At 61.1% G+C, this 57,671-nt stretch carries 39 protein-coding genes and 1 pseudogene (2 of these 40 only partly in view); 19 read left to right on the top strand and 21 right to left on the bottom strand.

Going from position 1 to position 57,671, the window contains the following annotated elements; all coding sequences use genetic code 11:
* Together AB4O41_RS16205 and AB4O41_RS16200 are read right to left on the bottom strand one after the other, a co-directional pair.
* On the bottom strand, positions 1–267 hold the 5' portion of the coding sequence (locus AB4O41_RS16205) for a hypothetical protein (protein ID WP_460143912.1). Its footprint begins 12 nt before the window's first position; only the first 267 of its 279 coding nucleotides appear in the window; the start codon lies at positions 265–267; the stop codon falls past the left edge of the window.
* 1 nt (position 268) lies between these two features.
* On the bottom strand, positions 269–367 hold the full coding sequence (locus AB4O41_RS16200; RefSeq protein ID WP_460148357.1) for a hypothetical protein: 99 nt from the start codon (positions 365–367) through the stop codon (positions 269–271).
* Positions 368–583: 216 nt separating this feature from the next.
* Here AB4O41_RS16200 and AB4O41_RS16195 point away from each other — a divergent pair, with 216 nt between their 5' ends.
* From AB4O41_RS16195 to AB4O41_RS16185, 3 genes are read left to right on the top strand one after another with little or no spacing between them, the layout of a single operon-like run.
* Positions 584–1,018 (top strand): DcrB-related protein, encoded by a 435-nt coding sequence (locus AB4O41_RS16195; protein ID WP_460143911.1) that lies wholly within the window; start codon positions 584–586, stop codon positions 1,016–1,018.
* 27 nt (positions 1,019–1,045) lie between these two features.
* Positions 1,046–2,341 (top strand): PAAR domain-containing protein, encoded by a 1,296-nt coding sequence (locus AB4O41_RS16190; RefSeq protein ID WP_460143910.1) that lies wholly within the window; start codon positions 1,046–1,048, stop codon positions 2,339–2,341.
* Positions 2,338–2,871 carry a hypothetical protein gene (locus tag AB4O41_RS16185; protein WP_460143909.1) on the top strand — a complete coding sequence of 178 codons (534 nt, stop codon included), beginning with the start codon at positions 2,338–2,340 and terminating at the stop codon, positions 2,869–2,871. The genes AB4O41_RS16190 and AB4O41_RS16185 overlap by 4 nt, the downstream gene beginning before the upstream one ends.
* Before the next feature lie 128 nt (positions 2,872–2,999).
* Here the strand turns inward: AB4O41_RS16185 and AB4O41_RS16180 are convergent, their stop codons facing one another.
* The 12 genes and pseudogenes from AB4O41_RS16180 to tssA form a co-directional block, all read right to left on the bottom strand.
* Entirely contained in the window at positions 3,000–3,434 is a 435-nt protein-coding gene (locus AB4O41_RS16180; protein ID WP_460143908.1) for a DcrB-related protein, read from the bottom strand.
* Between the two features lie 18 nt (positions 3,435–3,452).
* A pseudogene (locus AB4O41_RS16175) lies at positions 3,453–5,389 on the bottom strand (type VI secretion system Vgr family protein).
* A gap of 170 nt (positions 5,390–5,559) precedes the next feature.
* Positions 5,560–8,238, bottom strand: coding sequence for a type VI secretion system ATPase TssH (tssH, locus tag AB4O41_RS16170; RefSeq protein WP_460143907.1), 2,679 nt, complete (start codon positions 8,236–8,238; stop codon positions 5,560–5,562).
* Positions 8,231–9,283 (bottom strand): type VI secretion system baseplate subunit TssG, encoded by a 1,053-nt coding sequence (gene tssG, locus AB4O41_RS16165; protein WP_460143906.1) that lies wholly within the window; start codon positions 9,281–9,283, stop codon positions 8,231–8,233. Before tssG ends, tssH begins: the two co-directional genes overlap by 8 nt.
* The gene (gene tssF / locus AB4O41_RS16160) at positions 9,247–11,106 is read right to left on the bottom strand and encodes a type VI secretion system baseplate subunit TssF (RefSeq protein WP_460143905.1); all 1,860 of its coding nucleotides are present in this window, start codon (positions 11,104–11,106) and stop codon (positions 9,247–9,249) included. The genes tssG and tssF overlap by 37 nt, the downstream gene beginning before the upstream one ends.
* Complete coding sequence (gene tssE / locus AB4O41_RS16155; protein ID WP_460143904.1) at positions 11,103–11,615, bottom strand: type VI secretion system baseplate subunit TssE; 513 nt, start codon at positions 11,613–11,615, stop codon at positions 11,103–11,105. Before tssE ends, tssF begins: the two co-directional genes overlap by 4 nt.
* The gene (locus AB4O41_RS16150) at positions 11,609–12,049 is read right to left on the bottom strand and encodes a hypothetical protein (protein ID WP_460143903.1); all 441 of its coding nucleotides are present in this window, start codon (positions 12,047–12,049) and stop codon (positions 11,609–11,611) included. Before AB4O41_RS16150 ends, tssE begins: the two co-directional genes overlap by 7 nt.
* Positions 12,046–12,504 carry a T6SS effector amidase Tae4 family protein gene (locus AB4O41_RS16145; protein WP_460143902.1) on the bottom strand — a complete coding sequence of 153 codons (459 nt, stop codon included), beginning with the start codon at positions 12,502–12,504 and terminating at the stop codon, positions 12,046–12,048. Before AB4O41_RS16145 ends, AB4O41_RS16150 begins: the two co-directional genes overlap by 4 nt.
* Before the next feature lie 82 nt (positions 12,505–12,586).
* Complete coding sequence (locus tag AB4O41_RS16140; protein WP_460143901.1) at positions 12,587–13,075, bottom strand: Hcp family type VI secretion system effector; 489 nt, start codon at positions 13,073–13,075, stop codon at positions 12,587–12,589.
* 158 nt (positions 13,076–13,233) lie between these two features.
* Positions 13,234–14,727 (bottom strand): type VI secretion system contractile sheath large subunit, encoded by a 1,494-nt coding sequence (tssC, locus tag AB4O41_RS16135; RefSeq protein WP_460143900.1) that lies wholly within the window; start codon positions 14,725–14,727, stop codon positions 13,234–13,236.
* 15 nt (positions 14,728–14,742) lie between these two features.
* Positions 14,743–15,252, bottom strand: coding sequence for a type VI secretion system contractile sheath small subunit (gene tssB / locus AB4O41_RS16130; RefSeq protein ID WP_007894500.1), 510 nt, complete (start codon positions 15,250–15,252; stop codon positions 14,743–14,745).
* A gap of 80 nt (positions 15,253–15,332) precedes the next feature.
* Positions 15,333–16,352, bottom strand: a complete 1,020-nt coding sequence (tssA, locus tag AB4O41_RS16125) for a type VI secretion system protein TssA (RefSeq protein WP_460143898.1) — start codon at positions 16,350–16,352, stop codon at positions 15,333–15,335.
* A gap of 404 nt (positions 16,353–16,756) precedes the next feature.
* Here tssA and tagH point away from each other — a divergent pair, with 404 nt between their 5' ends.
* The 13 genes from tagH to AB4O41_RS16060 all read left to right on the top strand — a co-directional run bounded on the left by tagH (position 16,757) and on the right by AB4O41_RS16060 (position 36,296).
* A complete protein-coding gene (gene tagH / locus AB4O41_RS16120) occupies positions 16,757–18,154 on the top strand; it encodes a type VI secretion system-associated FHA domain protein TagH (protein ID WP_460143896.1) in 1,398 nt (465 codons plus the stop codon).
* 75 nt (positions 18,155–18,229) lie between these two features.
* Positions 18,230–18,742, top strand: a complete 513-nt coding sequence (gene tssJ, locus AB4O41_RS16115; protein WP_460143895.1) for a type VI secretion system lipoprotein TssJ — start codon at positions 18,230–18,232, stop codon at positions 18,740–18,742.
* A gap of 15 nt (positions 18,743–18,757) precedes the next feature.
* Positions 18,758–20,092, top strand: coding sequence for a type VI secretion system baseplate subunit TssK (tssK, locus tag AB4O41_RS16110; protein WP_460143894.1), 1,335 nt, complete (start codon positions 18,758–18,760; stop codon positions 20,090–20,092).
* 6 nt (positions 20,093–20,098) lie between these two features.
* Positions 20,099–21,397: a DotU family type VI secretion system protein gene (locus tag AB4O41_RS16105; RefSeq protein ID WP_460143893.1), complete on the top strand. Its 1,299-nt coding sequence runs from the start codon at positions 20,099–20,101 to the stop codon at positions 21,395–21,397.
* The gene (gene tssM / locus AB4O41_RS16100) at positions 21,394–24,894 is read left to right on the top strand and encodes a type VI secretion system membrane subunit TssM (RefSeq protein ID WP_460143892.1); all 3,501 of its coding nucleotides are present in this window, start codon (positions 21,394–21,396) and stop codon (positions 24,892–24,894) included. Before AB4O41_RS16105 ends, tssM begins: the two co-directional genes overlap by 4 nt.
* On the top strand, positions 24,891–25,544 hold the full coding sequence (gene tagF / locus AB4O41_RS16095) for a type VI secretion system-associated protein TagF (RefSeq protein WP_460143891.1): 654 nt from the start codon (positions 24,891–24,893) through the stop codon (positions 25,542–25,544). Before tssM ends, tagF begins: the two co-directional genes overlap by 4 nt.
* Entirely contained in the window at positions 25,545–26,276 is a 732-nt protein-coding gene (locus AB4O41_RS16090) for a PP2C family protein-serine/threonine phosphatase (RefSeq protein WP_460143890.1), read from the top strand.
* Positions 26,273–29,344: a serine/threonine-protein kinase gene (locus AB4O41_RS16085; protein WP_460143889.1), complete on the top strand. Its 3,072-nt coding sequence runs from the start codon at positions 26,273–26,275 to the stop codon at positions 29,342–29,344. The genes AB4O41_RS16090 and AB4O41_RS16085 overlap by 4 nt, the downstream gene beginning before the upstream one ends.
* The gene (locus AB4O41_RS16080; RefSeq protein ID WP_460148356.1) at positions 29,344–30,060 is read left to right on the top strand and encodes an ABC transporter ATP-binding protein; all 717 of its coding nucleotides are present in this window, start codon (positions 29,344–29,346) and stop codon (positions 30,058–30,060) included. The genes AB4O41_RS16085 and AB4O41_RS16080 overlap by 1 nt, the downstream gene beginning before the upstream one ends.
* Complete coding sequence (locus AB4O41_RS16075) at positions 30,060–31,256, top strand: ABC transporter permease (RefSeq protein WP_460143888.1); 1,197 nt, start codon at positions 30,060–30,062, stop codon at positions 31,254–31,256. Before AB4O41_RS16080 ends, AB4O41_RS16075 begins: the two co-directional genes overlap by 1 nt.
* Positions 31,249–32,976 carry a formylglycine-generating enzyme family protein gene (locus tag AB4O41_RS16070; RefSeq protein ID WP_460143887.1) on the top strand — a complete coding sequence of 576 codons (1,728 nt, stop codon included), beginning with the start codon at positions 31,249–31,251 and terminating at the stop codon, positions 32,974–32,976. The genes AB4O41_RS16075 and AB4O41_RS16070 overlap by 8 nt, the downstream gene beginning before the upstream one ends.
* 84 nt (positions 32,977–33,060) lie before the next feature.
* Positions 33,061–33,990 carry a type VI secretion system-associated lipoprotein TagQ gene (gene tagQ / locus AB4O41_RS16065; RefSeq protein ID WP_460143885.1) on the top strand — a complete coding sequence of 310 codons (930 nt, stop codon included), beginning with the start codon at positions 33,061–33,063 and terminating at the stop codon, positions 33,988–33,990.
* A gap of 425 nt (positions 33,991–34,415) precedes the next feature.
* A complete protein-coding gene (locus AB4O41_RS16060) occupies positions 34,416–36,296 on the top strand; it encodes a methyl-accepting chemotaxis protein (protein ID WP_460143884.1) in 1,881 nt (626 codons plus the stop codon).
* Positions 36,297–36,431: 135 nt separating this feature from the next.
* On the opposite strand, the gene AB4O41_RS16055 is transcribed toward AB4O41_RS16060, so the two are convergent.
* The 5 genes from AB4O41_RS16055 to AB4O41_RS16035 form a co-directional block, all read right to left on the bottom strand.
* The gene (locus AB4O41_RS16055; RefSeq protein WP_460143883.1) at positions 36,432–36,899 is read right to left on the bottom strand and encodes an SRPBCC family protein; all 468 of its coding nucleotides are present in this window, start codon (positions 36,897–36,899) and stop codon (positions 36,432–36,434) included.
* A 29-nt stretch (positions 36,900–36,928) separates the two neighbouring features.
* Entirely contained in the window at positions 36,929–40,345 is a 3,417-nt protein-coding gene (locus AB4O41_RS16050) for an amino acid adenylation domain-containing protein (RefSeq protein ID WP_460143882.1), read from the bottom strand.
* 13 nt (positions 40,346–40,358) lie between these two features.
* Positions 40,359–41,288: a diiron oxygenase gene (locus tag AB4O41_RS16045; protein WP_460143881.1), complete on the bottom strand. Its 930-nt coding sequence runs from the start codon at positions 41,286–41,288 to the stop codon at positions 40,359–40,361.
* Positions 41,285–42,061, bottom strand: coding sequence for a DUF3050 domain-containing protein (locus tag AB4O41_RS16040; protein ID WP_460143879.1), 777 nt, complete (start codon positions 42,059–42,061; stop codon positions 41,285–41,287). The genes AB4O41_RS16045 and AB4O41_RS16040 overlap by 4 nt, the downstream gene beginning before the upstream one ends.
* Before the next feature lie 759 nt (positions 42,062–42,820).
* Complete coding sequence (locus AB4O41_RS16035) at positions 42,821–43,531, bottom strand: GntR family transcriptional regulator (RefSeq protein ID WP_460143878.1); 711 nt, start codon at positions 43,529–43,531, stop codon at positions 42,821–42,823.
* A 199-nt stretch (positions 43,532–43,730) separates the two neighbouring features.
* Between AB4O41_RS16035 and lapG the strand changes: the two genes are divergently transcribed.
* From lapG to AB4O41_RS16020, 3 genes are all read left to right on the top strand, one after another.
* The gene (lapG, locus tag AB4O41_RS16030) at positions 43,731–44,423 is read left to right on the top strand and encodes a cysteine protease LapG (RefSeq protein WP_460143877.1); all 693 of its coding nucleotides are present in this window, start codon (positions 43,731–43,733) and stop codon (positions 44,421–44,423) included.
* A 14-nt stretch (positions 44,424–44,437) separates the two neighbouring features.
* Positions 44,438–46,384 (top strand): cyclic di-GMP receptor LapD, encoded by a 1,947-nt coding sequence (gene lapD / locus AB4O41_RS16025; protein ID WP_460143876.1) that lies wholly within the window; start codon positions 44,438–44,440, stop codon positions 46,382–46,384.
* A 455-nt stretch (positions 46,385–46,839) separates the two neighbouring features.
* The gene (locus tag AB4O41_RS16020) at positions 46,840–47,148 is read left to right on the top strand and encodes a DUF6124 family protein (protein WP_460143875.1); all 309 of its coding nucleotides are present in this window, start codon (positions 46,840–46,842) and stop codon (positions 47,146–47,148) included.
* 171 nt (positions 47,149–47,319) lie between these two features.
* Here AB4O41_RS16020 and AB4O41_RS16015 read toward each other — a convergent pair whose 3' ends face one another.
* Both AB4O41_RS16015 and AB4O41_RS16010 read right to left on the bottom strand, forming a co-directional pair.
* Complete coding sequence (locus AB4O41_RS16015; protein ID WP_460143874.1) at positions 47,320–47,658, bottom strand: tryptophan synthase subunit beta; 339 nt, start codon at positions 47,656–47,658, stop codon at positions 47,320–47,322.
* A gap of 147 nt (positions 47,659–47,805) precedes the next feature.
* Positions 47,806–57,671: the 3' portion of a retention module-containing protein gene (locus tag AB4O41_RS16010; RefSeq protein ID WP_460143873.1), read on the bottom strand. 3,370 nt of this gene lie beyond the right edge of the window; only the last 9,866 of its 13,236 coding nucleotides appear in the window; the start codon falls outside the window, past its right edge — the gene reads right to left on this strand; it ends in the stop codon at positions 47,806–47,808.

The raw sequence follows: 57,671 nt of genomic DNA, 5'->3' as shown, positions 1-57,671 counted from the left end.
CATTAGCGCAGACCTCAGGCGTTTGCTCAGCTTCGGATTCTTGAGGCAATCGGCCGGCCGTAGTTTATCCAAGGCCGGTACCTGCTGTTCGACCCACCACAAACCTTCCTTGAGCCCTCTTTTACCGTAGAGAATGACCGCCATATCGAGGTTGCCATCCAAGGCTTTCGCCAGCGTGCGGGTGTCGTCGTCGAGATAAACTTTGTTATACAAATCCACGAAATCCTGCCAACCGGCATCGCCAATGTATTCGTCTTCCAGCCCCATTTCAAAAACCTGCAAAGGAAATCAAGTTGCTACCGGTCGGGTTTCGCGCTGACGGTGCCAGGATTCCATCATAACCGTTGGTTTTCGCCCAGGCGCCAATCTGACGGGGCTGGGTGTATTTCGAACCGGTGATGTTTTGAGGCTGACACCCGGTTGTTAGCGTACTACACCGCAGAGCGTGATAAGGGCATCAAAAGTGAGACTGGTGTCATGGCCTCGAAAACGACTTATCCATGTGCCTTGATTGTTGCCATTTATTGCTTGAAGATCTGCCGCTCCCTGAGCCAACCCTCTAGTCTGGAAAACGATCCGAATCATGACGCTCTATCGCCTTCAAGAAGCCGATCTCGATATACCTGACAGTTGGCAAGACCAGAGCATCAATATCTTCAAGCTGCCCGCCGTCGGCGGGGCCAAGGAAGCCAGTTTCGTCATCAGTCGCGATCCGAGCCGGGGTGACACGCTGTTTAGTGACTACATTGACGGGCAACTGGCAAGCGCCGAACAGCAATTGCCCGGATTCAGCCTGATCCAACGGTGGAATTTCCTTCTTCACGACCATGCTGCCGTGCTGCTTGATTACAGCTGGCAGCGCGAAGGGCGTGAGCTGATGCTGCGCCAGGTTTTCATCGACCGCCAGCCTGTGGGGTTGATTACGACACTGACTACCACGCCGAACGATCTCGTGTATCACGAGCCGGCATGGAAAGTTGCCATGCATACACTCAAGCTCCTGCCGCAGATCGCCTGATCACCTTCCAGGAAGACGATAAACGCAATGGATATGCTAGCCGCTGCGCGCCTTGGCGATGAAATAGCCCACGGTTTTGGTGTCGCCGCGATGGTGGCGGGCGCCGTCGCCGGAGCGTTGATCGGGGCGGCGGTGGTGGCGGCCACCGTGGCGACCGGCGGTGTGGCGCTGGCTATCATGGCCGGTTCGATTGCGGCGGGCGGCCTGTCGATGTTCCAGATCATCAAGGGCCTGAACACCATTTTCAACCTGCCCGAACCGACCACGGGGGCGTTGATCATGGGCAGCCTTAATGTCCACATCAATAGGCGCAACGCGATGCGCGCAGGGATCGACTTCGCTGCCGAATGCTCGGGCCTGCCCCTGAATCATCCGGTCTGGCCGTTTCCGGTGCTGATTGCCGAAGGCAGTGCCTGCGTCTACATCAACGGTAAACCGGCGGCGCGGTTGCAGAGCAAGATGGTCTGCGGCGCGCACATCAAGAGCGGCAGCCCCAATACTTTTATCGGCGGGCCAACGATCTCCGTTGCGTTTGTCCTCGATATCGAAAGTTGGCTGCACACCGGTCTCGAAGCGTTGGGGATGGTCGCCATGGGGGCCGCAGCCGTACTGGCCGCGATGGCAGGCGCGGCGGCTTTTATTGGGTTCGCGGTGATTGGCGGCGCGATGATGGGCGGCATGACGCTGTTGGGCGAGTTGGGTGACCGTCTAGGACCAGGCTATCGCGACCTGCTTCAAGGTATCGCCGGCATGGCACTGTTGGGGCTAGGGCCGAAAATGGCTCGTCTGGGTGCCGCACCGAAGCCCCGCGTGGCAGCCTACAAATCGGGTATGACCGAAGCCGATATCATGGCTATTCCCAAGGGCAGTCGGCCGCCGCCGAGCGACTATCTCGAAGGCCCGTATATTGACAAACACCTTAAGACTTTCGAGGACGAGGGCGGCAGTTTCCTCTTCACCTCCGACGACATCGCCAACCCCAAATATGGCTCGTTCAATCCGAACAAGTTCGTCATGGCAAAATCCGACTTGAACGCCGTGGTTGGCGAGTACAAGAAAACCGGCGACGTTTCGGTACTGGAGTCGGCCTTGGGGTACGATCCGGGATCGCTGGTTGGCAAGGACATCTACATGATGAACCTGGACAACCCCAAGGTGCTGATGCCTACCGGTAACGAAGGTGGCGTGAACTCGCTCTGGCGACCGGGCGGCCTGACCCATCCCGGCGGCATGCGCGAAGCTGTGCTGGACAACGTACCCATCTCCCACGGTAATGACATCAATGCGTTGATGACGACCCGAGACGTAGTGAGAATCCAATGAGCAACCTGCAAGACAACGTGCTGCTGTTGGCGCTGAGCAATGATGAACTGGACAAGTTTCTGGTGGGCGAGCCGTTCTACTTTCTCGAAGCCAAGAACGAAAACGACGAACCACAGAACGTAGTGGCGGCGTTCGACCAGTTGATCATGCCGTATTGGCGCCAGACCCACGACGCGAGTTTCCCCATGCGTTTCGTGTCGGCCTTGCTGAGGATGCTAGCGACTTATCCAGACCGCACGCGTGCGATCTACATCGCTCACGACTGGGTTTGGTACTACCGCTTTTGCCAGGACAAACAGCGCAAGCAGGCGCAAGGCCCTTACGGCGATTTGTTTGACGTGGACATGGGCAGCGTCGCCGTGGCGCTCAAGCGCCAGTTGGAAAGCCACAAGGCTGAGTTGGTCGCCGACACCCGTTGGGCAGGCGCGGCGTGGAACAGCCCGGACGGTATGTGGACGCCGTTGATGCGCTCGGCGGTGATGGTGCGGGACACATTGGGTGGGCCGGATTTTGTGCCTGCCAATATCTGATGGGGCAAAAGCTCTCTCGCCACAGAGGGCCATGTTGTCAGGGGAGCCGTGATTGACGTGCAGTGTCCGTCGTTCAGCGCAGCCCCAGCCGGGCGGCCCCAGAGTGCATCAGACATGCAAGGTGCTCATCAGGCCGGAACGTCGAACAATAGCGAACTCTTGATAGTCGCCCAATGCGCGGCTTCGGCATCGCCAAGTTTCTCGGCTTTCACGTAGCTCAGGGCGAGCATTTTGCGAGTACCGGGCAACACCAGTGCCAACTGGTATTGGAAAACTTTGTCGTTGCCCTTGTTGAACTGGCTGCACAACTCGATGCCTTCGACTTCCTGGCTGGCGCCTAGACGCACGGCGACGCCCGGTTGAAAACGTAAGTCTTGCACTTGCTTTTCCAGGCGCTTGAGCTGGTCGTCGAAGTTGCTTTGCAAGGTTTCGCCCTCAGCCAGCAAGCTGCGGCTGACAATCAGCGAAGTGCCCAGTTCAGGGAACTTTAGGATGTTGATCGACGCGTCTTGCAGTTCGCCTGCCGGCAGTTGGAACTGGAATTCATTGATTCGGTAAGTCATGGAGCACAGATCTCGTGATTAGCCCTTGGGCTTGGGAAACGCGGCATTGATGTTGGCGTCGATGCTGGCCTTGACGCCCTGGCCATCAGGCGTGGCGCCAGCGCCGCCGCCGTTATTCAGGTGCAGCACGCCGCCGGTGTTGAACTCGGCATCACCGCTGGCATAGAAACTGATTTGCACGCCGGTCAGGTTGATCTGGCCGCTGGCATTGAGCTCCAGGATGCTTTCACCACAGACCAGCCGCAGGTTCTCTCCCACTTCAATGACGTAGCTCTGGCTGATGCTGTCGGTCTTGCGCTGGCCCACCGAAAGAATGTCTTCCTGTTTGACGATACGCAGGCGGTTGTTGCCGATGGTCACCGTCTCGTTATGCCCGATGCTCTTGTTGCGGTCGTGGCCCACCGAATGGCTTTCATCCACCTCGACCACGATGTCCTGATTGCGCTCGGCATGGATGTACAGCTGCTCGGCGCCTTTCTTGTCTTCCATGCGGATTTCGTTGAAGTTCGCCGGTGTGCCGCCCTTGCTCGAACGGCTCTTCATGCCACTTTGGGTGGCGTTTTCCGGCAAGTCGTAGGGCACGGTTTGTTCCGCGTTGTAGACGCGGCCGGTGATGATCGGCCGGTCCGGGTCGCCTTCGAGGAAGCTGACGATCACTTCCTGGCCGATCCGTGGGATCTGCATCGAGCCCCAGTTTTTCCGGCCCAGGATTGCGACACGCGAATCCAGCACGAGCTGTTTTCGTTGGACTGGTCGTGGCGGTCCCAATAGAAATGCACTTTCACCCGGCCGAACTGGTCGGTCCAGATTTCCTCGCCCTTGGGGCCAACCACCAGTGCGGTCTGCGGGCCTTTGACGATGGGGCGGTGGGTGTTGGGCAGGGGGCGGTAGCTTTGTTGGGCGTCGATGCAGGTCAGGCTGCTTTCGAACTGCGCCGAAGCGGCAGCGCCGCCGGTTTCCCCGCTTTCCTGGGAAATGTAGTAACGGGCGCCGACGATCAGGTATTCGCGGTTCTGGTCCTGGCGGCTGAAGCCGGTGAGGCTGAACAAATGTCCCGACCCCAAGCCTCGGGCGTTGCCGGCGAGCTCGACCTGTTCGTGCAGGGTCTGCAAGGCCTCGATGCGGGTGCGGGCGTAATGTTCGCCGTCTGCGCTTTGCACATAGGTGCCGGGATAGTCATACAGCGGATAATCGCCAGCGGTATGCGGACGGGGCATGGCCGAGCGCACGTCAATTCGCGCGCTGGGGCGCTGGAAGTCATAGTCGTTGAGTTCCAGCGAGCCCGGCTGGACTTCCTGGGCAAGGTGCCAATCGTGGATGTGGTCGCGTTCGCGCTGCTGTTCATTCTTCGGGTAGTAGGGCACCGAGGCGTAGCCGGGCGCGCTAGTGTGGGCGCCGTAGGCATCGGCCAACACCAGCACGTGACGACCCTGTTCGTGGCGGAAGAAGTAGTAGATCCCTTCCTGTTCCATCAGGCGGCTGACGAAATCGAAGCTGGTTTCGCGATACTGCACGCAGTATTCCCACTCGCGATAAGGCCGGCTCAGGGCATCTTCGAAATCGGAAAAACCCAGGTCGCGAAAAACCTGTTTGATGATCTGCGGGATGGTCAGGTTCTGGAAAATCCGGCAATCGGAGGTGCGGGTCAGCAGCCATAGCCAGGGCCGCAGCGTGGCCTGGTAGCTGGCGAACTGGCCCTGATCGACGTTCTGGCTGCAACGGGCAACGATGCCATGGAAATAGCGCTCGCCACCGCCGTCCAGTTGCAGGCTCAGGCACATGGGTTTGCCCAGCAACTGGTTGAGGTCAATGGCGTTGTCCAGCGAGTGCAACTGCAATTCATAGTTGAACAGCCGCCCCAGCTCTTCGCCGCCGCCCATGTCCTTGAGCAACAGCACATCCGGCCCCAGGGGGCTGGTGATTTTTGCCAGGCGTGAGAGTTGCTCGAATAGCATCAGTTATCCCGTAAAGTTGTAATCGCCGCGCCGCTTTTCCCAGCAGAAACCAGATCAAATGTGGGAGCTGGCTTGCCTGCGATAGCGGTGTGACATTCAGCATTGATGCCGATTGATACACCGCTATCGCAGGCAAGCCAGCTCCCACACTGACCGCATTCCTCCAGGGGCTATGCGGCGTCGCTGAAGTCGTAGTGCAATTCGTTATCCCGGGCGCTGATTCGCACGCCTGCCAGCGCTTTGCCTTCGAGCATGCGGGTGAGGAACTCGCGGCTCATGTCCGGCAGCAAGCTGTTGGTCAGGATGGTGTCGATCATTCGCCCACCGCTTTCGGTTTCGGTGCAGCGGGAGACGATCAGGTCGATCACCGCATCGTCGTAATCGAAGGCCACTTTATGGGTGTTCTCCACGCGCTTTTTGATGCGGTTGAGTTGCAGGCGGGTAATGGCCTTGAGCATCTCGTCGCTGAGCGGGTAGTACGGAATGGTCACCAGGCGGCCCAGCAATGCCGGCGGGAAAATTTCCAGCAGCGGCTGGCGCAAGGCCTTGGCGATCTCTTCGGGCTCGGGCACGTTTTGCGGGTCTTTGCAGACCCGGGCAATCAACTCGGTGCCAGCGTTGGTGGTCAACAGGATCAAGGTGTTCTTGAAGTCGATCACCCGGCCTTCGCCGTCCTCCATCACGCCTTTGTCGAAGACCTGGAAAAAGATCTCGTGCACGTCCGGGTGGGCCTTTTCCACCTCGTCCAGCAGCACCACGCTGTAGGGTTTGCGCCGCACGGCTTCGGTCAGCACGCCGCCTTCGCCATAGCCGATATAGCCCGGTGGCGCGCCCTTGAGAGTGGACACGGTGTGAGCTTCCTGGAATTCGCTCATGTTGATGGTGATGACGTTCTGCTCACCGCCGTACATGGCTTCGGCCAAAGCCAGGGCGGTTTCGGTCTTGCCCACGCCGGAGGTGCCCGCGAGCATGAACACGCCAATCGGCTTGCTCGGGTTGTCGAGGCCGGCGCGAGAGGTCTGGATGCGCTTGGCGATCATCTGCAAGGCATGGTCCTGGCCGATGATGCGTTTTTTCAGGTGCTGGTCGAGGTTGAGCACGGTTTCCAGTTCGTTACGGGCCATGCGGCCCACCGGAATCCCGGTCCAGTCGGCGACCACCGAGGCCACGGCCTGGTAGTCGACCGTCGGCAGAATCAGCGGGGTTTCGCCTTGCAGGGCGCTGAGACGCTGTTGCAGGTCCACCAGTTTCTCGCGCAGGGCGTGGCTGTCGTCACTGCCAACGTCGCTGTCTACCACGCCGACGCTTTCGCGCAGGGTGGCGCGGGTGGCGAGCAGTTCGTCCACCAGGGTTTTCTCTTCGGCCCAGCGGCTTTCGAGTTCGGCCAGGCGTTCGCGCTCGGCGGCCAGCAGGTTTTCGCTATTGCTCTGGCGGGCGCCGATGACGATGCCGATGGCGTGCTCGCGGGCGATGATTTGTAGTTCAGTTTCCAACGCCTCGATGCGGCGACGGCTGTCGTCCACTTCGGCCGGCACGGCGTGCAGGCTGATGGCGACCCGGGCGCAGGCGGTGTCCAGCAGGCTCACGGATTTGTCCGGCAACTGGCGCGCCGGGATGTAGCGGTGGGACAGCTTGACCGAAGCTTCCAGGGCTTCGTCAAGAATCTGCACCTTATGGTGTTTCTCCATGGTCGAGGCCACGCCGCGCATCATCAATAGCGCCTTGTCTTCAGACGGCTCGGCGACTTGCACCACCTGGAAACGGCGGGTCAGGGCCGGGTCTTTCGCGATATGCTTCTTGTACTCGGCCCAGGTGGTGGCGGCCACGGTGCGCAGGGTACCCCGGGCCAGAGCCGGTTTGAGCAGGTTGGCTGCGTCCCCGGTGCCGGCGGCGCCGCCGGCACCTACCAGCGTGTGGGCTTCGTCGATAAACAGGATGATCGGTTTTGGCGAGGCCTGGACGTCTTCGATGACCTGGCGCAGGCGCTGTTCGAATTCACCTTTCATGCTCGCGCCGGCCTGCAACAGGCCGACGTCGAGGCTGCGCAGTTCCACGTCCTTGAGCGCTGGCGGCACGTCACCGGCGACGATGCGCAGGGCAAAGCCTTCGACCACGGCGGTTTTACCGACGCCGGCTTCACCGGTCAGCATCGGATTGTTCTGCCGGCGGCGCATGAGGATGTCCACCAGTTGGCGGATTTCTTCGTCACGCCCGACAATCGGATCTAGCTTGCCGTTACGGGCCTGCTCGGTGAGGTCGACGGTAAAACGCTTGAGCGCTTCCTGCTTGCCCATGGCGCTTGGAGCCATGGCGCCGCTGGCTTCACCGGGCACGCTGCCGGCGTTGAAACCATCGCTGGCGCTGAGCGCATTTTCCGGCGAGTCACCGACGTATTCGTCAAAACGCTCGCTCAGGGCCTCGACCTTGATCTTGTCAAATTCTGCCGACAGCCCCAGTAGCCCATGGCGCAGGCTCGGCGTCTTGAGGATGCCCAGCACCAGGTAACCGGTACGCACCTGGCTTTCGCCGAACATCAGGCTGCCGTAGACCCAGCCACGTTCCACGGCTTCTTCCACATGGGAGGACAAGTCAGTGATTGAAGTCGAGCCGCGTGGCAAACGGTCCAGGGCTTCGGTCAGGTCACGGGCCAGGCGCGCCGGCTCGATGTTGAACTGACGGATGATGCGGTGCAGGTCTGAGTCCTGCAATTGCAGCAACTGATGAAACCAGTGGGCCAGCTCCACATAAGGGTTACCGCGCAACTTGCAGAACACGGTGGCGGCTTCGATGGCTTTGTAAGCCACGCTGTTGAGTTTACCGAACAACGCGGCGCGACTGATTTCACCCATGCTCTTGGCTCCTTGAGGTCTGTGAGGTGTTGGCTTGCTCGGCGTAATGCCGGGCCAGTATTAGATCGTTGGCATCTTTTTCAGGACGTCCCAGCCAGGTGTTGAAACCCAGGCGGAAGCGCCCATTGAGTTGCAACGCCGGTACTTCGGGCTGTTTCAGAATCAGGTTCAGGTCCCAGTCCAGTTCATGGCCCAGGTATTCGGCCACCCAGGCCACCAGCTCATTGAAGGGGTGGCTACCGGGCAGCATGCTCATGTAGTCATCCAGCCTGAGTGGCCCCAGGCGAATGCGAAATTTGTGCTGGCGATCCCAGACGTAGCGACCCAGGCAAAAATCCACGCCCAATTGATGGGCGCTGACACCCACGCGGCTGCGTTCGGGCAGCTCCAGCCATTGGCCGACGTACTCTTCGATCTCCACCGGCAGGCCGAAGTACTCGCTGAGAATGGCCTTCAAACCGTCCGGGTAGCGGGTTTGTGCCGACAGGTGACCGCTGTAATGCAACTTCGCCGTGTCGGGGATCCGCCCTTGTTTGAGCAGGCTCGGCATGCCCCGGCCGCTCAGTGCTGCCAGGCGTGCCGACCAGTAGTCATCGTCCGGGCGGTCATGGCTGACCGTCGGCCGCGCTTCGGCCCAGGCCCGGTAAAACAGGCTCAGCAGGCGGTGATGGAACACATCCAGGAAACGTTTACTGGTGCTGTCGGCGTTGTTGCGCTGGCGTTCGCGCACATATTCGGTGATGTGCAGCGGCAATGGGCCGTTGGGGCCGCCGAGGCCGAAAAAGAACTGCTCCAGGCGCGCCGGCGCACCGTCGATGCTCGGCTGTACCGACGCCAGGGTCGCCGGGGCGAAGGTGCAATCGGCCTGTTGCCCAAGGCGCAACGGATCATCGGCCAGACGCAATGAATGGCCCAGGCGCGGCAGTTCAGGCGATTCGCACTCGATGCGCCGCAACGCCTGGAAGAAGTCGTATTCCCAGGGCTCCTGGTGCATCGCGTCCAGGGTACTCACAGGGTCGGACGACGTCCGGGCTTGGCTTTCCATCGCATGATCTCGCCGCGTTCGGTGGTACGGATCACCGTCTCGGTAAAGCTGTTGATCGACACGTAGCGTGCCAGGAAGCGTTCGAACACTGCACCGAGCAAGAAGACTCCAGTGCCGCGAAACGCGTTTTCATCGAATTCCAGGGTGATCTCCAGGCCACGACCAAACACGATCGGGCCCGGCATGGGCAAGCGTCGGGTGCAGGCCTTACTGCTGACTCCGCGCAGGCCTTCGATCTGCAATTGCAACGCCGCGTCGTTGCTGTCGCCGTACAGGCGCAGCAGTTCGCGCAGGGCGGCGGCGCCCTGGCCTTGCTCGCTGAGGGACAAGTAATTCAGCGAAAGCTGGCTGATCAACCGCCACGCCTTGGCGTCGTGGGCATGGCTGGCGCGTGGACGGCTCGGGCCTGCCACACAGCGCACCGCCGCTACCGGTGCGCTGTCGGCCAGGGTGAAATCGGTCTTGCTGTTGCCCACGCTCATGAACAGCGGCAGGTCGCGGTTGGTGCACAACGCTGTTACGCCCAGTTGACGCAGATCGTGGCGATAAGGCGCCTGCTGGCTGTCCACCAGGCTGACGAAGGTTTCGCTGCCGATGTAAGTCGAGCGCGGGCCGTTGCGCCGCTGTCCGCTGGACAGCACGCGGGGTTCGCGCCGCACCGTGTACCAGGCCTGATCGCGGCCGTAGCGAGACGGATCGCGTACCGCATAGAAGGGCAAAAAAGGCTGCTCCGACCCGGTGCCGTGGCCGGTGAGGGTGGTCAGGGAATGAATCTCGAAATCCATTGGCCGGGTGCGGTCGGCGATCACATGGTGTTCATTGACTCGTTCCGACAAGTGAATGCGATCCAGGCGCTTGGGAAACAAGTTGATTGCCGGGGTGCAGAACGGCAGGAACTGCGCGGCTCCGACGCTGCCCTCCAGGCTCGGATCGTGACGGTCGAACAGCACGACTATTTCCAGTTCCTGGCCGTCGCAGCGTTTGACCGCACGGCTCAACTGGGTGAAATCGACGAACAGAAAGCGCTGGGGCAGGGCGAAGTATTCCTGCAACAGGCGATAGCCCTGGAAGGCCCGCGAGACCACTGGCAGCGCGGCGTCAGTATCGTCGAATCCCTGGGAGCGCAATGCGTCCTGCGGCAGGCGTTCCACCCAATCGCCGCCGGGCTGACGGGCGAACACGGCGCAGACATTGCCCAGCAGCTGTTCGTAGAGGCGGAAGGGTTGTTCGTCTGCGCCGCTGAGGTACAGCGGCAGGTTGTCCAGGGCCAGACTGTTGAACGGTAGTTCGGCGCCGGTGCGCAAGGTCAGGCGCAGACCGGCCTTGGCCTTGGGTTCGCTGGCGGCCAGACGCCCGAGCACGGCGGACGGGTTGCCGAAGTACTCGGCCTGGCTGACCTGCAACGGCCACAACGTCACCGCGTGGGCGGTGCGGTACTCACAGCAGGTTTGGGTTTCGCGGCCCAGGGCGGCACGCAGGACAGTGTCCCGGGGCAGCGGGAAGCCGCTGCTCAGCGAGCCTTCATCAGGGTCGGCCTGCAATTGCACCACGGTCATCGACGGTGTCGGCGCCAAGTAATGGGGGTACGCGATTTCCAGCAGGTTATGAGTGAAGGTCGGGTATTCGGCATCGAGCTTGAGCTGTACCCGCGCCGTCAGATAAGCAAACCCCTCCAGCAAACGCTCGACGTACGGGTCGGCGCAGTCCATGCCGGACAACGTCAGCCGACTGGCAATTTTCGGGTATTCCTGAGCGAACTCCGCCGCGCTTTCGCGCACGTGGTGCAGCTCCTGGTTGTACAGTTCCAGCAGGCGCGGGTTCATGAGCGTCTCCGTTGTTCGGCGTTGATCACTCGCACATGGCCGGATTCCAGGTCCAGGTCGGTTTGCAGCATCAGGCGCAGCGGCACTGGCTGGGCCCAGAGATCGCCTTCGATCTCGAAACTCAGGGCGTTGTGGTTCATCTCGGCGGATGCCCGGGCCCGCACGCGCAAAGTGTTACGCAGAATCCGCGGTTCGAAGGTGGCGATGGCCTGGTGGATCAGCGCTTCAAGCGCCGCGATATCGACGTTCGACGCACTGTTGCCGGCCAGCGCTGGCAGCCCGAAGTTGACCACCGACGTGCCGGCGGGGGTGTGCAACGTCGCATCGGCGCTGAGCAACGAAGTGGTGTTGAGCAGCCACGCCAGGTCACGCAGCACCGAGGCTTTCAGTTGGGTCAGGGAGAGCACGCGCTTGTCGGCGCTTTCCTTTAGGTTGTTCGGTTCGTCGTCGGTCAGCCGGTCCAGCAGGGACGGTTGCAGGCGATCGCGGGTGGCGATTTCGGTTACCAAATGAAAAGACCTGTGTAATCTTTCTGATCCCCTGCACCGCGCAGGCAACTGGCACTGCGAGCGACCACCGAAGGTTCGAGCTGGCCTTTGATCTGACGTACAGCGCGGTACTCGGACCGGCATTCGCGACTGTTCGCAGGGTCAACGCTCACATGCAGTACGATCACGATCGGTACGTTGTTGAAGGATTCGATGTGAGGTTTGCCCTGTCGGTCGACAGCAAATTGGCAAGGCCATAACATCTCGAGGGGCAGCACGCTCTGATCCGGTTTACGCAACACGCATCGCTGCTGATCGTTCCCCAGCGTCAGTTGTTGTCCGCCCAGAGTGACGACCTGGTCTTCGGAAGCAGGGGCAGCCTGTTGGCCGGCGCACGCCCACAGGCTCGACAATACGCAGCACAGGGCCGCCAGGTTTCGGCTGGATCTGATCATGTCAGCTCCCAGAACCAGATGGCTCTGGATCGGTAGGCAGGGTCGTTGTAGCGGCCAATGGTCAAGCCACGATTCCATAGGTCGATATGATCGCCGGTGCGATTGTCAGCAGACTCCCCAGACTGCTGGAAACAATCCTTGAAAAAAATGAGCCCGGTCTTGTCTTGCAACTTGCGGCGCTCTTCGGCACTTCCACCGAGAATCTGTGGCCGCCCCAGATGATGCTTCCACAACCAGTTCGCCAGTGATTCGGCACCCCTGGCGTGCTCATGTGCACATTTGGGTTCGGTATAGGTGGATTTGTTGATCTTGATGGTCAGCTCTGCATTGAGCGTCATGCTCATGCGGATCGCACACTGATTTTCCCATGGTCCGTTGCAGGGTTTTGCGTCAGGGTGCGTAGCCAAGAGATCGGAATACGCTTTCCACAAATTAATAAACGAAGGCTTGGCCATGACTCAGACACCGAGTGGAAAAGGATTGGATTCGAGCAGGCACCAAAACACCCCCGGCGTATAACGCCGGGGGCATCTTCGATTACACCTTGACGTTCTGGCGGATGTTCCAGCCGAACTTGACCGGCCCGCCTTCCTTGGTGCCATCGGCCTTTTGCGGCTGGTAGTCCACCAGCACCTTGGCGAAGTTCAGGGTGAGGTTTTCGGTCAGGCGATCATCGCTGCCCGAGCCGCCGGTGCTCAGGGAAGTGACCAGCACTTCTTCCAGGTTGATGATCATGTACTCGACCTGGCTTTCGCCGCCGGCCTTGCGCACGGTCAGCTTGACCTTGTCGATGTGCTTGCCGCTGGCGCAGTGCATCATCAGGTTCGGCGAGGCTTTGTCGACGTACTTGGTCAGCGACAGGTCCTGGATGTTCACCTTGCCGGCACCACCGCCGCTGCCTACGTGCATGTTGCCGGACTGAGACAGGCCCCAGCTCCAGTTCAAGACGTCGATTTCGTCCTTGTGGGCCTTGTCCATGGACTCGCCCTTGATGTCGCCGATCTTGATGAAAATATCAACAGCCATGTTTTCTCCGTGTGTGGTCTCTACCACATTGTGTTTTGTTGATCGTTCCCACGCTCTGCGTGGTAACGCATCTGGGGACGCTCCGCGTCCCTGGGACGCGGAGCGTCCCGGGCGGCATTCCCACGCAGAGCGTGGGAACGATCACATCAAGGTCGGTGTTATGCGCCTTTGGCCGAAGGCAGCTTGGATACCAGGCGCAGCGACACGGTCAGACCTTCGAGCTGATAGTGCGGGCGCAGGTAGAACCTGGAGTTGTAGTACCCCGGGTTGCCTTCCACGTCCTCGACAATCACTTCGGCCGCCGCCAATGGGTGTTGGGCCTTGGTGGTTTCGGTGGAGTGCGCCGGGTCGCCGTCGACGTAGTTGAGGATCCAGTCCTGCAACCAACGCTGCATTTCGTCCTTCTCTTTGAAGGAGCCGATCTTGTCGCGCACGATGCACTTCAAGTAATGGGCGAAACGGCAGGTGGCGAACAGGTACGGCAGGCGCGCGGCCAGGTTGGCGTTGGCGGTGGCGTCCGGGTCGTCGTATTCGGCCGGTTTCTGCAACGACTGGGCGCCGATGAACGCGGCGAAGTCGGTGTTTTTCTTGTGCAACAGCGGCATGAAACCGTTCTTCGCCAATTCCGCTTCGCGGCGGTCCGAAATAGCGATTTCGGTCGGGCACTTCATGTCCACGCCGCCATCGTCGGTGGGGAAGGTGTGCGCCGGCAGGTTTTCCACTTCACCGCCAGACTCCACGCCACGAATGCGCGAGCACCAGCCGAAGTGTTTGAACGAACGGTTGATGTTCACCGCCATCGCGTAAGCGGCGTTGGCCCAGGTGTACTTGGAGCTGTCGGCACCGTCGGTGTTTTCTTCGAAGGCGAAGGCCTCCACCGGATCGGTCTTGGCGCCATACGGCAGACGCGCGAGGAAACGCGGCATGGTCAGGCCGATGTAGCGCGAGTCTTCCGATTCGCGCAGCGAGCGCCAGCCAGCGTATTCCGGTGTGGTGAAGATTTTGGTCAGATCGCGTGGGTTCGACAGTTCCTGCCACGAGCCCATGCCCATCACGGTCGGCGATGCGGCTGCGATGAACGGTGAGTGCATGGCGGCGCAGACTTTCGACAACTCGCCCAGCAACTCGACATCCGGCGGCGACTGGTCGAAGTAGTAATCGCCCACCAGGCAACCGTAAGGTTCGCCGCCGAACTGGCCGTATTCTTCTTCGTACATCTTTTTGAAGATCGGGCTCTGGTCCCACGCGGTGCCCTTGAATTTCTTCAGGGTCTTGTGCAGGTCGGTCTTGGAGATATTGAGCACGCGAATCTTCAGTTGCTCATCGCTCTCGGTGTTGTTGACCAGGTAGTGCAAGCCACGCCAGGCGCTTTCCAGTTGCTGGAAATCGGGGTGGTGGATGACCTGATTGACCTGGGCGGTGAGCTTGGCGTCGATGGCCGCGATGATTGATTCGATCGACTTGATGGCGTCGTTGGACACCAGATCCGTCTGCGCCAGGGCCTGTTCGGCCAGGGTGCGCACGGCGGTCTCGACGGCTTCGCGGGCGCGTTCGGTTTTGGGTTTGAATTCTTGCAGCAGCAGGGAGGCGAACTCGCTGGCTTCTTCGGTGGTGCCCAGTTTCTGGGCGTCTGCACGTACTGAATCGGTCATGATCATTCGTCCTGATTAAGCCTGAGGCTCGGCTGGCTTCGGCGCACTGGCAAGCGCCTGGAGCAGCGCCGGATCCTTGATGGCCTTCATGATGATTTCTTCGGCACCGGTCTTGCCGTCCATGTAGGTCAGCAGGTTGGCCAGTTGGGTGCGCGCTTCGAGCAACTTGTTCAGCGAGTCGACCTTGCGCGCCACGGCGGCCGGGCTGAAGTCGTCCATGCTTTCAAAGGTGATGTCCAGGCTCAGGTTGCCTTCGCCGGTCAGCTCGTTGGGCACGTGAAATGCGACACGTGGCTGCATGGCCTTGAGGCGCGAGTCGAAGTTATCGACATCCACTTCGAGGAACTTGCGATCGGCCACGGGCGCCAGAGGCTCGGCGGGCTTGCCGGCGAGGTCCGCCATGACGCCCATGACGAAGGGCAACTGGACCTTTTTCTCGGCGCCGTAGAGCTCGACGTCGTACTCGATCTGCACTCGAGGCGCACGGTTGCGCGCGATGAATTTCTGAGAACTTTGCTTCGCCACGTTGCTGCTCCTGGTCGCTTGAGCGACGGTGTTGGCGTCATCGGTGGTACCGGTGACGTGACTGCGTGATCCGTTCGCTTTTATTCGCTGTCTGGTCCGCGCAGATTTTCAAATTGGCTCATGCCGTCGGGAATCAGGTTGCGCACGATGGCCGCAAAGTCGGCGTGCACCAGATTCTTCGCCCGGTTCAACAGCACCGGCAGCGGGCTGGAGGGCTCATGACGGGTGTAATACGCAAGAATCCGGTCCAGGCTGCGCAACACGTCGTCGCGGTTGTTGATTTCGCCGGTGCTGCGCGGTGTGCTCGGTGCGGTGGGGTGTTCAACCGGCGCGGCACTGTCGTCGCTGATGGAATCGGGCTGGGGGCTGTCGCCGCTCTGCGGGGCGAACTGGCCGAGAATCTGCAGGGCCATTTTTAGCGGTTGCTTCAATGGGCCAAGGTCAACGCCCTGGGCGGAACCGATTTGTTCGCTGATCTGTTGCTCGATGGCCTCGGCGACGCTGCGGGCCTCGTGCAAAGCTGCACGGGTGATTTCCAACTGTTCGGGATCGCTGTCCAGGAACGCCCCGGCGAGCTGCTCGGCGCCGAGGTTTTCGTCAGGGAAACTTTGCAAGCCGCTGGCATTGGCAGCGGCGCGCAGGCTGACAGCACCAAAGGTTCGGGAACGGGCCAGGATGCTTTCGCGTAGCAGGCGAATGGTGGCATCGGACGTCAGGCCGGCGAGGGCATTGATGCGCACCGTGGGGTCGTTGTTGTCTTCGGCATCCAGGCGCGGATGCAGGTCGGCCCAGTACTGCTTGAGCAACTCGCTGATCAGCGTCAGGACGCGGGCCAGGCCGGTGACGCCTTCGAGGGCAAGGGAGCTTTGCAAAAGGAAGTGGGTGATACGCAGGTCTTTGCTGCGTTGCAACAAATCCAGACTTTGCTGCTGGATGCTGCGCCATTCAGGGGGGGCGGCAGGCAATATCGAATCGCCCATGCTGCGCTCGGGCTGGCCTTGGGAATCGCGTTCCAGGCGCAAAAAATCCGCGTCGTATTCCAGATCTTCGCCACAGGGCGAAGTCGCGGAAACGGCGGCGAGCAACAAAGGCACTTCCACTGAATTTGATCTCCCTATCGCCCGACTGAAAGAGTCGGGCAGTTCACACGTTAGCGCCAGGTGGAACTACGCATGTTTCCTTGAGTGTAATGGCCCTTTGGATACGCAATAATCTCAAAGTGCCATCATTGTTATTCAAGAAGTTGTTATTTTTGGTGTAGTACTTATGGCTTGTCAAGGTAAGCTATTTCCCCTGTGTGACAGATGTGAGGTGCTTAACAACCTGCGCGACCGATGGGTCGAGGCAGGCACTGATGCAGGTTTTTTGTCACGCAAGCCGGTTAAGATCAGCAATCATGCTGGCAAAAAGCCGTTTTCGAGGTTGTTTGCAAGGTAGTCGGATCGAGTCTGGCGGGAGTAAATCCCGATTCGCCCGCGCGCAAAGTGTTCAGCAAGGAGGCAAGATGTCGCTGTGTTTGACTATCACTAGTTATCACAAAATTACCCCTGGCCAGTGCCCTGAGAAATCCATGAATCAGGGTGTGATGGCGATAGGCCGAAACTCTGATAATGACTGGGTATTGCCCGACCCTGAGCGCTTGGTTTCCGGCAAACATTGCGTTATTCAATATAAAGATGGCCGGTATTACTTAACCGATAACAGCACTAATGGTGTGGAATTGGTGAAGGCCGGTATTCGTCTGCGCAAAGGAAACAGCGAGCCGTTGCAAGATGGCGAAGTTATTCGCATCGGTGATTATGAAATCCAGGCGCGTATTGATTTCAGTCTGCCAGTGACCGACGGCAATCCTTTCGCTGATTCGTCCAGCAGCTTTGAGGCCTTGATGGGGCGTCAGGGCGCCGTCGTGAATACGCCGACCTCGTTGCCCGAGACACCACCTGCGCATTTTCAGGGCGTATCGGCCATGGACACAATGCCGGACCTGTTCGACTTTCTGACACCGACCAGCGTTCCGCCGGCCACCCAGCCCGACCATGTCCCGGCCGAGCTGCACGACTTCCGCCCGCCGACCCCGATCCCCACCCCAACGCCCGTGGCCGGGCCTGACCCGCTGGTGTCGGCCCCGGTGATTCCGGAAGATTGGGACCTGTTCAGCGACAAGCCTGCGCCGGTGGCTGTTGCCCCTTTGCCTGTTGCAGAGCTTGCGCCGCCAGCCGTACCTCACATCGACGTACCGATCGAACCGGCCCCACTGCGCGAACCGCCCGTGGCCGTCGTCGAACGCCTGGTCGATCCGGTCAACAATTCTGAACCCGACCTGTTGCAAGCCTTTCTACGCGGTGCCGGGCTGGATCAAGTGCGCCTGGACAAGGCCCAGGCCGAGGCGCAAATGGAAAGCATCGGCCGCAGTTATCGGCTGATGGTCGAAGGCCTGATCGATGTCTTGCGCGCCCGTAGCAGCCTCAAGGGCGAGTTCCGCATTCAGCAGACGATGATTCAACCGGTGGAAAACAACCCGCTGAAATTCGCTCCCAACGTCGATGAAGCGTTGCTGTTGCTGTTGCGCCACAGCAATCAGGCGTTCATGGCGCCGGACCTGGCTGTGCGCGACAGCTTCGATGACTTGCGTGCCCACCAATTGGCGGTGATGGCCGGCGTGGAAGCTGCGATCAAGCACCTGCTGGCGCGCTTCGAACCGGCGCAACTTGAAGAGCGCATGGGCAAGCCCGGTGGCCTGTCGAGTATTTTCAGTGGCTCGCGACAGGCCCAGTACTGGCAGCAGTTCACCGAGCTCTACAGCAATATTTCCCGCGAGGCCCAAGAGGATTTCCAGGACCTGTTCGGTCGGGAATTCAGCCGCGCCTACGAAGAACACAGTACAAGGCAGCGCCGCGGCTGAGCATCGCCATCGCATAGCGCCATTCATAGCAAAGAACGGAACAACGGATAGCTGAAACGTCATTGAGGACGCAGGATGATTCCCAGGTTTTTACTCGCAGTCGCCACCGCGCTTCTGCTGACCGCATGTGCCAAGGATGCGGCCAAACCCCAGCCCGAAGAGGCTGAGGCCGAGGCCGACACTGCCGCCGTCGAGTTGCACTTTCACGCCATTGCCGGGCTCAACCCCGGCGCCACTGGCCAGCCAGCCCCGGTCCGGGTGCGCATTTTCGAATTGAAAAATGCCGCCACCTTCGGCCGTTCCGACTATTTCGCACTGGCCGAACGGGCCCAGGCGACGCTCGGCACAGATTTGATCGATCAGGACGAAGTGCTGATCCAGCCCGGCCAGCAGTTGAGCCTGCAACGTGACCTCGACCCGGCCACCCGCCATATCGGCGTACTGGTGGGGTATCGCGAGCTGGATCAGTCGTTGTGGCGTGCGGTGATGAATGTCCCGCCGCGCCAATACACCGAATACCAGATCAGCCTCGACGTGCGCGCCGTGCGCAGCGCCGTCGTGGTTTCCCCATCCAGCCCTGCCCAATAAGCAATCGGAGCCCCCATGTCCTGGAACAATCGTGTGGTCTGGTCGGAAGGCATGTTCATTGGAACGCAGCACTTCCAGCAGCATGACCGTTACCTGGAGAACCTCATCGATGCCCGGAGCCGTCCGCTGTCGGCCGGCGCCTGGGGTTTTTCCGAATTGCTGATCGACCAGGGTCTGCTGGCCCAGGGAAAACTGGCGATCATCTCGGCGCGGGGCCTGTTGCCGGACGGCACGCCATTCAACATTCCGCAGGATGACCTGGCGCCGAGCCCGCTGAATGTCGATGACAACCTGCGCGATGGTTTGGTGTACCTGGCTTTGCCGCTCAAGCGCGCCGGTGCGCGAGACACCGTTGACGAAGGCGAAACCCTGGGCGCTGCGCGCTACGTGAGCCAGGTGCGCGAAGTACGGGACGACAACGCGCCGTTCGAAAACCAGGCGCCGGTGGCCGTGGGTTCGAGGGCGCTGCGATTATTGGTTGCCCAGGATGGCATCAGCGACTACGCCGCCATCGGTCTGGTACGAATCAAGGAGAAACGCGCCGACCGCGCCTTGGTGCTCGATGACACTTACATTCCGCCGCTGCTGGATGTGGTCGTCTCCAAACCGCTGGCCGCGTTTCGCAACGAACTGCTGGGCCTGCTGCATCAGCGCGGCGAAGCCCTCGCCGGACGGGTGGTGGCATCCGGTGCCGGCGGTGCCTCGGAAATTGCCGATTTCATGCTGCTGCAACTGGTCAACCGTGCCCAGCCGCTGATCCAGCACTTGAGCCAGTTGAGCCCGTTGCACCCGGAGCGGTTCTACAGCGAGCTGGTGAGTCTGGCCGGGGAGTTCTCGACCTTTACCGCTTCCGGGCGGCGACCGCAGGAATATCCGCAGTACCAGCACGATGACTTGGCGCTGAGTTTTGCGCCGGTGATGCAGGCTCTGCGTGAGGCGCTGTCGATGCTGATCGACAGCAAGGCCACGCCGATTCCGATTGTCGAAAAAGCCTACGGCGTCCATGTGGCGATGCTGGCCGACAAGTCCCTGCTCGACAGCGCCAGCTTCATCCTGGTGGTGCGCGCCGACGTGCCCGCCGAAACCCTGCGCAGCCACTTTGGCCAACAGAGCAAGGTCGGCTCGGTGGAGCACATCCGCAATCTGGTCAACCTGCAATTACCGGGCATTGGCCTGCTGCCGCTGCCGGTGGCGCCACGGCAACTCCCGTATCACGCCGGCTCCACTTATTACGAACTGGACCGGGGCAGCGAGCATTGGCAGCAACTGGCCAACTCCGGCGGTTTTGCGTTCTACATCGCGGGGCAATTCCCGGGGCTGAACCTGGCTTTCTGGGCGATCCGAGGATAAACCGCAATGAGCAACGACGATCGTACCCAATTCATGCCGACACCCGGTGGCCGTGGTGCCGACCCGGCCCGCCCGGAGGCTGGTCGCGTCCAGCCCGCGCCACTTTCGATGCCGGCCGCGCCGCTTTTGATCGGCACGGCCGAAGGTCTCAACCCCCTGGAGAGCGCCGCTGGCCCGTTGCTGGCTTTGCTGACTCGCTTGCGCAACACCATTGCCCACCCGGCGCCAGCGAGCCTGCGGGCGCAATTACTGGCCTACCTGCGCCAGTTCGAGGAACGCGCCGAGGCTGCCGGTGTGGTGCGCAACGATGTATTGCTGGCCCGTTACGCCTTGTGCACGGCTCTGGATGAAGCAGTGTTGAGTACGCCGTGGGGTGGTGCCAGCGATTGGGGCAAACAGAGCCTGCTGATCACCGTGCACAACGAAGCCTGGGGCGGCGAGAAGGTGTTCCAGCTGTTGGAACATTGCCTGCAAAGCCCCCGCGAACGTTTGTATCTGCTGGAGCTGTTGTACCTGTGCATGTGCCTGGGTTTCGAAGGGCGTTATCGGGTCATGAACGACGGTCGCAGCCAACTGGAAGCCTTGCGTGAACGCACCAGTGCAGTCATCCGCAGTGCCCGTGGCGATTATGAGCGTGAACTGTCGCCCCATTGGCGTGGCGTCAGCGTGGCCCGCGACCGGCTGGCGCAATTCATGCCGCCATGGATCGCCGTGGCCATCGGCGTGGCGTTGCTGCTGGCACTGCTGTTCGGCCTGCGCTTGAAACTGGCCGCCGATGCCGAGCCGGTGTTTAAAAATATCCATGCGCTGGGTGAGATCCCGGTGCAGGCCATCGACCGTCCGGTGGTGCAACCGAAACTGATCGAGCGTCCGCGCCTGGCGGGCTTTCTTGCCGATGAAATCAAGGCTGGGCGGATAGCGGTGGAAGACGCCGTTGACCGTTCAGTGGTGACCATCCGTGGCGATGAACTGTTCGCTTCGGGCAGCGCCAGCATCGTCGACAATTTTCAGCCGCTGATGCTGCGCATCGCCGATGCCGTTCGCAAGGTCAAGGGCCAGGTCCGGGTGACCGGCCACAGCGACAATCGCCCGATTGCCACTTTGCGGTTTCCATCGAATTGGGCCTTGTCCGAGGCGCGGGCCACTTCGGTGCTGCAAATCCTTTCGGCCAAAACCGGGCAGCCGGAACGCTTCAGCGCCGAAGGCCGCAGCGACACCGAACCGTTGGCCTCGAACGCGACAACAGAGGGCCGCGCACGCAACCGTCGGGTCGAAATTACAGTGTTGGCGGAGGGGGTCGAGTGAAGGCGTTTTTCAGTTTTATCATCCGCTGGGTCATTCCATTGCTGGGGTTGATCGCCCTGAGCCTGATCATCTGGTTTGTCGGGCCGCTGCTCGAGTTCCTGGTACCCGAAGGCCGGCGCTGGGCGCTGATCATTCTGGTGTTCGCGGTGTGGATCGCCTATCGGCTGTTTCGCATCATCCAGGCTCGCCGTCAGGCCGCTGAAGTGATGCGCAGCCTGGCGGCGCAAACCCCGCCGGACCCGACCAGCATCGCCACTGCCGAAGAGCTCGAAACCCTGCGCCAGCGCATGGACGAAGCCTTGGCGCTGTTGAAGAAAGCCAAGCTGGGCGGTGACGAGCGTCGTAACCTGTACGAACTCCCGTGGTACGTGATCATCGGCCCGCCGGGTTCGGGCAAGACCACGGCGCTGGTCAATTCCGGGCTGCATTTTCCGTTGGCGGCGCAGTTGGGCGCCGGGGCGGTCCGTGGCGTCGGTGGCACGCGCAATTGCGATTGGTGGTTTACCGATCAGGCCGTGCTGCTCGATACCGCCGGGCGCTACACCACCCAGGACAGCGACGCGACAGTCGATAAAGCCGCGTGGCTGGGTTTTCTCGGCCTGTTGAAAAAACAGCGGGCCCGGCGTCCGATCGACGGCGCGTTTATCGCCATCAGCCTCTCCGATCTGCTGCTGGGCAGCGACGCCGAGCGCGCTGCCCATGCCGCCGCGATCCGCCTGCGTATCCAGGAGCTGTACACGCAACTCGGCGTGCGCTTTCCGATCTACCTGATGCTGACCAAGCTCGATCTGGTGCCAGGGTTCATGGAGTATTTCGATACCCTGAGCAAGGAAGAGCGGGCCCAGGTCTGGGGTATGACCTTTGCCCTGGACGACGGCAAAAACAATGATAGCCCGCTGGCCCATCTGCAAAGCGAGTTCACCGGCCTGGAACAGCGCCTCAACGACCGTTTGGTGGAGCGTTTGCAACAGGAACGCGACCCGGCGCGGCGCGATCTGATCTACGGCTTCCCGCAACAGTTCGGCGCGTTGAAAGATTGCCTGCAAAGCTTCCTTGAGGGCGTATTCAAACCCAACGCCTTTGAAGAGCGGGTGCTGTTGCGCGGTGTGTATTTCACCAGCGGCACCCAGGAAGGCAGCCCGATTGACCGGCTGATCGGCTCCATGGCCCAGAGCATGAACCTGGACCGCCAGCATCTGGCGCGCCAGAACGGCACCGGGCGCAGTTACTTCATTGAAAAACTCTTCAGCGCCGTGGCCTTTGCCGAGCGTGGGCTGGTGGGGGTCAATCCGAAAGTCGAACGTCGGCGCAAGTGGATTGCCCGGGGCGTGCTGGCCTCGACCGTGGCCCTGGTGCTGGTGGTCGGGACCTTGTGGTGGGTCAGCTACCGCGCCAACCAGGCGTATATCGCGCAAGTCGATCAGAAAGTTGCGCCCCTGGGCCAGGCCGTGCAGAACCTCAGCCCGGCACAACGGGACGTGCTGGCGGTGTTGCCCTTGCTCAGCGCGGTAAAGCACTTGGCCGACGACGCGCCGAGCTGGGCCGAAGGCCTGGGCCTGTATCAGGGCAACATGCTTGAAGCCGAGTCTGGCAGCGTCTATCGCAAGCTGCTGATCGCGGTCTTCGCGCCACGCTTGCTCACGCGCATCGAAGAGCAACTGCACGGCGGCGGCAATTCAGACTTCCTTTACGAAGGTTTGAAGGCCTACCTGATGCTCGCCGACAGCGAGCATTACGATGCCGACTTCATCAAGGCGTGGATCGCCCTGGATTGGGATCGTAGCCTGCCGCGCGACTTGCCGGCCGAGCAGCGCGCAGCCCTCGGGGAGCATTTGCAGGCACTGTTCGAGCGCCATCCGCCCACCGCACGTCTGGACCCGCGCCTGATCGACGACCTGCGCCGACAGTTGCAGCAGCTGCCGGTGGCCCAGCGCGTCTATGACCGGGTCAAGCGCCAGAAACTGCCGGACGGCATCCCGGATTTTCGGATCAACGAGGCGGCCGGGCGTGATGCCGCGCTGGTGTTCAGCCGCAAGAGCGGCAAGCCGCTGGGCGAACCCTTGAGTGGTTTCTTCACCGCCAAGGGTTATCGCCAAGGGTTTTTGCTCACCAGCCTGAGCCAGACCGGTACCTTGGCCGAGGAGCAGTGGGTGCTCGGTCGCGACCAGGCAGAACAACAGAACGTCGCCAGCCTGGCCGCCGACGTGCGCCGTCTGTATTTCCAGGATTACCAGCGCCAGTGGGATGCCTTGTTGGCTGATATCGACTTTGTGCCGATCACCAGCGTGGCCCAGGCCGCCGATGTGCTGCGGGTGATTTCCGGCCCGACCTCGCCGTTAAAAAAACTGCTGGTAGCAGTGGCGAAGGAAACCGACCTGCAACAGGAAGAACGCCTGCTGGCCGCCAAGGGCGCGCCGGTGGAAGGCGGGGTCGACAAGCTCAAGGAGCGCTTGGGCACCTTGCTCGGCCAGGAGCAGGCGACGCAAAACACACCGCAGGCCAGTGAAGATCCCATCACCGCGCATTTTGCCGAACTCAACAGCATCGTCAGCAAAAACGAAGGCGAGCCGGCGGCCATCGACGGCCTGCTGGCCGACATGAACGCCCTGTATGTGCAGGTCAGCGCCATGGTCGGCGCCAGCGGCGACGCCTTGCTCGGCGAAGCCAAGAACCAGGCCGCGGCGGCCGCGACACGGGTCAGCCTCAACGCCGAACGTCAGCCGCCGCTGGTACAGGGCTTGGTCAAGTCGGTGGTCAACTCCACCACCAACAGCATGATGGGCGGGGTACGCAATCAACTGAACGCGGCCTGGACCAGCGAAGTGGTGAACATCTATCGCCAGTCCCTGGCCGGACGTTATCCGATGTCGCCCGGCAGTGCGCGGGACGCAACCCTGGACGACTTCGGCCAGTTCTTCGGCGTAGGCGGGGTGATGGATAACTACTTCCGCAAATACCTGCAACCGTACGTGGATACCTCGACCCAGGCCTGGCGCTGGCAACCGGGCGCCGCACAGAAGCTCGGCATCGCCCCGGGCGTGCTGCAAACCTTCCAGCGGGCAGCGACCATCCGGGATGCGTTTTTCCGTTCCGGCGGCACCCAGCCGATGGTGCGCTTCGAACTCAAGCCCGTGGCGATGGACGCCACCATCACCCAGTTTTTGCTCGACCTCGATGGCCAGCAATTGAGTTACGACCACGGCCCGAGCCGCCCTACCTCCATGCAATGGCCCAACCCCGGCAGCATCGGCGTGGTGCGGATCTCGATCATGCCGCCTTCGGCCAGTGGTCGTTCGGGCATCACCCTGGACGGGCCTTGGGCCTGGTTCCGCCTGCTGGAGCAATCGGACCTGACCGCCGGTAACTCGCCGGATCGCTTCAACCTGCGGCTGCGGGTCGATGGCGCCAGCGTCTCTTATGAGCTGCGGGCCAACAGCGCCTTCAACCCATTCAAGAGTCGTGTGCTCAACGGTTTCAGCTTGCCGGAGCGGTTATGAGCACGCCGGGCTTCTATGGAAAGCTGGCCAGTCGCGGGGACTTTGTCAGCCGTGGCTTGCCTAAGAGTTTTATCGACCCCTGGGATTCGTGGCTGGCGGCTGGTCTGCTCGCCAGCCAGACAAGCCTCGGCGAGCGTTGGCTGGACGCCTATCTGGTCAGTCCCTTGTGGCGCTTCATGATCGCCCCTGGCGTGTGCGGGCCGGACGCTGCCGTCGGCGTGGTGATGCCGAGCATCGATCGGGTTGGCCGGTATTTTCCGCTGACCGTCGCGGTGCTACTGGACCCGGATGCGGACCCGGCATCGGTGGTCGGCGGTGCGGATGATTGGTTTGAGCGGGTGGAGAATCTGTTGCTGAGTACGCTGAACGTGGAGGCCAGTTTCGAAGCCTTCGGCGCGCAGCTGGAGACCTTGGGCAGCCCGATGTATCTCCCACGCACCCCGAGCAGTCGATTCGCCAGCCTGCATCGCTTCGATGCCAGCGACCCGCAACGGCGGATGTATGCGCTCGCCGAGTCGGCCTGCGAAGGCGTGAGCCTGTGGTGGGGCCAGGGTTCGGAGCGTATCGCGCCCGGTTTGTTGCGGTGCCAGGGATTGCCGGCCGCCGCTGATTTTGCGCAATTTTTGCTCGGCCAAGAAGGTGTTGTGTAGATGTGTCCAAGCCTTGGAAAGACGTTCAAGTCTGCAAGCAAGAGCCATGTCGGCATGGTCCGTCAGGTTAACGAAGATGCCTGCCTGGACCGGCCGGAAAACGGCCTGTGGGTGGTCGCCGATGGCATGGGTGGGCACGCGGCGGGCGACTACGTCAGCAGTCTGATTGTCGACAGTCTGCGTAGCATTGCCGTGGGCCGCTCGCTGGATGAATACGTCGCGGCGCTGAAAACCGACCTGCTGCGGGTCAACGCCGCCGTGCGTGAAGAAACCGCCAACCGCGGCGTGACCATGATGGGTAGCACGGTGGTGGTGCTGGCGGCGCGCGGCTTGCGCGGGGTGTGCCTGTGGGCGGGTGACAGCCGCTTGTATCGCCTGCGTGACGGCCTGCTCGAAAGCATCTCGCGGGACCACAGTTACGTTCAGGATCTACAGGACAGCGGCCTGCTCAGCGAAGCTGAAGCCCGGGTGCATCCACGGGCCAATATTGTCACCCGTGCCATTGGGGTCGAGGCGCAACTGGAGCTGGCGACAGTCGAGCTGCTGTTGATGCCCGGCGACAGTTACCTGTTGTGCAGCGACGGGCTGAACAAAACCATCGCTGACCATGAGATCAGTGAGGTGCTGAGTCACGACGAGCCCGGCGAAATCGCCAGCAGCCTGGTGTCCCTGGGCCTGATGCGCGGCGCTCCGGACAACATCACCGTCATCGTCGTGAAGGTGCCTTCATGAGCCTCACCGCGAACATTCTGATCCCGGGCTACGACATCGGCGATGAGATCGGCGAAGGCGCCATGGCCAGCGTTTACCTGGCGACCCAGCGCTCGCTGGAACGCAAGGTGGCATTGAAGGTTATGGCCGCTGCGCTGGCGGCCGACCCGAGTTTCTGCGAGCGCTTCCTGCGCGAAGGTAAAACCCTGGCGCGCCTGTCTCACCCGCATACGGTCACCATCCATGACATCGGCCATGTCGGTGAGCTGTATTACATGGCCATGGAATTCCTGCCCAACGGCACGCTCAAGGAGCGCATCGCCGCCGGTCTGACGCCGGAGCAGGGCCTGATCTATATCCGTCAGATCGCCTCGGCCCTGGGCTACGCCCATGGGCTGGGGCTGGTTCATCGCGATGTCAAACCGGCGAACATTCTGTTCCGTGCCGATGGCACGGCGGTGCTCTCAGACTTCGGCATCGCCAAGTCCATGGATGACCGCACCCAGTTCACCCAAGCCGGTTTCGCCGTCGGTACTCCCAGCTACATGAGCCCGGAACAGGCGCGCGGCCAGGATATTGATGGCCGGGCCGACCTTTATGCCCTGGGCGTGGTGCTCTACGAAATCCTCGTCGGCAAACTGCCGTATACCGGCAACGACGCACTCTCCACGGCCCTGGCGCATTTGACCGAACCGTTGCCGGAGCTGCCGGTGCACCACGGTCGCTATCAAGAAGTGCTGCGCAAGCTGTTGGCCAAGGATCCGGCCGAGCGTTTCCCGGATGCAGCGGCGCTGTTGCAGGCGCTGGATAATCTGCCTCGGGAATCGGTTGAAGCGACCACCATCCGGCCATTGCCAATTGCGGTATCGCCGATTGCGGTGAGCAATGACCTGGCGGGACTGACGCCGGTGTCCATCGATATACCGACCGGCCCCGCGCAGCCACAACCTCGATCCAAGCCTGTACCCAAGCCTGTTCCGCCGACTGTGAAGCCGACGCCGTCGTCCACGGTCTCGGAACAGCGCAAGGGGCCGGTGTTTGCACTCGCCTTCGTCGCGGTAGCCGTGGCGCTGGCCTTGGGCGGCGCGGGTTATTGGTGGCTGTCCGGTGATGTCGAAGCCGACGCCAAGGTGCCGGTGGTTTCAGCACCGCCGGCCAGTGCACCGCCGGCCAGTGCGCCGCCGACCGTGGCGCCACCCGTAAAGCCTCCCGTGGCAACGGAGGTCGATGGCGGTCAGCGGCCGCTGCTGATGGCCGGCAAAAAAACCTTGTTCCAGCGAGTGCTCAGCAAGCCGGGGGCGAAACTCGTCAGCGACCCGGGGGCCACACCTGACAAGGCCTTGCCGGCGTTTTCCGTGCTTTATGTCTATCAGCGCAAAGAGCTTGATGGCAGCCCTTGGCTGCGTGTCGGCGCTGCCACCGACGGGCGCACTGACGGCTGGTTGCCGGCCGCTCAAGTCAGCGACTGGAAGCAAAGCCTGGTACTTAAATTCACCGAACGCTCCGGCCGTGCGCCGGTGATGTTCCTGCGTAAGCCCGGTGACGTGGAGAAGCTGCTGGCCGATCCGTCGGCAGCCAAAAACGTGCTGCTCAAGGCCCAGCAGAATCGCGAAGACAACCAGCAGGTACTGGCCCTGGAACCGGCCGCCAGTGCGGTGCCGCAAAACCAGTTTTACCTGTTGCCGATTTTCGACTCGCGCGAGAGCTTCGATGAAAACGGTCAGTCGGTGCAGTTGCTGAACGTGGCGTCCATCGATCCCGGTGATGCTCCAAAGGCCGCTGCCAACAACACGCCAATCACTACCGCTAACGCCGACGCGTTCCGCACCGCCGTGGTGTTGGTCGTTGACACCACCGTGTCCATGCAGCCCTACATCGATCAGGTTCGCGACGTCGTACACCAACTGCAAACCCGCATCGCCGAGCGGGGCGAGCAGGACAGTGTCAGCTTCGGTCTGGTGGGGTTTCGTAGCAGCACCCAGAAAACCCCAGGCCTGGAATACGTCGCCAAAACCTTGATCACCCTGGAACAGGGCCGCGACCCACAGCGCTTCATGGACCTGGCGCGTCAGGTCAAGGCGTCCACGGTCTCCAGCCATTCGTTCAACGAAGATGCGTTTGCCGGTGTGATGGAAGCGGTCGAGGGCATGGACTGGTCCGGCTATGGCGGGCGCTTGATCCTGTTAGTCACCGATGCCGGTGCCTTGCGCAAGAACGACCCGTATGCCGCCACGCAAATGAACGAGGCCGAAGTGCGCCAAGCCGCGCTGGGCAAGCAGATCAAGATCTACGCCTTGCACCTGCTCAGCGATGCCGGCAAGAAAACCCATGGCGGTGCGCAAAGCCAATATCGGACCCTGACCGCCGACGCCAACCCGCAGATCGGCGACCTGTACATTCCGGTACCAGGCGCCGATGTGCGCAAGTTCGGTGAGCGGGTGGACGAGATCGGTTCGGTGTTTGCCGACCTGGTGCATCAGGTGCGTGGCAACAAGCCGCAAACCGTGCCGCTGCTGAGCGCCGCGCCGAGTCTGACTGACAAGTCGGCAGCCATCGGTTACGCGATGCACATGGACTTCCTGGGGCGTAAAGCCGCCAGCCAGGCGCCGCAACTGGTCAGTGCCTGGACCGCTGACCGCGACCTGACCAACCCGGCGCTGCCGGCGTTCCAGGTGTGCGTGATGCTGACCAAGTTGCAGCTCAACGACTTGCAGCAATCGCTGAAACTGATCGTTGATGCCGCGCGCAAGACCCAGACCTCGCCGAAGAATTTCTTCCAGGAAATCGCCAGCGCCAGTGCCTACATGAGCCGTGATCCTTCGGCCTTGCGCAAGGGTGGCAACCTGGCCGATGGCGGGGTTCTGGGTGAGTACCTGGAGGGGCTGCCTTACCGCAGCAAGTCGTTGAACATGACCCAGGATTTGTGGCTTTCGCTGAGCGTGGCCGAGCAGGAGGACTTTATCGACGAGCTGGATTCGAAGATCCGCCTCTACGAAACCTTCCACAACGACTTGGCTAACTGGGTGCGTTTCGGCGATGCCGAACCGGGTGATGCCTTGTACCGCGTTCCGTTGTCGACGCTGCCGTGATGCTGAACATGAGCGCAGTGCACAAACACCGGGGCGTCGGCAGCCAGCGTTACAGCCTGGTGATTCCACGGCTGCAACTGCATGCCGGTGAACAATTGGCGGTGGTCGGTCCCAGTGGTTGTGGCAAAAGCACGTTGCTCGATTTGCTGGCGCTGGTGCTGGCGCCGGATCAGGCCGGGCAGTTTGATTTTGCGCTCGGCCAAACCAGGATGGACATTACCGGGCTGTGGCGCGCAGAGGCGCAAAGTGCCTTGGCTGACCTGCGCCGCCGGCACTTGGGTTACGTGCTGCAAACCGGTGGCCTGCTGGATTTTCTGGACGTGCGCGGCAACATCGACCTGTCGCGCAAACTGCTCGGCTTGAAAGACGATGGCAGTGTGGATCGCTTGGCCGGGGCATTGGATATCACCGATCAATTGGGCAAAAAACCGGGTGACTTGTCCGTCGGCCAACGGCAGCGGGTGAGTTGTGCCCGTGCCCTGGCCCATGGGCCGCATCTGCTGTTGGCCGATGAACCGACCGCCGCCCTCGATCCGCTGAACGCCGAACGAGTTATGCAGTTGTTGGTGACCCAGGCCCGCGAACATGGCGTGTGCTGCGTCGTCGCGACCCACGACGAATCACTGGCCCGCGCCAGCGGTTTGCAGGTGCGGCGCATCAGTTGTCATCGCGACATCGATGGCGGTGTCACCGCCGTTCTCGGGGAGGCCTGCTGATGCGCAGCGCGCTGGTGGCTTCCCTCGCCTGGCAGGATTACCGCAACGATGCGTGGCTGTCGGCTTGTTCGGTACTGGCGTTGGTGGCGGTGGTCGCACCGCTGCTGGTGCTGTTCGGCTTGAAATTCGGCCTGGTCAGCAGTTTGACCGAGCGCCTGGAAAACGACCCGGCCACGCGGGAAATCATTCCCTTGGGTGGCGGCCGGTTCAGTGCCGCGTTTATCGAACAATTGAACCAGCGCAGCGACGTGGCTTTCGCCTTGCCGCGCACCCGGCAGATTGCCGCGACGGCGGATCTGACCACTGGCGCTTCGGCGGTGACCGTCGAAATGATCCCCACCGCCGCCAACGATCCCTTGCTCGGCAGTCTACCGGTGCCCCAAGGGCTGGATCAGGTGCTGCTCAGCCAGACCGCCGCCGAAAAACTCGGGGCCAAGGCCGGTGATTGGCTGGAGGCCAGTTTTGGTCGGCAGGTGGCTGGTCGTGGCGAGGCGCAGCGCACTCGCGTCCAGGTGCTGCACGTTCTGCCGCTGGAAGCCTTCGCCCGGGACGGATTGTTCGCATCATTGGCGTTACTGGAAGCGGCTGAAGATTACCGGGATGGTCGCGCCGTGCCAGCGTTCGGTTGGCCAGGTGATGCGGCGGGCGTGACGGAGCAGCGGGTGTATCCGGCGTTTCGCCTGTACGCCCGCACTCTCAAGGATGTCGAGCAGCTGCGTCAGTACTTCGCTGCACAGAATCTGCTGGTCTCGACCCAGGCCCAGACCATCGCCCAGGTGCAATCGCTGAGCCGCAACCTGTCGATCGTGTTCTGGATCATCGCGGGGTTGGCCTTGACGGGAGCGTTCGCGGCGATTTTTGCCGGCGCGCTGGCGGCGGTCGAGCGCAAGCGCCGAGAGTTGTCAGTGTTGCGCCTGCTGGGGTTTTCCACGGCGGCGTTGCTGTTGTTTGTGGTGGTGCAGGCGCTGTACAGCGCCGGCCTTGCCGCCCTGTTGAGTGCCGGGCTGTATGGCTTGGCGCAATCGGGTTTAAACCATTTATTTGCGCAGATGCCGGGCGAGTACGCCAGCCATCTGCTGGCGCGTCACTACGCGTTGGCCCTGGCGGCAGTACTCGGCGTCAGCGCCGTGGCGGCAGTCTGTGGTGGCTGGCGAGTGGCGCGTATCCAGGCGTGTGAAGGAATTAGAGATGTATAAGTTACTGGGCGCCGCTGTGGCGCTGAGCCTGGCCAGCATGGTCTGGGCTGATGAAAGCACCGACAAACTGGACAACCCCAAGCCGTTGCCCGATGACATCAGCCTGCCGCTGCCGTGCGAAGGGCAGATGGTGTTCCGTTACGTCTACATCCTGGCGCAGGGCACTCTGGACGACCGCGAGATCAGCCTCGGCTATCCATTCAGCGAGGGCGAGGCCGGTTATCAACAGTCGTTCATCTCCGGTTACCGCCGGGACTTTATCAACGGCCAATTCACCCTCAAGGATCTGCCCAAGGATTGGGGCAAGACCATCACGCCGTTGATGCCCAAGACGGACGCCAAGACCCCGCTCAAACCGATGCTCTATTTCATCGGCAAATACGAAGTCACCGCCCGTCAGTACGCCCAGGTCATGGCCCAGGCGCAATCGTTGGCCAGCGGCGAGCCGGCGCCGGCCTGCGAGGCATTGCAAGCCGAGGCCCCGCAAGGCATGGCCGGGCGTTTGCCCAAGGTGAAATTGTCGCGCTTTGAGGCCGAACGCTTCTCTGCGGTGTATAGCGCCTGGCTGATGAAATACCACAAGGACCTGCTACCGGTGAGCGGTCGTGGTACCTCGGCGGAAGAGGGCGGGCTGGGTTTTGTGCGCTTGCCGACTGAGGTCGAATGGGAATTTGCTGCCCGTGGCGGGCAGGCCGTTAGCCGTCAGGACCTGGAAGGGCGTCTGTTTCCCCGGCGTCTGGAAGGCAGCGAAAGCGATGGGCCACTGGCGGACTGGGCAGTCTTCAATCAGGTCGCCGGTGGCACCGGCCAGGCCGCGCGCCTGATGCCGATCGGTACCAAATTGCCAAACCCCATCGGCCTGTTTGACGTGATCGGCAACGCCGCCGAGATGGTCCAGGAGTCCTTCCAGCTTGTGCATTCCGGACGCCGCCAAGGCACCTATGGCGGCTTCGTGGTCAAGGGCGGCAATTACCTGGAGGGCGAGGGCACCTTGTTTACCGGGATGCGTCGCGAGTACCCGCTGTTCGCCGCCGACGGCACCGAGCAAAGCAACGAAACCACCGGCTTCCGGGTCGCGATTGGCGCGTTGTCGGCGCCACGTTCGCGCTACAAGGAACTGTTTGCCCAATGGCAGAAAGAAGGTCGGCTGGCTTCGCTGACCGATGCCATTGACGACGCCCAGGACCCGACCAAACGCCTGGACAGCATCATTGCCGCCAGTGTCGACCCGCGCCTGCAAGCCGAGTTGGGGCTGGTCAACGAAGAGCTCAAGCGCAACGTCTCGCTCATCGCCCAGCAGCGTGAGGAAGCGGCCGGCAACCTGATCCAGTCGGCGGCCCTGGTGGCCGAAACCATCAACAACTACAACATTCGCCTGACCAATTTACAGAAGAGTCGCCAGCAGGCCGTGGACGCCAGGGACGAGGCCAGCGCCAAGCTGTTCGCTACCGCCATCGACAATGGCCGCAGCGCGCTGGACGGCGCGGTGGCGATCTATATCGACAACCTGGCGACTGGCACGCGCTACACCGATGCCGTGATCCAGGCGCAATTTCAACGCATCAAGGAAGAGTTGGAGCGCAAGCCGGTACTGGGCAAGAGCCTGGTAACGCGCGCGACGTTATTCGTTCGCCATGTCGGTGATTATCGTCAGCAACGACGAGCCGACCCGGCGGCGATATTGAAGGAATTGCTCGCATCGAACGCTCAGCGGTCTTGATCGTTCGTTGTACAGCGAGCTTGGAAGGGACTCAGGCGGCGGTGGGCCGTGCTGAGCTGGTCAAACTTAAAAGAGAACACAACTATGCTTTCCTCCCGTAAACCTTTTGCTTCGCTTTCCAAGCGTCACTTGCTGCTGATGGCCGTCGGCTTCAGCACCGTACTGACCGGTTGCGCCACGTCGCCGACCTCCAAGGTCGCCTCGAGCACCAAGGTCGAGTACTACCCGAACTGCTACGAGCCGGTGCAGCACCTGCGTGCCACTGATTCGAACATGACCAAGTCGGTCGTCACTGGCGCGGCCGTCGGCGCTGTCGGCGGTGCACTGCTGGGCGCCCTGACCGACTCCGAGAACCGTGGCCGCAACGCCGCCATCGGTGCAGCGGGTGGTGCCGTGGCGGGCGGCGCGGCCGGTTACTACACCGAGCGCCAGAAGCAGATCGCCGATGACAACCAGCGCATCGCGTCCTACGCCTCCGACGTCAACAAAAGTGCCGCCGACATCGACCGTAGCACTGCGTACGCCAAGACTTCGCAGCAGTGCTACCAGAACGCGTTCACCAAACTGGTCGCCGACCGCAAGGCCAAGACCGTCAACGACACCGAAGGCCGCAAGCGCCTGGCAGAAATCGTCGCTGGCCTCAAAGAGTCCAACGACCTGATCGTCGCGGTTAACGGTAAAGCCAGCGAAGACCTGAACAACTACACCCAGGCCTATGAAAAAGACCTGCAGCAAGTAGGCGTGCAGCGCACTGACGTGGTCACTGTGGCAACCGCCGACACCACGCCGGTCGTGGCGCCGACCAAGAGCAAAAAAGCGGTGAAACCGGCGAAAAAACCGGTGCTGCCAACCGTGCCGAAAGAAGCGGTCACCACCGAGAAAACCCTGCAGACCGCCAAGACCAAACAGGATGAAAGCAAGCAGGTCGCCAGCGCCGGCACCACTCAGGTCAACAGCATGTGCAAGAACGCGGACCTGGGCGACTGGGCACCGGTGCCTTGCCCGAATGCTTGATTAAGTTGCTGTAGATCTTTGATCACTCCCACGCTCTGCGTGGGGGTGATCTGTACGGGCTACACCTTGGCGCCATGCGCCGCCCTCTCCTGCGCTTGCAAATGATCAAGCGCTCGCTATACCGGCAACTGCAGGTCATCCGCCATTCTGCTGAACGCTAATGTGCATGATCTCCCGGGCAGGTTCGGGAATCTCCTGCTTGTCCAGCCCCGTTGCTTGCGAATAAAGCGAGTCGGTGCCATCGCCGTTCGGCGGGTATCTGACGGTTTTCGTACAAACCCCTAAGATTTCTCCCTCTCGTGCCGACAGACTGATGAGACATGCGTGCACCAAAGTAGAGCGGCTCCAGAATGCCGTCTGCGCTGTTACATGGAATGTTGCAATCCGGAACGCATCCCCACTTTTTGCATAAGAAGTCCCATGAAATGAATCTCAAGTTCAGCCATAAAATTCTGCTGGCCGCTTCAGGCGTCGTGGTGCTGGCTTTTGCGTTGTTCACTTTGTACAACGACTATCTGCAGCGAAACACCATTCGGCAAAATATTGAATCTTCCGTTGAGCAAGCGGGCGACCTGACCGCCAGCAGCGTGCAGAACTGGATGAGTGGCCGCGTGTTGGTCCTGGAAAACCTCGCGCAGAACGTCGCTCATCAAGGCGCCAATGCCGATCTGCCGGGGCTGGTCGATCAACCCGCCCTCACCTCGAACTTCCAGTTCACCTACGTCGGGCAGGCCAATGGTGTGTTCACCCAGCGCCCTGACGCGAAGATGCCGGACGGCTACGATCCGCGTCAGCGCCCCTGGTACAAACAAGCCGTGGTCGCCGACAAGACCATGCTGACCCCGCCTTACATGGCCTCGGTCGGCGGGTTAGTGGTGACCATCGCCATGCCGGTGAAAAAGAACGGCGAACTGCTGGGCGTCGTCGGCGGCGACCTGAGTCTGGAAACCCTGGTGAAGATCATCAACTCGGTGGACTTCGGTGGCATCGGTCACGCGTTCCTCGTCAGCGCCGACGGTCAGGTGATCGTCAGCCCGGACAAGGATCAGGTGATGAAGAACCTGAAAGACATCTATCCGGGTTCCAGTGTCCGCATCGAGAAAGGCAATCAGGAAGTAGCACTGAACAAGCAGGACCGCATCCTCTCGTTCACGCCGGTGAGTGGTTTACCAAATGCCGAATGGTACGTCGGTCTGTCGATCGACAAGGCCAAGGCCTACGCACCACTGAGCCAGTTCCGCACTTCGGCGCTGATCGCGATGTTCATCGCCGTGAGCGCCATTGCAGTGCTGCTGAGTCTGCTGATCAGCGTGCTGATGCGGCCGCTGACCACAATGGGCCGTGCGATGCAGGACATCGCTCAGGGCGAGGGCGACCTGACCCGTCGTCTGGTGGTAGAAAGCAAAGACGAATTCGGCGAATTGGGCGGTTCCTTCAACCAGTTCGTGGAGCGAATTCACGCGTCGATTTCCGAAGTGTCCTCGGCGACCCGTCAGGTTCATGACCTGTCGCAACGGGTAATGGCATCGTCCAACGCCTCGATCCTCGGCTCCGATGAACAAAGCGCCCGCACTAACAGTGTGGCTGCGGCGATCAACCAATTGGGCGCCGCCACCCAGGAAATCGCCCGCAACGCCGCCGATGCTTCGCAACACGCCAGCGGCGCGAGCGAGCAGGCCGATGACGGTCGTCAGGTGGTGGAAAAAACCATCCTGGCCATGACTGAGCTGTCGCAGAAAATCAGCCTGTCCTGCACGCAGATCGAAACCTTGAACGCGAGCACCGACAACATTGGCCACATTCTCGATGTGATCAAAGGTATCTCCCAGCAGACCAACTTGCTGGCGCTCAACGCGGCCATCGAAGCGGCCCGTGCTGGTGAGGCCGGTCGTGGTTTTGCGGTGGTGGCGGACGAGGTGCGTAACCTTGCTCATCGCACCCAAGAGTCGGCGGAAGAGATCCACAAGATGATCAGCTCGCTGCAGATCGGTTCTCGCGAAGCGGTGACCACGATGAATGCCAGTCAGGTATCCAGCGAGCAGAGTGTCGAAGTGGCGAACCAGGCCGGCCTGCGACTGGTCAGCGTGACCCAGCGCATCGGCGAAATCGACGGCATGAACCAGTCGGTGGCCGCAGCGACCGAGGAGCAGACTGCAGTGGTGGAAACCCTCAACGTCGACGTCAACCAGATCAACCTGCTGAACCAGCAGAGCGTGGCCAACCTCAATGAAACATTGAAGGATTGCGATGCGCTGTCCCAGCAGGCCAATCGGTTGAAGCAGTTGGTTGATAGCTTCAAGATCTGATTGAGGTCAGTTCTACCGCGTTATCGTTCAATCGCGGGCAAGCCCGCTCCCACATGGTTTGTGTCGTACACACATCCCCTGTGGGAGCGGGCTTGCCCGCGATAGCGGTAGATCAGCCACCGCTGGAACGAAGCCTTACACAAACAGCTTCAACACATTCCCCATCGCATCATCGGCAAACCCCTGAACGAAATCCTTGAACCCCGGCAGGGCTTCGGCACCGCCCTGGGCCGGTTCGGCGATGATGGTCCAGGTCGCTCGCGAATTGCCTGCGCCCAAGGATTCCACACACATCGCCGCCCACAAATTGGCCACGCCCAAGGTGTTGTAGATCGTCGTCCAGGTCATGTTCAGCGCCTGGTCATCCCGGGAGTTGAGTTGCTCGACCACCAGGTTGCCGTCCTTGAAGAATTTCTTGCGCAGCGACGACACGCCTTCGCCCGTCATCTCGATGTGCGACAGCGCCGGAATGAATTGATCGAAGCCGGCAAAGTTACCTACTACCGCCCAGACTTGCGTCGCCTCGGCCGGTACTTCCACCGAAGACACGACGTGGCAGCCGTGAGGGTTTTTGATCAGGGTATCGGGTTGCAGAGTCTTCATGGTTTTGCTCCGTGCAGGGGTAGGGTGAATCAGATGAAATTGATTTCTTTGAGGTAGTCGCAGCCGCGCCGCAGCAGCGCCGGGGATTTTTCCGGGTAGTGCGCGCCCATCTGCCGGACGCCGGCCTGGGCGTTGTCGTGGCCGATCATCGAGATGTCGCCGATGTCTTCTTCGAAGCCGTTGAGGTAGAAGCCCAGCACGCCAAACAGCGCGTTATCACTGTCGACACGGCCCAGTTGCTGCTGCCAGTCGGCGACGCTGACCATGGCGAACTCCCGACCGGCCTCGCGAAATGACGCCACGTAGCAATCCCAGCTCAGGGGCTCGGGGTTGTGCAGGTTGAACACCGCTTTTTCGGCCTGGTAACGGCTGGCGTGGAAGGCGATGAAACGGGCGAGGAAATCCACCGGCATCAGGTCGAAATTCAGCGCGAATTCCGGCACCTGGCCGAGCTGGATCGACCCCTTGAGCATCAGCATCAAGCGATTCTTGTGGGGTTGGCAGACACCGGTGAGGCTGTTGAAACTGATGTTGCCGGGGCGATAAAGATTGACCCGCACCCCACGCTCCCGCGCTCGTTCGAGAATCCGCTCGCCGACCCATTTCGACAGGTTGTAGCCGTTCTTGATGTAGATCGGCGGTGTCTGCGCGGCGGGCAATTCCAGGACCCGGCCATCGTCGGAAATCGTGCTGGACGCCGAGAGCGTCGAGACGAAGTTGAAGATCTTCTTGCTGCGCCCTTCACACAAACGCAGACACTCGAAAATCGGCTCGACGTTGTCCCGCGCCAACGACTCGTAATCGAGGACGTGATTGACGTTGGCGGCGTTGTGCACCAATGCGCCGAACTCGCGATCCAGCCGTACGTAAACATCTTCGCTGAGCCCCAGTTGCGGACGAGTGATGTCCGCCGCGTAAACCCGCACCCGGCTCAAGTCCAGATGCTCCAGACGGTTTTCCCGCAACGCCTGAGCAAAGCGTTGCGCCGCCGATTGCCCGCCGCCATCGCGCACCAGGCACGCTACTTCGCTGGCGCCCCAGGCCAGCAGCGCTTCGACGATATGAACACCGACAAAACTGTTGGCGCCGGTGACGATCACCTTGTGTACATCGCCCATTCGGCTGACCGGCAGCGGCTCGATATCCAGTTCACGGAAGGCATCGGCCAGGGCTTTCTCGCTCAGCACTTCCTCGGTTCCGGAGCCGCGCACCAAGGTCGCCAGCTTCGCAATCGTCGGCAGTTCGATGAAGCGGTTGATCGAGATGCTGCGGCCAAACTCCTCACGCAAACGCAGCAACATGCGTGACAGCAAGATCGAGTGCCCGCCGAGATTGAAGAAACTTTCGTCGGTGGAAATGTCGCTGACGGGCAGCTCCAGCAGCTCGGCCCAGATATTCAGCAGCAACGCTTCATCGGCGCTGGCAGGCAAACGCCGTTGGCTGTTTTCGGTCACGTTGACGGGCAGTTCCAACAGCGCTTTGCGGTCGACCTTGCCGTTGCTGGCGAACGGCATGCTCGCCAGTTCGGTCCATGCGGTCGGCTGCATATAGTCCGGCAGAAACTGCATCGCGTGGGCTTTCAAGGCTTCGCGAGCAGCACCGGGTCGCTCTTCCTGAGGCTGCGCGAGAAAGGCCAGAATCCGTCGATGACGGTCGATGACCACCGCCACCTGACGGTACAGCTGACTGTCGCGCAGGCAGCGTTCGATCTCTTCCGGCTCGACCCGAAAGCCGCGAATCTTCACCTGATTGTCTCGCCGTCCGCACAGCTCGATACCGTCGGGGGTCCACTTGGCCATGTCACCGGAGCGGTAGGCGCGCAAGCTCTGGCCGTTTGGCAGGCTCAGGTTCAGATAACGTTCGGCAGTCTGCTGCGGGTTGTTCAGGTAACCCAGGCATACCCCCGGGCCGACGATGTACAACTCACCGACGGTGTGCTCGGCCACCGGTTGAAAGTCCTCATCGAGGATCAGCACCTGACTGTTGGCAATCGGTGCGCCGAGTGTCCGGTTGTTGTCGCCGGGGCGTAGTTGCCGCGCGGTGATCAGCACCGTGGCTTCGGTCGGGCCGTAGAGGTTGTAGAGATTGCCTTGGCGGGTCAGTTGCTCGATCACATAGGGTTCGCAAACATCACCACCGGTCATCACATGATCGAGAATTTGCAACTGATCCAGCGGCAGGATGCTCAACAGCGCCGGCGGCAAAAAGGCATGGCTGAGTCGTTGGTGGCGGATCAGCTCGACCAGTTGCAACGGGTCGCGACGTTGATCCTCGTTGGGCACGATCAGCTCGGCGCCCTGAAGCAGGGTCGGGAAAATATCGATCAACGATGAGTCGAAACTCAACGATGAAAACTGCAACGCCCGGCTCTGTTCGGTCAGCTGCACGTAGTCGGCGTACCACGCGGTGAAGTGCGCGAGGTTGGCCTGGCTGAGCAACACCCCTTTGGGGTGCCCCGTGGTGCCGGAGGTATAGAGCGCCATGCACGGTGCGTCGAGATCAGGTCGTTGGCGCATCAAGGGTTGATCGAGATTCACATCGCCGATGTCGATGCCGCTGATGTCCAGTCCCGGCATCGTCTCGCTGAGCGGATGTTCTCCGTCATGCAGCAACAACACCGCCCCGGCGTTTTCCAGAATGTACTGCTGACGTTGCAGCGGATGGCTTGGCTCCAGCGGCAGGTACACCGCGCCGGTGCCCAGGATAGCCAGAATCCCCGCATACAACGCGCTGCATTTTGGCAGACAGATCCCGACCACCAACGGTCCTTGATGCTGATCGAGCAACGGCTGTAAACGCTGCTGGATGGCGCGGCTGTGGGCGTGCAATTGCCGATAACTCAGCGACGTGCCGGCGACGTTCAGCGCCGGCCGCTCGGCAGACTGGATGAAGCGCTGTTCAAGCCGCTCGATCATCGGGATCTGGCCGAGTTGCAGCAGCCATGGTTCAGCCTTGGCGTTGAGCTGATGGACGAAGGCCAGGTGTTCTAAAAAAAGCAGGTTTTCCACTTGCCCAAACTGCGCGGGAGCCATCGGTTCTGCCTGCAGGAAATACTCGGCATCCCGGGAGAAGCGGCTAACCAGCAGTGCCACGTGATCGACCAGATCGGCCACCGCTCGCAGGCGCAATGCCTGGCCGTTACCGGACAGTTCTTCGGCGACTGGCACGCGACTTGGCTGCATCGAGTTGTACGTGCACAGCAGGTCCAATGCCGGCAGGCCTGAGGCGCCCGGCACGCCGACACCCAGCTGCAGCGTCAGGCGCGGTGCATCGCCGAAGTCCTGAAACGGCAGGCTCGCATCGTCGATCAGCAAATCACACGTGCTTGGCGCCAACCCCTCCAGATTCACCAGCCGCGCCAGTGAATGACCGTGTTGTTCGAGTTCCAGCGCCAGGTCGGTCAGGGCCTGGCTTTGCCCAATGAGCAAAATATCGAGACGTCTCATGATGTTCTCCTCGTTAAACCAGGTAGTCGCTCAGGGCGCTTTGCACGCACGGTGAATCGAGCAGCGAACTGCTGCGGAAAAACCGCACGATGTTGGCGACCAGCGGATGATGGCGATTGATCGGGAAGGCCAGCCCCGATACTTCGCTCTTGAGTGCCCGACGCGTCACATCGCTGATCTGCAAGGCGTCGATCAAGCGGAAGTCGAAGGACTTCTGGATGTCGTTGGTCAGGTAATGGCCGATGAACACCGGCAGGATTTGCGCGATGCGCTGGCGGTCGTCTTCGCTCGCGGTGTGCCAATAGATGCGCACCAACCGCGCCCAGAACCCGGAGTGACGGCCCTCGTCGAGCAAGTGGTCGGCCATCAGGCCCTTGATCGACTGCTTGACCGTGTCGTCCTTGGCGAACGCCGCGACATCGCCGGTCACCGTGTTTTCGGCGATGGCCACGCAGATCAGCTCCACGGCGCTGCGCAGGTGTTCCGGTGCGAGGGCCACGGCTGCCGGGATGGCACGGCTCAGTTCGATTTCATCCGGCAGTCCGATCGGTACGATGTCGGTCATGGCGACGGTTTGCTGCATGAAATCCATGGCCACCAGGGCGTGGTAATCCTCGTCCACCACCACGGTCATCGCGTCGTAGCGACAGGCAAACGGGAACGCCACGCTGAAGCGGTTTTTGGCGATGCTGCGGGCGGTCTTGTCGACGATCTCGGTTTCGAAAATCACCACGTCGTTGATGAACTTGTAGAGTGTCTGCACCAAGGCGAAATCCCGTTGTTCCGGGCATTCGCGCAGGAAGGTTTCACTCAGCACCAGCGGCTGACGGCTCAGCGGATAGATCAGTTTGTCGTCGTTCTCCAGTACGCGCCGGGGGCGGGTGCGAATGGTCGCGCGGCTCTCCCAGGCATCGGCGAACGATTGGTAGTCGGCAGCGTTCATGCGTTCACCTCTACAACGGGTTCGCTCATGCTCTGGCGCAAACCGTCCCACAGGGCAATGCGGCTTTCCACGGCGGCGATGGCGCTGGCATAAACATCTTCTTCTCGCTGTGGATCGCCATCGACCAGGCGGGCGAGGAGTTTTTCCGCCGCCGGGCCGTGGTCTTCTGAGTCGACCTCGATGTGCCGCTCCAAGTAGTAACGGAAGGTCGGCGCCTGTTCGATGCCGATACCCCAGTCGTCGAGAATCCGCTGGAACATCTGCGGGATGACACTCTCGCGGCCATGCAGAAACGCCGCCGCCACACTGTGCCCCGGTGCATGCATCGCGGTGTGCAAGGTGTGGCGCACGAACTGCGCGGCCGCCGGGTCGACGTCGACGCTTTGCAGTGCCACGTCATAGCTCACGCCTTCTTTTTGCAGCGCCACGAAGCGTTCGACGGCGGCCGTGCTGGCACCGACTTCGCGCATCGCATCCAGGTACAACTCGAAATGGCTGTAGTGACCTTGGGCCGGACGATCATCGGACTCTTCACCGAGCACGATCTCGTTGATCAACCGCGCGGCCTGAGGATCTCGTGGCGGCAGCCAGGGCAGTTGAACGCAGGTCAGTTCCTGTTGCAGGCGCTTGGTCAGCGACATGAAATCCCACACCGCAAACACATGGGTTTCCATAAAGCGTTGAAGGACCGATAACGAATGTATTTCAGAGAAGATCGGGTGCGCACTAAGTTCTGCTTTCTTCTGGTTAAGACGATCTTTAGTCGGTTTCATGAGCGAGCCTATAAGTGGTCTGGAATACCGTTGAGGGGGGTGTTGATCAATAGGTGACGGTTGCTAGAAGTTTCTTATTGGCGAACAGGGGCCTCAATTGAATTGATGTTTTTCAGGTGCGTAATCACTAAGTGGTACGTGGCGCCCAGTGTTCATGGGTGGCGGAGAAAAACTAATACACGAATAAAGTTTCGGGCAAGTTATTTTTTAATTAATTTAAAGTTTAACTTTCTCGAGTGCGACAAGTCCCAATAAGACTTTTGTATTAAGTTTTATTTGGGCGTAGTTGCTCCTTTCGACTTATATAGGCCAAAATTTAAATAAAGAGTGAATGCCTCACTCAAAGCAACTTTCTACTGGGTTCATTGATGTGATCTGAGGGGGTGGAAGTTGGCTGGGAGTGACGCCGGTTCTTCCTTTCCCGTGGCAAGACTCCTTCCGTAGGTTCTTGGTGCGTCGACTGTTTCGCGGGAGCGATGCGTCGTCCGTCATTATTTGTTGGCAGCCCAAGAGTGAGCGTAATTCACGGCAGTCGCTATCACCCCCTGCATGATCTGATAGGTGCAATCGTCGGGCTTGAAGATGGCGGGGGCTTTGGGGAACAGGCATGAAATCGCTGCACACCGGTCTGGGGTGCGAACGAAAGGAAGATTTGTGAGTAGATTTGTTCGTCGAGTAATCCAGGTGCGGATCAGCTCAATGTCGCGACAAGCGAAAGCGAGCCATTCAATGGGCTCGCTGGGGGCTGTCGCTGCGGGTTTACTTCGAGGTTTTCCGGCGCTGCGGTTCAGAGCTTTCGAGGTAGTGCGTGATGACTTCGACACCCCGGTTGAGGTGGTTTTCGAGCAATGTCACCGCTCGCTCGACGTCCCGCTCTTCGGCGGCTCGCAATAATGCTCGGTGATCCTCCTGGGACAGTTTGCCCAGGCCCATGGCTTCCAGATTGAAACGCAAGAAGCGCTCCTCTTCGTTCAACCCGTCTTCGACGAGTCTCAGCAGCCGCTTGTTGGGGGCTTTGTGGTACAGCGCCATGTGGAACAGGCGATTGAGCCGGCCGATCTCGGTGTAGTCGTGTTCCGTTTCCAACTCGTCGATATAGCGCTCTGCCTGTTCGAAATCGACGGCTTCAAGCAAGGGGATCGACCGACGCAGGGCTTCGGACTCGAGCAAAATTCGCAGCTCATAGGTTTCTGCCGCATCGCCCTGGACCAGCGGTGCAACCACCGCGCCTTTATGGGCGACCACGTTGAGCAGCGATTGCGCTTCGAGCTGGCGCAAGGCTTCGCGCACCGGCATGCGGCTGACGCCGAACAGGTCGGCAAGGTCTTGCTGACGCAGAGCGATGCCGCAAGGAATGCGACCGTCGAGAATCGCCGCGCGTAGGGTTTCTTCGATCACCGAGCGTGCCAGATGGGCGGGAATCGGCCCGTTGACCTTGATGCTGCTGAGAGGGTTGGGCTTCTGAGTCACAACAAACACACCCTGATCAAATGAAAGGATTTGGATCCAAATGGACACTAGTGACTGCCTGACGGGTTGTCAAACGGGCAAAGGATCGCATTACCCTAAAGTCTAGCGTGCTGGCAATGATCTCACCGTGCCATTGTTTTTTATCGGGCTAACCTGCACCATCGACCGACTCCCACCTGCCTACCCTGGATGCCTCGCATTGGCGGCACGTTTCGCGATCCCTCGGACTTTGCGCTGGCTAGGCTGCGCGCTGCTGCTGGCCGGCGTCATGCTGGGCGGGCTGCATGCCGACTGGGATTTTTCGCTGATCAGCCGCCGCGCGCAGGCACTGTACGGGCCTTTGGGTGAAGGGCAGCAGCGCATCGATGCCTGGCAGCAATTGCTGGCCACGCAGAAGCAGATTGGCGAGCTGGAACAGCTCAACGTGGTCAACCGATTCTTCAACAAACAGATGCGCTACGAAGAAGACATCGACCTGTGGCACGAGGTCGATTATTGGGAAACACCGATCGAAGGCTTATGGAAAGGTGCCGGTGATTGCGAAGACTACGCTATCGCCAAATATTTCAGCCTGCGCCATCTCGGTGTCTCCAGTGACAAGCTGCGCATCACCTACGTCAAGGCTTTGCGCCTGAACCGCGCGCACATGGTCCTGACCTATTACTCGAATCCCGAGGCCATGCCTTTGGTGCTCGACAGCCTGATCGATGCGATCAAGCCCGCCAGCCAGCGAACCGATTTGCTGCCGGTCTACTCTTTCAATGCCGAAGGGTTATGGTTGCCGGGTGCCAAAGGCAACAAAAAGGTTGGAGACACCAAACGCCTGTCCCGCTGGCAGGATGTGTTGAAGAAAATGCAGGCCGAAGGTTTCCCGGTCGAGACGACTAACTAGGAGCACGCGCTCAGATGTCTTTGTTCAAACAGCTGTTGATCGCTATCTGTCTGTTCCTGGTGGTCGCCTTCACCGGCAGCTTCATGGTCAGTCTGGAAAGCTCGCGTACCCAGTACGTCAACCAGTTGCGCTCCCATGCCCAGGACGCCGCCACGGCGTTGGCGCTGTCCCTGACGCCGAACATCGACGACCCGGCGATGGTCGAGTTGCTGGTCAGTTCGATCTTCGACAGCGGTTATTACGCGAGCATCCGCGTGGTCGATCTGGCCAACGACAAGACGATTGTCGAGCGCAGCGGCATCCCGGCGGTCACCAACGTGCCGGACTGGTTCGTCAAACTGATCGGCCTGGAACCGGCCGGTGGCGACGCGCTTGTCAGCCGTGGCTGGGAGCAGGCCGCGCGGGTCGAGGTGGTCAGCCATCCGATGTTCGCGTTGGCCAAGCTGTGGCAGAGCGCATTGGGCAGCCTCGGCTGGTTGCTGATCTGCGGCGCGGTGAGTGCGGTGTTGGGCGCGCTGTTGCTGCGCCGACAACTGAAGCCGCTGGATTACATGGTCAAGCAATCTCACGCGATTGCTCGCCGCGAATTCCTCAGCCTGCCGGAACTGCCGCGCACCCCGGAACTGCGTCGGGTGGTGCAGGCCATGAACCAGATGGTCGAGAAGCTCAAGGCGCTGTTCCAGGAACAGGCCGAACGCAGTGAAAAACTGCGGGCCGAGTCCTATCAGGACAACCTGACCGGCCTGGCCAACCGACGCTATTTCGAAATGCAATTGAACGCGCGAGTGAGTAATCCTGAGCAGGCCAGTTCCGGCTATTTGCTGCTGCTGCGGGTCAAGGATCTGGCTGGTTTGAACCAACGGCTGGGTGGTCAGCGCACCGATGAATTGTTGAAAGCGGTGGGCGAGCAGTTGTCCCGTGAGTGCGCCAAGTACCCGGAAACCCAGAACCTTGTGACGCGCATTCGGGGTGGTGAATTCGCCGTGCTGGCGCCGGGGCTGGTGCGCGAAGAAGCGCTGCAACTGGCGAGTAACCTAGAAAGCGCCTTGGCGAGCCTGCATGCGACGGGCGCCACGGACGTGGCGTCGGTGGCCTCGATCGGACTGGCGCCGTTTGCCCATGGCGACTCGCCGCAAGCGGTGATCGGGTTGGCGGATCAGGCACTGGCCCAGGCGGAAAGTCAGGGCGAACCTAGCTGGGCGTGCCTCGATCACAGTGCATCGGCCCGGGTTGGCGAGGACCACCATGCCTGGCACACCTTGTTGGATCAGGCGTTGGATCAGCAGCGTTTCGAGCTGTACTTCCAGCCGGTGGTGGCCAGCCACGACACGCAGGTGGTGCTGCATTACAAAGTGCTGTCGCGCCTGCTCGATGAGCAGGACCAGACCATTCCCGCCGGGCGTTTCCTGCCCTGGCTCGAGCGTTTCGGCTGGACCGCGCGGCTGGACCGTTTGATGCTGGAACTGGTGCTCGAGCAGATGGCCGACCATGAAGAGTCGCTGGCGCTGAACCTGTCTTCGGCGACACTGGCGGATCCGCAGGCGCTGAACAAGGTGTTCGAGATTCTGCGTCAGCATTCGAATCTGGGGGAACGATTGACCCTGGAAATCGGCGAAGAACAATTGCCTGAGCAAGCGGTGCTGGAACAGCTGACGCGGCGTCTGCGCGAGCTTGGATTTTCGCTGAGCCTGCAGCGTTTTGGTGGACGCTTCAGCATGATCGGCAATTTGGCGCGGCTGGGGTTGGCGTATCTGAAGATCGACGGCAGTTACATCCGGGCGATTGATCAGGAGAGCGACAAGCGCCTGTTCATCGAGGCGATTCAGCGGGCGGCGCATAGCATTGATCTGCCGTTGATTGCCGAGCGGGTCGAGACCGAAGGGGAGTTGGCGGTGATTCGTGAGATGGGGTTGTATGGGGTTCAGGGGCAACTCTTTGGTGAGCCTAAGCCTTGGCGGTGAGGCTGATACCGTCATCGCGGGCAAGCCCGCTCCCACAGGATTTGTGTGGTACCACAATCCTGCGTTCACCTCCGCCCCTGTGGGAGCGGGCTTGCCCGCGATGGCGCCCGTGCGGACACCGATTATTCCGGTAGCAAAGTCCTAGGAGATTTCCTTCAAGTTGTAGCGGTGTTGGTGAACTTGTTCCGGCTGAAATCCAAGGCTAGTCTGGCTTTGTCACCGAATAATCGGTGACACGGACGTGCAAGTCCGACCAAACTGTTTAGGTAGCGTGCTGCCATTCCTTTCAATGAACATTTCGATGTTCACTGCTTTATGGCGGCTGCGCGCAGGAGATCCTCGGATCTGCTGGGTGTCCTAAACAGTCCCGGTCTTGCACACCTGCGCACGGCCGCCACCCTATTCGCGTGCAAGCGAACGGTGACGGCTCCAACTTACTGTTTAGGGTATTTCTTATGTTCAAAGTAACGCCGAATCCGCCAGATGATTCTGGTACCTCAGCATCAAACGAACCCCCCAAATCCCGCAACGGGCGCCTCTTCACCGTCTCCCCCGACATCGACACCGAAGCCCTTCTGGCCAACGCCTCCGAAGACCTACTCTCCATCAGCGCCATCGCCGCCGACCTGGCGGATGATGTGGAAGGCTCACGACGATCCATAGCTTTGGCACTCAGCCGAATGGCCGATGGGGTTCATTTACTGGTGGAACGAGCGCTGGATCACCTTGAATCGCCGCAGATGCAGGCTCGGGCCGAGGTTTAGCAGTTAAATCTGCGACATGATCGTTGATCGTTCCCACGCTCTGCGTGGGAATGCAGCCCGTGACGCTCCGCGTCACAACAGTGTCAGGCGCAACGTCGGCGGTGAGGCTGGAACGCGGAGCGTCCCTTGAGGCATTCCCACGCAGAGCGTGGGAACGATCGGCGTCGGGCGTTAGATCAACCCCGTCTCATCATCATCGATCAACTGGCTCAACCCGCCCAACGCTTCACGGGCCTGGGTCCGGTCCATCAGCTTGGCTTGTGCGGCGGCCGGCAGGTCGGTGACGCGGATCACGCCTTTTTGGGTCAGCACCTGAATCAAGTCATCGAGTACCCGGATCATTTCCAGGTCGCTCTGCTTGAGCTGTTTGAGGCTGGTCTCCACCACTTCGTGGGCGTACCAGGCCTGGATTTCATGATTATCAGCCGGCAGCGTTTCCGTGGCCTCGGCGTACGCCGTGGCTTCCACGCGCACCAACTGACCTTGTGCATCGCGTTGCACGTAAAACATTGAGCATCCCTCGGAAATAGACCAGCGTCGTGCTGTCAGCAGCATAGGTCAACGCAGGCGAGTATGCGGTGCGACGACGAAATCGTCACCCGTGAGGTGGACGCAAACGTAACGGCCGCCCGGTTTGGGCGGCCGTTAGCCTGCGGATCAGCTGTTGTTGTGATCGATCTTGATGGTCGGATCACTGCCGGCGATCAACGAGTTGATGCTGGCGCTGGACCAATTACTACCTTCCAGTTTGATCGTCACGTCCGGGGTGGCCGCTGCAGCGTCGGCGCCATTGAACTTGCCGCCAGAGCTGACTTGCAGAGACGACACACCGTCCACAGTGGTGATCTTCAGGAAGTTATCAATGGTGCTGCCGCTTTCGCCCTGCAACAGATCACGCAGGTCGATGCGATCGCCTTCGCTGGCCTTGAAGTCCTTGATCACGTCGCTGCCGGTGTCGCCAGCCTTCCAGATGAAGGTGTCGGCACCCGAACCGCCAATCAGGAGGTCGTTGCCTATGCCGCCGGTCAACGAGTCATTGCCGCTGCCACCGAGCAGGATGTCATTGCCCTTGCCGCCGTCGAGGAGGTCGTTGCCACCCTGGCCGAAAAGAATGTCTTTGCCGGCGCCACCCAGCAGCGTGTCGTTACCGTCGTGGGCCCCGGACACGTCGAACGCGGTGTAGTGCTCGGTGATGAACTGGTGCACGTTGCTGGTGGTGACTTTGCTGACATCGACGCCGGTCTGCTGGGCCACGAACGCCTGCATGGCCTGATAACCCTCGCCGGCAATGCCATTGAAGCTCACCAGATCGCCGAACAGGATGTCGTTGCCGTCACCGCCATTGACCGTGTCGGCGCCTGGCATCGTCGCTTCGGTATGGCCGATGATCGAGTTGGCCAGGTCTTTCGGGTCAATGTTGGTTTGTGGCGTCTGATCCGAGTCGTACGGCTTGAGGTCGCTGAGAGTGACGTCCTTGTTCAGGCCGATGGCTTCTACCGTCGAGACGTTGCTCAGCAACGTGAAGCTGCTGGTGGAGTTGTCGATGGCAGTGGAATCGGTATAGCTGCCGGTGCCATCGCGATAGGACAGTTCGTACGTGCCGTTACCTTCGGCATGGAGGGTACCCAGTTCGGTACTGCTCCAGCGCCCCGAGTTTTTCAGAGTCAGCAGCGTGACGTTGCCGGCGCTGTCGATGGTCAGGGAATGAGTGCTGTCCAAGGCTTCGGAATAGGTCTGTCCCAACTTGTAGTTGGTGGTGGTGATGACGTCATCGAGCTTCACGTTGCCGAACAAGGTCGGGTTGGTTTGCTCGCCGCTCTGGTAGTAGGTCGGCTTGCCGTCAGTGATGAAGTACGTGAGGTTCTTCGCACCGGTGTTGGCAATCGCGTCGGCACTCTGGAACCAGTTGGCCGTGGTCTTGAACACGTCCTCGTAGTTGGTGCCGCCGCCGGATGACATCGAATCCAGAACGGATTTGAGCAAGGTCAGGGCGTTTGGATCGTTCAGGTTTACCGACACAGACTTGTTGACCTGGTTATCGAAATCCACCAGGAAGATATTCACGGTCCCGGAGTTGCCACCCATGCTTTGCTTGAGCGTGTTGAACACCGCGGTCAGCGAATCCTTGGCGGCGTTGATCGACGTACTGCTCATGCTGCCCGAGCTATCGACCATGAACGCGATGTTGTAGTTGGTGCCCGGCACCACGGTCAGCCCGCCGATGTCGGCGATGATGATGTCGTTGCCGTCGGTGCCGGTGATGGTGTCATCGGCAGCGGTGGCGGTGATGGCGTTGTATACCGCCGGATAAACCGTAACGGGGATCTGTGCGGTGCTTGGCGCCGAACCACCCAGCGCTTCGGTGGATGTCGAGGTAACGGTCAGGGTGAACTGGCCGTTGTAGTACGGCGGCGGGGTGACGGTCAGCGTGCCGAGGTTCCAGCCGGTGACGTTGGTTTCGCCGTTGGTCGCGGTAGCGGTGAAGGTGTGGCCCGCGCCATCGGTGAGCACCGAGCCCGCCGGGATGCCGCTGATCTTCACGCTCAGGCTTTCGGAGCCGTCGGTGTCGGTCAGTGCCGTTTTGATTGCGGACAAGTGAACGCTGGTGCCTTCGGCGCCTTCGTTGAGTTTGTAGCCGTCATAGTAGCCTTCGCCATTGGTGCCGTGCAGATCGGACACTGTCACGCCAGAAGCCGCCAGATCGGCCACGCCGGTGTACAGCGGCACGCCGGCGCTGCTCAGGTCGACCGCCGCACCGCCGTTGACCGACAGGTTGACGTCATAGCTGCCCGGACCTTTCTGGTTATGGTGGTAAATATCCAGGGTGTAATAACCGCTGGTGGTCGGGGTGAACGAACCGTTCAGGTTACCGCCTGCGCCCCACGTGGTTGCGGCCACGTTTTTACCGCCGATGGTCACCAACAGGCTGTCGTCACCGGTACCGCTGAAGGTGTAAGTCTTGCCGGCTTCGAGGTAAATCAGGCCGGACGTTTTCGAGGCCGTCCCGACCGCGACGCTGCCGTCGGACTGAACGTTGGTCACGGTGCCGCTGGAGTTCGGTGTACCCGCGCCGTCGATGACCGATTTCAGCGTGCCGGAAGACGCGCCGTTGCCATCGGTGCCGAGGCCCGACAGACCGGTCCAGACTTCCTTGATCAGGCCGGTCGACTTGACACTGTTGTCCGCGACGCTCAGGGAGGGCGCGTCGGCAACCGGCGTGATGTCGATTTTCACCGTGCCAGTGTTGCCCAGCAGTTGACCGTCGGTTGGCTGAAACTTGATCTGCGCGTAGTCCGCCTGGTTATTGCCCACGTTGGTGCCGCCGTAGCCATCGACGCCCGATTCGTTGGCATCTGGCGTGAAGCGCAATTTGCCAGCGTCGATGTCGGCCTTGCTGAAGGTCTGGTTGGTCGCCACGTCTTTCCAGGTCGCACCGTCCAGGTATTGCAATTTACCTTCGCCCGGCAACTGAGTGATTTTCACCCCCAGGTTGGCGGACGGGCTGTCGACATCGCTGATGCCGAAGGTCGACCAGCCGAGAATCAGCGGGGTGTCTTCAGTGCCAGTGACATTAACCGGTGCGGCGGTCGGCGAGTCGTTAACGGCGACCACGTTGACGGTGGTGGTCGCGGTGTTGGAGTAGTTGCTGCCATCGGTCACCGTCACGGTGATGATCCGCGGCACGGTGCTCGGGTCATCACTGCTGTTGGTGAAGCTGATGTTTTTGATCTGCTGCATGTAGTCGGCCAGCGTCGCGTTGCCCGACAGGGTCAGGGTAACCGTGCCGTCCTGGCTGTTGGCGTTGATGCTGATGCCATTGACGCTATTGCCCAGGTTCAGCGCGTCGCCCGGCTGACGATTGGTCAGCACGATGGTGGCGCCGGTCAGCATCGTGCTGTCCGGGTCGGTGATTTTCAGGTCGGTGTCGCCGATCGAGACGCCCTGGCCAGTGGTGCCTTCAGTGAAGGTCACGTTGTAGTTGGCCCCGGTGGCTCCGCTGGAGTTGTTGGCATCCAGGTCGAGAACCGGCGCTGCATCGTTGTCGATGATCGAGGTGCTGACGCTGCCGTTGGAAGCGCTGACCGCGAGGTGTTCGAAGTTGCCGCCAGTGGCCGAGTCGATCTTGACCACGAAGTTCTCGGTGCCTTCGGTGAGCTTGTCGTCCAGTGTCGCGACGTTGAAGCTCGCACTGCTGGCGCCCGCCGGGATTTTCACGGTGTACACGCCGGTGAAATCCGAACCGTCGGCAGCGGTGCCGCTGTAGACGATTTTCAGGGTCACTTCGGTCTGTGCCGGGTGAGTCAGGCTGACGGTGTAGCTGGCGGTCTGGCCTTCGGTGACCGAGGTACTGCCACTGATGCTGACTTCGGTTTTGTCGATCGTGTCGGTGACGGTGGTGACTGCCGCTGTGTTGCTGGTGACCAGATTTTCGAAGTTGCCACCGGTGGCGGTGGAGATGGTCGCCTGGACAGTGCCGGCGTCTTTATAGACGTCGTCCTTCGGCGCATCGACAGTCACGGTGCCAGTGGTTTTGCCGGCGTCGATGGTGATCACGGCGCCGTTGCTCAGCGTGACGGTCACTGGTGTGCCGGCGGCATTGGTCAGGGTGGCGGTGTAAACGATGGATCCGCCTTCAGCCACGGAGTCGGTCGCGCTCAGGCTGAGGGCGGTGGTGCTCGCGGTATCGGTCACCGAGGTGTCGGCCGATTTGCCGTCAACGTCCAGCTTCTCGTAGTTGCCGCCCTTCGCATCGTCGATCTTGACGCTCAGGGAGCTGCCGCCGTTCAGGGCATCGTTTGGTGCGGTGAAGTTGACGCTGGCGCTGCTTGAGCCGACCGGGATGGTGATGGTCTGGCCGTTGGACAGGGTCACAACGACTGACGAGCCGGTGACAGGTGCGGAGACGGACGCGGTGTAAACCACGGTGCCGCCTTCAGCCACAGTGCTGGTCGCAGTGAGGTTCACGGTTGAGGTGTCGATGGTGTCAGTCACCGCGGTGACCGCAGCCGCTGGATTGGTCGCCAGGTTCTCGAAATTGCCGCCGGTGGCGGTGGAGATGGTTGCCTGGACAGTACCGGCGTCTTTGTAGACGTCATCTTTTGGCGCATCGACAGTCACGCTGCCGATAGTCGCACCGGCGGCGATGGTGATCACGGCGCCGTTGCTCAGCGTGACGGTCACTGGTGTGCCGGCGGCATTGGTCAGGGTGGCGGTGTAAACGATGGATCCGCCTTCAGCCACGGAGTCGGTCGCGCTCAGGCTGAGGGTGGTGGTGCTCGCGGTATCAGTCACCGAGGTGTCGGCCGACTTGCCGTCAACGTCCAGTTTCTCGTAGTTGCCGCCCTTGGCGTCGTCGATCTTCACGCTCAGGGAGGTGCCGCCGTTCAGGGCATCGTTCGGTGCGGTGAAGTTGACGCTGGCGCTGCTTGAGCCAACCGGAATGGTAATGGTCTGGCCGTTGGACAGGGTGACGACCACTGGCGAGCCGGTGACCGGCGCTGACACGGACGCGGTGTAAACCACGGTGCCGCCTTCAGCCACAGTGCTGGTCGCAGTGAGGTTCACGGTTGAGGTGTCGATGGTGTCAGTCACCTCGGTGACCGCAGCCGCTGGATTGGTCGCCAGGTTTTCAAAATTGCCGCCGGTGGCGGTGGAGATGGTTGCCTGGACAGTACCGGCGTCTTTGTAGACGTCATCTTTTGGCGCATCGACAGTCACGCTGCCGATAGTCGCACCGGCGGCGATGGTGATCACGGCGCCGTTGCTCAGCGTGACGGTCACTGGTGTGCCGGCGGCATTGGTCAGGGTGGCGGTGTAAACGATGGATCCGCCTTCAGCCACGGAGTCGGTCGCGCTCAGGCTGAGGGTGGTGGTGCTCGCGGTATCAGTCACCGAGGTGTCCGCCGACTTGCCGTCAACGTCCAGTTTCTCGTAGTTGCCGCCCTTCGCATCGTCGATCTTCACGCTCAGGGAGGTGCCGCCGTTCAGGGCATCGTTTGGTGCGGTGAAGTTGACGCTGGCGCTGCTAGACCCGACCGGGATGGTGATGGTCTGGCCGTTGGAGAGTGTGACGACCACTGGTGAACCGGTGACCGGCGCTGACACGGACGCGGTGTAAACCACGGTGCCGCCTTCGGCCACAGTGCTGGTCGCGGTGAGGTTTACGGTCGAGGTGTCGATGGTGTCAGTCACCTCGGTGACCGCCGCTGCGGAATTGGTCGCCAGGTTTTCGAAGTTGCCGCCGGTGGCGGTGGAGATGGTTGCCTGGACAGTGCCGGCGTCTTTGTAGACGTCGTCCTTCGGCGCATCGACGGTCACGGAGCCGGTAGTTTTACCCGCTTCGATGGTGATAACGGCGCCGTTGCTCAGCGTCACGGTCACCGGAGTGCCGGCGGTATTGGTCAGGGTCGCGGTGTAAACAATCGACCCGCCTTCAGCGACCGAGTCGGTAGCGCTCAGGCTGAGAGTAGTGGTATCCGCGGTGTCGGTCACCGAGGTGTCGGCCGACTTGCCGTCGACTTCCAGCTTCTCGTAATTACCGCCCGTTGCGCCGTCAATCTTGACGCTCAGGGAGCTGCCGCCCGCCAAGGGGCTGTTTGGCGCGACAAAGTTCACGCTGCCGGTGGTTTCGCCTACCGGGATGGTGATGATCTGACCGTTCGACAGGGTCACAACCACGGGCGAACCGGTGACCGGTGCGCTGACGGACGCGGTGTAGACCACCGTCTCGCCTTCAGCGACGCTCGATGTGGCACTCAACGAAATGGTGCTGGTATCAATGGTGTCGTTGATGGTGGTCACCGCCGGTGTATCGCTGGCGACCAGGTTCTCGAAGTTGCCGCCGGTCGCGTCTTTGATGGTTGCTTCGACGGTGCCGGCGTCTTTGTAGACGTCGTCTTTTGGCGCATCGACGGTCACGCTGCCGGTGGTGGCGCCAGCGGCGATGGTGATAACGGCGCCGTTGCTCAGCGTCACGGTCACCGGAGTGCCGGCGGTATTGGTCAGGGTCGCGGTGTAAACAATCGAACCACCTTCAGCGACCGAGTCGGTTGCGCTCAGGCTGAGAGTGGTGGTGCTCGCGGTATCGGTCACCGAGGTGTCGGCCGACTTGCCGTCAACGTCCAGCTTCTCGTAGTTGCCGCCCTTCGCATCGTCGATCTTGACGCTCAGGGAGCTGCCGCCGTTCAGGGCATCGTTTGGTGCGGTGAAGTTGACGCTGGCGCTGCTAGACCCGACCGGGATGGTGATGGTCTGGCCGTTGGAGAGTGTGACGACCACTGGTGAACCGGTGACCGGCGCTGACACGGACGCGGTGTAAACCACGGTGCCGCCTTCAGCCACAGTGCTGGTCGCAGTGAGGTTCACGGTTGAGGTGTCGATGGTGTCAGTCACCTCGGTGACCGCAGCCGCTGGATTGGTCGCCAGGTTTTCAAAATTGCCGCCGGTGGCGGTGGAGATGGTTGCCTGGACAGTACCGGCGTCTTTGTAGACGTCATCTTTTGGCGCATCGACAGTCACGCTGCCGATAGTCGCACCGGCGGCGATGGTGATCACGGCGCCGTTGCTCAGCGTGACGGTCACTGGTGTGCCGGCGGCATTGGTCAGGGTTGCGGTGTAAACGATCGAACCACCTTCAGCGACCGAGTCGGTTGCGCTCAGGCTGAGAGTGGTGGTGCTCGCGGTATCAGTCACCGAGGTGTCCGCCGACTTGCCGTCGACGTCCAGTTTTTCATAGTTACCGCCCTTCGCATCGTCGATCTTGACGCTCAGGGAGCTGCCGCCGTTCAGGGCATCGTTTGGTGCGGTGAAGTTGACGCTGGCGCTGCTCGACCCGACCGGGATGGTGATGGTCTGGCCGTTGGAGAGTGTGACGACCACTGGTGAACCGGTCACCGGCGCAGAGACCGAAGCGGTGTAAACCACGGTTTCGCCTTCGGCGACATTCGCAGTGGCTGTCAGCGAAACGGTGCTGGTGTCGATGGTGTCGTTGACGGTGGTCACCGCCGGTGTATCGCTGGCGACCAGGTTCTCGAAGTTGCCGCCGGTCGCGCCTTTGATGGTTGCTTCGACGGTGCCGGCATCTTTGTAGACGTCGTCTTTTGGCGCATCGACAGTCACGAAGCCGGTGGTTTTGCCCGCTTCGATGGTGATCACGGCGCCATTCGACAAGGTCACGGTGACCGGCGTGCCAGCCGCATTGGTCAGGGTCGCGGTGTAGATGATCTGGCCGCCCTCATCCACGGCATCGGTCGCGGTCAGCGACAGGTTGGTGGTGTCCTGGGTGTCAGTCACCGAGGTGTCGGCTGATTTGCCGTCAACTTCCAGCTTCTCGTAGTTGCCGCCCGTAGCGCCGTCAATTTTGACGCTCAGGGAGCTGCCGCCCGCCAGGGGGCTGTTTGGTGCGACAAAGTTCACGCTGCCGGTGGTTTCGCCGACCGGGATGGTGATGGTCTGTCCGTTGGACAAAGTGACAACCACCGGCGAACCAGTGACAGGTGAGGTTACGGACGCGGTGTAAACCACGGTTTCGCCTTCGGCGACGTTCGCGGTGGCACTCAGCGAAACGGTGCTGGTATCAATGGTGTCGTTGACGGTGGTCACCGCCGGGGTATCGCTGGCGACCAGGTTCTCGAAATTGCCGCCGGTCGCGCCTTTGATGGTCGCTTCAACGGTGCCGGCGTCTTTGTAGACGTCGTCCTTCGGCGCATCGACGGTCACGGTGCCGGTGGTTTTCCCCGCTTCGATGGTAATCACGGCGCCGTTGCTGAGCGTCACGGTCACTGGTGTACCGGCCGCGTTGCTCAGGGTCGCCGTGTAAGTAATCTGGCCCCCTTCATCCACGGCGCCGGTCGCGGTCAGCGACAGGTTGGTGGTGTCCTGGGTATCAGTCACCGAGGTGTCGGCTGATTTGCCGTCAACTTCCAGCTTCTCGTAGTTGCCGCCCGTAGCGCCGTCGATTTTGACGCTCAGGGAGTTACCACCGGTCAACGCATCGTTTGGCGCAGTGAAATTGACGCTGGCGCTGCTTGAGCCGACCGGGATGGTGATGGTCTGGCCGTTGGACAAAGTGACAACCACCGGCGAACCAGTGACCGGTGAGGTTACGGATGCGGTGTAAACCACCGTCCCGCCTTCGGCGACAGTGGACGTCGCGGTCAGGTTCACGGTCGAGGTGTCGATGGTGTCGGTGACGTCGGTGACCGCAGCCGTTGGGTTGGTCGCCAGGTTTTCGAAGTTGCCGCCTGCGGCATTCTTGATGGTGGCTTCGACCTGACCGGCGTCTTTGTAGACGTCATCTTTTGGTGCATCGACAGTCACGCTGCCGGTGGTAGCGCCAGCGGCGATGGTGATCACGGCGCCGTTGCTCAACGTCACGGTCACCGGAGTGCCGGCGGCATTGGTCAGGGTGGCGGTGTAAACAATGGATCCGCCTTCAGCGACCGAGTCGGTCGCGCTCAGGCTGAGAGTGGTGGTGCTCGCGGTATCAGTCACCGAGGTGTCCGCCGACTTGCCGTCGACTTCCAGCTTCTCGTAGTTGCCGCCCTTGGCGTCGTCGATTTTGACGCTCAACGAGCCGCCACCTGCCAGCGCATCATTCGGCGCGGTGAAGTTGACGCTGCCGCTGCTCGAGCCGACCGGGATGGTGATGGTCTGGCCGTTGGACAAAGTGACAACCACCGGCGAACCAGTGACAGGTGAGGTTACGGACGCGGTGTAAACCACAGTCCCGCCTTCGACGACGCTCGATGTGGCACTCAACGAAACGGTGCTGGTGTCGATGGTGTCGTTGACGGTGGTCACCGCCGGTGTATCGCTGGCGACCAGGTTCTCGAAGTTGCCGCCGGTCGCGCCTTTGATGGTCGCTTCAACGGTGCCGGCGTCTTTGTAGACGTCGTCCTTCGGCGCATCGACGGTCACGGTGCCGGTGGTTTTACCCGCTTCGATGGTAATCACGGCGCCGTTGCTGAGCGTCACGGTCACTGGTGTACCGGCCGCGTTGCTCAGGGTCGCCGTGTAAGTAATCTGGCCCCCTTCATCCACGGCGCCGGTCGCGGTCAGCGACAGGTTGGTGGTGTCCTGGGTATCAGTCACCAAGGTGTCGGCTGATTTGCCGTCAACTTCCAGCTTCTCGTAGTTGCCGCCCGTAGCGCCGTCAATTTTGACGCTCAGGGAGCTGCCGCCCGCCAGGGGGCTGTTTGGTGCGACAAAGTTCACGCTGCCGGTGGTTTCGCCGACCGGGATGGTGATGGTCTGGCCGTTGGACAAAGTGACAACCACCGGCGAACCAGTGACAGGTGAGGTTACGGACGCGGTGTAAACCACGGTTTCGCCTTCGGCGACGTTCGCGGTGGCACTCAGCGAAACGGTGCTGGTATCAATGGTGTCGTTGACGGTGGTCACCGCCGGGGTATCGCTGGCGACCAGGTTCTCGAAATTGCCGCCGGTCGCGCCTTTGATGGTCGCTTCAACGGTGCCGGCGTCTTTGTAGACGTCGTCCTTCGGCGCATCGACGGTCACGGTGC

The organism is Pseudomonas sp. S2_A02, assembly GCF_054668495.1.
This window is presented reverse-complemented; position numbering and strand designations above follow the sequence as displayed.

Bases quoted from the DNA above. Each gene is read 5' to 3' on its own strand.
- tssC (WP_460143900.1), bottom strand. From the start codon at position 14,727: ATGACCGATTCAGTACGTGCAGACGCCCAGAAACTGGGCACCACCGAA.
- AB4O41_RS16145 (WP_460143902.1), bottom strand. From the start codon at position 12,504: ATGGCCAAGCCTTCGTTTATTAATTTGTGGAAAGCGTATTCCGATCTC.
- AB4O41_RS16180 (WP_460143908.1), bottom strand. From the start codon at position 3,434: ATGACTTACCGAATCAATGAATTCCAGTTCCAACTGCCGGCAGGCGAA.
- tssJ (WP_460143895.1), top strand. From the start codon at position 18,230: ATGATTCCCAGGTTTTTACTCGCAGTCGCCACCGCGCTTCTGCTGACC.
- AB4O41_RS16195 (WP_460143911.1), top strand. From the start codon at position 584: ATGACGCTCTATCGCCTTCAAGAAGCCGATCTCGATATACCTGACAGT.
- AB4O41_RS16015 (WP_460143874.1), bottom strand. From the start codon at position 47,658: ATGTTTTACGTGCAACGCGATGCACAAGGTCAGTTGGTGCGCGTGGAA.
- AB4O41_RS16070 (WP_460143887.1), top strand. From the start codon at position 31,249: ATGTATAAGTTACTGGGCGCCGCTGTGGCGCTGAGCCTGGCCAGCATG.
- lapD (WP_460143876.1), top strand. From the start codon at position 44,438: ATGTCTTTGTTCAAACAGCTGTTGATCGCTATCTGTCTGTTCCTGGTG.
- tagQ (WP_460143885.1), top strand. From the start codon at position 33,061: ATGCTTTCCTCCCGTAAACCTTTTGCTTCGCTTTCCAAGCGTCACTTG.
- AB4O41_RS16050 (WP_460143882.1), bottom strand. From the start codon at position 40,345: ATGAGACGTCTCGATATTTTGCTCATTGGGCAAAGCCAGGCCCTGACC.
- tagH (WP_460143896.1), top strand. From the start codon at position 16,757: ATGTCGCTGTGTTTGACTATCACTAGTTATCACAAAATTACCCCTGGC.
- tssF (WP_460143905.1), bottom strand. From the start codon at position 11,106: ATGAACCCGCGCCTGCTGGAACTGTACAACCAGGAGCTGCACCACGTG.
- AB4O41_RS16040 (WP_460143879.1), bottom strand. From the start codon at position 42,061: ATGAAACCGACTAAAGATCGTCTTAACCAGAAGAAAGCAGAACTTAGT.
- tagF (WP_460143891.1), top strand. From the start codon at position 24,891: ATGAGCACGCCGGGCTTCTATGGAAAGCTGGCCAGTCGCGGGGACTTT.
- AB4O41_RS16190 (WP_460143910.1), top strand. From the start codon at position 1,046: ATGGATATGCTAGCCGCTGCGCGCCTTGGCGATGAAATAGCCCACGGT.
- AB4O41_RS16045 (WP_460143881.1), bottom strand. From the start codon at position 41,288: ATGAACGCTGCCGACTACCAATCGTTCGCCGATGCCTGGGAGAGCCGC.
- tssH (WP_460143907.1), bottom strand. From the start codon at position 8,238: ATGGGTGAAATCAGTCGCGCCGCGTTGTTCGGTAAACTCAACAGCGTG.
- AB4O41_RS16085 (WP_460143889.1), top strand. From the start codon at position 26,273: ATGAGCCTCACCGCGAACATTCTGATCCCGGGCTACGACATCGGCGAT.
- AB4O41_RS16090 (WP_460143890.1), top strand. From the start codon at position 25,545: ATGTGTCCAAGCCTTGGAAAGACGTTCAAGTCTGCAAGCAAGAGCCAT.
- AB4O41_RS16105 (WP_460143893.1), top strand. From the start codon at position 20,099: ATGAGCAACGACGATCGTACCCAATTCATGCCGACACCCGGTGGCCGT.
- AB4O41_RS16055 (WP_460143883.1), bottom strand. From the start codon at position 36,899: ATGAAGACTCTGCAACCCGATACCCTGATCAAAAACCCTCACGGCTGC.
- AB4O41_RS16020 (WP_460143875.1), top strand. From the start codon at position 46,840: ATGTTCAAAGTAACGCCGAATCCGCCAGATGATTCTGGTACCTCAGCA.
- AB4O41_RS16060 (WP_460143884.1), top strand. From the start codon at position 34,416: ATGAATCTCAAGTTCAGCCATAAAATTCTGCTGGCCGCTTCAGGCGTC.
- AB4O41_RS16140 (WP_460143901.1), bottom strand. From the start codon at position 13,075: ATGGCTGTTGATATTTTCATCAAGATCGGCGACATCAAGGGCGAGTCC.
- tssG (WP_460143906.1), bottom strand. From the start codon at position 9,283: ATGGAAAGCCAAGCCCGGACGTCGTCCGACCCTGTGAGTACCCTGGAC.
- AB4O41_RS16080 (WP_460148356.1), top strand. From the start codon at position 29,344: ATGCTGAACATGAGCGCAGTGCACAAACACCGGGGCGTCGGCAGCCAG.
- tssK (WP_460143894.1), top strand. From the start codon at position 18,758: ATGTCCTGGAACAATCGTGTGGTCTGGTCGGAAGGCATGTTCATTGGA.
- AB4O41_RS16150 (WP_460143903.1), bottom strand. From the start codon at position 12,049: ATGATCAGATCCAGCCGAAACCTGGCGGCCCTGTGCTGCGTATTGTCG.
- AB4O41_RS16185 (WP_460143909.1), top strand. From the start codon at position 2,338: ATGAGCAACCTGCAAGACAACGTGCTGCTGTTGGCGCTGAGCAATGAT.
- AB4O41_RS16075 (WP_460143888.1), top strand. From the start codon at position 30,060: ATGCGCAGCGCGCTGGTGGCTTCCCTCGCCTGGCAGGATTACCGCAAC.